Origin of the sequence: Pseudomonas sp. NKUCC02_KPG (assembly GCF_019345465.1) — a bacterium.
In the GTDB taxonomy this organism is placed as follows: Bacteria; Pseudomonadota; Gammaproteobacteria; order Pseudomonadales; family Pseudomonadaceae; genus Aquipseudomonas.
In genome coordinates this window covers 1-57,671 of sequence record NZ_JAHKRC010000017.1, presented here as the reverse complement: position 1 = coordinate 57,671, position 57,671 = coordinate 1, and the positions used below count along the sequence as shown (strand labels likewise).

At 60.9% G+C, this 57,671-nt stretch carries 53 protein-coding genes (1 of these 53 running past the window's edge); 42 read left to right on the top strand and 11 right to left on the bottom strand.

What is annotated here, in order from left to right:
• The 11 genes from aroQ to KO536_RS20515 form a co-directional block, all read left to right on the top strand.
• Positions 1–165: the final stretch of a type II 3-dehydroquinate dehydratase gene (gene aroQ / locus KO536_RS20565; RefSeq protein ID WP_048360251.1), read on the top strand. 291 nt of this gene lie to the left of the window's left edge; 165 of the gene's 456 nt are visible here — the last part of the coding sequence; its start codon lies beyond the left edge, outside the window; it ends in the stop codon at positions 163–165.
• A 25-nt stretch (positions 166–190) separates the two neighbouring features.
• Complete coding sequence (accB, locus tag KO536_RS20560) at positions 191–652, top strand: acetyl-CoA carboxylase biotin carboxyl carrier protein (protein ID WP_019826877.1); 462 nt, start codon at positions 191–193, stop codon at positions 650–652.
• Between the two features lie 17 nt (positions 653–669).
• The gene (accC, locus tag KO536_RS20555) at positions 670–2,028 is read left to right on the top strand and encodes an acetyl-CoA carboxylase biotin carboxylase subunit (RefSeq protein WP_133078772.1); all 1,359 of its coding nucleotides are present in this window, start codon (positions 670–672) and stop codon (positions 2,026–2,028) included.
• A 219-nt stretch (positions 2,029–2,247) separates the two neighbouring features.
• The gene (prmA, locus tag KO536_RS20550; protein ID WP_133078771.1) at positions 2,248–3,126 is read left to right on the top strand and encodes a 50S ribosomal protein L11 methyltransferase; all 879 of its coding nucleotides are present in this window, start codon (positions 2,248–2,250) and stop codon (positions 3,124–3,126) included.
• Between the two features lie 30 nt (positions 3,127–3,156).
• Positions 3,157–4,410: a DUF3426 domain-containing protein gene (locus KO536_RS20545; RefSeq protein WP_219262805.1), complete on the top strand. Its 1,254-nt coding sequence runs from the start codon at positions 3,157–3,159 to the stop codon at positions 4,408–4,410.
• Between the two features lie 197 nt (positions 4,411–4,607).
• The gene (gene dusB / locus KO536_RS20540) at positions 4,608–5,621 is read left to right on the top strand and encodes a tRNA dihydrouridine synthase DusB (protein ID WP_133078769.1); all 1,014 of its coding nucleotides are present in this window, start codon (positions 4,608–4,610) and stop codon (positions 5,619–5,621) included.
• Positions 5,618–5,938: a DNA-binding transcriptional regulator Fis gene (fis, locus tag KO536_RS20535; RefSeq protein WP_003439210.1), complete on the top strand. Its 321-nt coding sequence runs from the start codon at positions 5,618–5,620 to the stop codon at positions 5,936–5,938. The genes dusB and fis overlap by 4 nt, the downstream gene beginning before the upstream one ends.
• A gap of 81 nt (positions 5,939–6,019) precedes the next feature.
• Positions 6,020–7,627 (top strand): bifunctional phosphoribosylaminoimidazolecarboxamide formyltransferase/IMP cyclohydrolase, encoded by a 1,608-nt coding sequence (gene purH / locus KO536_RS20530; protein WP_219262804.1) that lies wholly within the window; start codon positions 6,020–6,022, stop codon positions 7,625–7,627.
• 168 nt (positions 7,628–7,795) lie between these two features.
• The gene (gene purD, locus KO536_RS20525; protein WP_133078767.1) at positions 7,796–9,094 is read left to right on the top strand and encodes a phosphoribosylamine--glycine ligase; all 1,299 of its coding nucleotides are present in this window, start codon (positions 7,796–7,798) and stop codon (positions 9,092–9,094) included.
• Positions 9,095–9,193: 99 nt separating this feature from the next.
• Positions 9,194–11,974: a hybrid sensor histidine kinase/response regulator gene (locus tag KO536_RS20520; RefSeq protein WP_133078766.1), complete on the top strand. Its 2,781-nt coding sequence runs from the start codon at positions 9,194–9,196 to the stop codon at positions 11,972–11,974.
• Between the two features lie 59 nt (positions 11,975–12,033).
• On the top strand, positions 12,034–12,630 hold the full coding sequence (locus KO536_RS20515; RefSeq protein WP_133078765.1) for a MarC family protein: 597 nt from the start codon (positions 12,034–12,036) through the stop codon (positions 12,628–12,630).
• Positions 12,631–12,667: 37 nt separating this feature from the next.
• Here the strand turns inward: KO536_RS20515 and KO536_RS20510 are convergent, their stop codons facing one another.
• The 5 genes from KO536_RS20510 to cobG all read right to left on the bottom strand — a co-directional run bounded on the left by KO536_RS20510 (position 12,668) and on the right by cobG (position 17,817).
• Complete coding sequence (locus KO536_RS20510; protein ID WP_219262803.1) at positions 12,668–13,015, bottom strand: DUF6124 family protein; 348 nt, start codon at positions 13,013–13,015, stop codon at positions 12,668–12,670.
• Between the two features lie 456 nt (positions 13,016–13,471).
• Positions 13,472–15,139 (bottom strand): precorrin-3B C(17)-methyltransferase, encoded by a 1,668-nt coding sequence (cobJ, locus tag KO536_RS20505; RefSeq protein ID WP_219262802.1) that lies wholly within the window; start codon positions 15,137–15,139, stop codon positions 13,472–13,474.
• Positions 15,136–15,867: a precorrin-2 C(20)-methyltransferase gene (locus tag KO536_RS20500; RefSeq protein ID WP_219262801.1), complete on the bottom strand. Its 732-nt coding sequence runs from the start codon at positions 15,865–15,867 to the stop codon at positions 15,136–15,138. Before KO536_RS20500 ends, cobJ begins: the two co-directional genes overlap by 4 nt.
• Positions 15,867–16,493 carry a precorrin-8X methylmutase gene (locus tag KO536_RS20495; RefSeq protein ID WP_219262800.1) on the bottom strand — a complete coding sequence of 209 codons (627 nt, stop codon included), beginning with the start codon at positions 16,491–16,493 and terminating at the stop codon, positions 15,867–15,869. Before KO536_RS20495 ends, KO536_RS20500 begins: the two co-directional genes overlap by 1 nt.
• Positions 16,486–17,817, bottom strand: coding sequence for a precorrin-3B synthase (gene cobG / locus KO536_RS20490; RefSeq protein WP_374105719.1), 1,332 nt, complete (start codon positions 17,815–17,817; stop codon positions 16,486–16,488). The genes KO536_RS20495 and cobG overlap by 8 nt, the downstream gene beginning before the upstream one ends.
• A 199-nt stretch (positions 17,818–18,016) precedes the next feature.
• On the opposite strand from cobG, the gene cbiE reads away from it, so the two are divergent.
• The 12 genes from cbiE to KO536_RS20430 all read left to right on the top strand — a co-directional run bounded on the left by cbiE (position 18,017) and on the right by KO536_RS20430 (position 31,525).
• A complete protein-coding gene (gene cbiE / locus KO536_RS20485; protein WP_133078760.1) occupies positions 18,017–19,228 on the top strand; it encodes a precorrin-6y C5,15-methyltransferase (decarboxylating) subunit CbiE in 1,212 nt (403 codons plus the stop codon).
• Positions 19,221–20,318: a cobalt-precorrin-5B (C(1))-methyltransferase gene (locus KO536_RS20480; RefSeq protein ID WP_219262798.1), complete on the top strand. Its 1,098-nt coding sequence runs from the start codon at positions 19,221–19,223 to the stop codon at positions 20,316–20,318. Before cbiE ends, KO536_RS20480 begins: the two co-directional genes overlap by 8 nt.
• A complete protein-coding gene (locus KO536_RS20475; protein ID WP_219262797.1) occupies positions 20,315–21,046 on the top strand; it encodes a cobalt-precorrin-6A reductase in 732 nt (243 codons plus the stop codon). Before KO536_RS20480 ends, KO536_RS20475 begins: the two co-directional genes overlap by 4 nt.
• A 232-nt stretch (positions 21,047–21,278) precedes the next feature.
• Positions 21,279–21,677, top strand: coding sequence for a DUF2946 domain-containing protein (locus KO536_RS20470; RefSeq protein WP_219262796.1), 399 nt, complete (start codon positions 21,279–21,281; stop codon positions 21,675–21,677).
• A gap of 50 nt (positions 21,678–21,727) precedes the next feature.
• Positions 21,728–22,222, top strand: coding sequence for a copper chaperone PCu(A)C (locus KO536_RS20465; RefSeq protein WP_219262795.1), 495 nt, complete (start codon positions 21,728–21,730; stop codon positions 22,220–22,222).
• 48 nt (positions 22,223–22,270) lie between these two features.
• Positions 22,271–22,642 carry a DUF2946 domain-containing protein gene (locus tag KO536_RS20460; RefSeq protein WP_133078799.1) on the top strand — a complete coding sequence of 124 codons (372 nt, stop codon included), beginning with the start codon at positions 22,271–22,273 and terminating at the stop codon, positions 22,640–22,642.
• Between the two features lie 97 nt (positions 22,643–22,739).
• Positions 22,740–24,797, top strand: coding sequence for a TonB-dependent copper receptor (locus KO536_RS20455; protein WP_219262794.1), 2,058 nt, complete (start codon positions 22,740–22,742; stop codon positions 24,795–24,797).
• Positions 24,798–24,939: 142 nt separating this feature from the next.
• Positions 24,940–26,316: a PepSY domain-containing protein gene (locus KO536_RS20450; protein ID WP_219262793.1), complete on the top strand. Its 1,377-nt coding sequence runs from the start codon at positions 24,940–24,942 to the stop codon at positions 26,314–26,316.
• A 165-nt stretch (positions 26,317–26,481) separates the two neighbouring features.
• A complete protein-coding gene (locus KO536_RS20445) occupies positions 26,482–28,596 on the top strand; it encodes a TonB-dependent siderophore receptor (protein WP_219262792.1) in 2,115 nt (704 codons plus the stop codon).
• A gap of 186 nt (positions 28,597–28,782) precedes the next feature.
• The gene (locus tag KO536_RS20440; RefSeq protein ID WP_133078751.1) at positions 28,783–29,571 is read left to right on the top strand and encodes an ABC transporter ATP-binding protein; all 789 of its coding nucleotides are present in this window, start codon (positions 28,783–28,785) and stop codon (positions 29,569–29,571) included.
• On the top strand, positions 29,568–30,518 hold the full coding sequence (locus KO536_RS20435) for an ABC transporter substrate-binding protein (protein WP_219262791.1): 951 nt from the start codon (positions 29,568–29,570) through the stop codon (positions 30,516–30,518). Before KO536_RS20440 ends, KO536_RS20435 begins: the two co-directional genes overlap by 4 nt.
• Entirely contained in the window at positions 30,515–31,525 is a 1,011-nt protein-coding gene (locus KO536_RS20430) for an iron ABC transporter permease (protein WP_219262790.1), read from the top strand. Before KO536_RS20435 ends, KO536_RS20430 begins: the two co-directional genes overlap by 4 nt.
• Here the strand turns inward: KO536_RS20430 and KO536_RS20425 are convergent.
• A complete protein-coding gene (locus KO536_RS20425) occupies positions 31,522–34,998 on the bottom strand; it encodes a DUF4329 domain-containing protein (protein WP_219262789.1) in 3,477 nt (1,158 codons plus the stop codon). The two genes, KO536_RS20430 and KO536_RS20425, sit on opposite strands and share 4 nt — an antisense overlap.
• Before the next feature lie 286 nt (positions 34,999–35,284).
• On the opposite strand from KO536_RS20425, the gene urtA reads away from it, so the two are divergent.
• From urtA to KO536_RS20365, 12 genes are all read left to right on the top strand, one after another.
• Positions 35,285–36,550, top strand: a complete 1,266-nt coding sequence (urtA, locus tag KO536_RS20420) for an urea ABC transporter substrate-binding protein (protein ID WP_219262788.1) — start codon at positions 35,285–35,287, stop codon at positions 36,548–36,550.
• Between the two features lie 149 nt (positions 36,551–36,699).
• Entirely contained in the window at positions 36,700–38,202 is a 1,503-nt protein-coding gene (urtB, locus tag KO536_RS20415; protein WP_133078747.1) for an urea ABC transporter permease subunit UrtB, read from the top strand.
• Entirely contained in the window at positions 38,202–39,281 is a 1,080-nt protein-coding gene (urtC, locus tag KO536_RS20410) for an urea ABC transporter permease subunit UrtC (RefSeq protein WP_219262787.1), read from the top strand. Before urtB ends, urtC begins: the two co-directional genes overlap by 1 nt.
• Positions 39,278–40,123, top strand: a complete 846-nt coding sequence (gene urtD, locus KO536_RS20405) for an urea ABC transporter ATP-binding protein UrtD (RefSeq protein WP_219262786.1) — start codon at positions 39,278–39,280, stop codon at positions 40,121–40,123. The genes urtC and urtD overlap by 4 nt, the downstream gene beginning before the upstream one ends.
• A 140-nt stretch (positions 40,124–40,263) precedes the next feature.
• Complete coding sequence (gene urtE, locus KO536_RS20400) at positions 40,264–40,962, top strand: urea ABC transporter ATP-binding subunit UrtE (protein WP_133078744.1); 699 nt, start codon at positions 40,264–40,266, stop codon at positions 40,960–40,962.
• A 32-nt stretch (positions 40,963–40,994) separates the two neighbouring features.
• The gene (locus tag KO536_RS20395; RefSeq protein ID WP_133078743.1) at positions 40,995–41,834 is read left to right on the top strand and encodes an urease accessory protein UreD; all 840 of its coding nucleotides are present in this window, start codon (positions 40,995–40,997) and stop codon (positions 41,832–41,834) included.
• 52 nt (positions 41,835–41,886) lie between these two features.
• Positions 41,887–42,189, top strand: coding sequence for an urease subunit gamma (gene ureA, locus KO536_RS20390; RefSeq protein WP_133078742.1), 303 nt, complete (start codon positions 41,887–41,889; stop codon positions 42,187–42,189).
• A gap of 9 nt (positions 42,190–42,198) precedes the next feature.
• Positions 42,199–42,732 (top strand): GNAT family N-acetyltransferase, encoded by a 534-nt coding sequence (locus KO536_RS20385; protein WP_219262785.1) that lies wholly within the window; start codon positions 42,199–42,201, stop codon positions 42,730–42,732.
• Positions 42,729–43,262, top strand: coding sequence for a GNAT family N-acetyltransferase (locus KO536_RS20380; RefSeq protein WP_133078740.1), 534 nt, complete (start codon positions 42,729–42,731; stop codon positions 43,260–43,262). Before KO536_RS20385 ends, KO536_RS20380 begins: the two co-directional genes overlap by 4 nt.
• Complete coding sequence (locus KO536_RS20375) at positions 43,259–43,579, top strand: urease subunit beta (protein ID WP_133078739.1); 321 nt, start codon at positions 43,259–43,261, stop codon at positions 43,577–43,579. The genes KO536_RS20380 and KO536_RS20375 overlap by 4 nt, the downstream gene beginning before the upstream one ends.
• Before the next feature lie 113 nt (positions 43,580–43,692).
• On the top strand, positions 43,693–45,393 hold the full coding sequence (gene ureC / locus KO536_RS20370) for an urease subunit alpha (protein WP_133078738.1): 1,701 nt from the start codon (positions 43,693–43,695) through the stop codon (positions 45,391–45,393).
• A 104-nt stretch (positions 45,394–45,497) separates the two neighbouring features.
• Entirely contained in the window at positions 45,498–46,631 is a 1,134-nt protein-coding gene (locus KO536_RS20365) for a sensor histidine kinase KdpD (RefSeq protein ID WP_219262784.1), read from the top strand.
• A gap of 110 nt (positions 46,632–46,741) precedes the next feature.
• Here the strand turns inward: KO536_RS20365 and KO536_RS20360 are convergent, their stop codons facing one another.
• On the bottom strand, positions 46,742–47,047 hold the full coding sequence (locus KO536_RS20360) for a chaperone modulator CbpM (RefSeq protein WP_133078736.1): 306 nt from the start codon (positions 47,045–47,047) through the stop codon (positions 46,742–46,744).
• A gap of 2 nt (positions 47,048–47,049) precedes the next feature.
• Positions 47,050–47,961, bottom strand: a complete 912-nt coding sequence (cbpA, locus tag KO536_RS20355; RefSeq protein ID WP_133078735.1) for a curved DNA-binding protein — start codon at positions 47,959–47,961, stop codon at positions 47,050–47,052.
• Between the two features lie 302 nt (positions 47,962–48,263).
• Here cbpA and KO536_RS20350 point away from each other — a divergent pair, with 302 nt between their 5' ends.
• The gene (locus tag KO536_RS20350; protein WP_133078734.1) at positions 48,264–49,529 is read left to right on the top strand and encodes an Hsp70 family protein; all 1,266 of its coding nucleotides are present in this window, start codon (positions 48,264–48,266) and stop codon (positions 49,527–49,529) included.
• A gap of 48 nt (positions 49,530–49,577) precedes the next feature.
• Here KO536_RS20350 and KO536_RS20345 read toward each other — a convergent pair whose 3' ends face one another.
• Both KO536_RS20345 and KO536_RS20340 read right to left on the bottom strand, forming a co-directional pair.
• Positions 49,578–50,588 carry an AI-2E family transporter gene (locus KO536_RS20345; protein WP_133078733.1) on the bottom strand — a complete coding sequence of 337 codons (1,011 nt, stop codon included), beginning with the start codon at positions 50,586–50,588 and terminating at the stop codon, positions 49,578–49,580.
• Positions 50,589–50,825: 237 nt separating this feature from the next.
• Positions 50,826–51,107, bottom strand: a complete 282-nt coding sequence (locus KO536_RS20340) for a PsiF family protein (protein WP_133078732.1) — start codon at positions 51,105–51,107, stop codon at positions 50,826–50,828.
• A 160-nt stretch (positions 51,108–51,267) separates the two neighbouring features.
• Between KO536_RS20340 and KO536_RS20335 the strand changes: the two genes are divergently transcribed.
• Positions 51,268–52,143 carry a DMT family transporter gene (locus KO536_RS20335; RefSeq protein ID WP_219262783.1) on the top strand — a complete coding sequence of 292 codons (876 nt, stop codon included), beginning with the start codon at positions 51,268–51,270 and terminating at the stop codon, positions 52,141–52,143.
• 117 nt (positions 52,144–52,260) lie between these two features.
• Here KO536_RS20335 and KO536_RS20330 read toward each other — a convergent pair whose 3' ends face one another.
• On the bottom strand, positions 52,261–54,327 hold the full coding sequence (locus KO536_RS20330; protein ID WP_219262782.1) for an AsmA family protein: 2,067 nt from the start codon (positions 54,325–54,327) through the stop codon (positions 52,261–52,263).
• 254 nt (positions 54,328–54,581) lie between these two features.
• On the opposite strand from KO536_RS20330, the gene KO536_RS20325 reads away from it, so the two are divergent.
• The 5 genes from KO536_RS20325 to ureG all read left to right on the top strand — a co-directional run bounded on the left by KO536_RS20325 (position 54,582) and on the right by ureG (position 57,618).
• Positions 54,582–54,854, top strand: a complete 273-nt coding sequence (locus KO536_RS20325; RefSeq protein WP_133078729.1) for a hypothetical protein — start codon at positions 54,582–54,584, stop codon at positions 54,852–54,854.
• Positions 54,855–55,034: 180 nt separating this feature from the next.
• Complete coding sequence (locus KO536_RS20320) at positions 55,035–55,667, top strand: TetR family transcriptional regulator (RefSeq protein WP_046809184.1); 633 nt, start codon at positions 55,035–55,037, stop codon at positions 55,665–55,667.
• Between the two features lie 161 nt (positions 55,668–55,828).
• On the top strand, positions 55,829–56,329 hold the full coding sequence (ureE, locus tag KO536_RS20315) for an urease accessory protein UreE (RefSeq protein ID WP_133078728.1): 501 nt from the start codon (positions 55,829–55,831) through the stop codon (positions 56,327–56,329).
• A complete protein-coding gene (locus KO536_RS20310) occupies positions 56,326–57,000 on the top strand; it encodes an urease accessory protein UreF (RefSeq protein ID WP_219262781.1) in 675 nt (224 codons plus the stop codon). Before ureE ends, KO536_RS20310 begins: the two co-directional genes overlap by 4 nt.
• Positions 57,001–57,009: 9 nt before the next feature.
• On the top strand, positions 57,010–57,618 hold the full coding sequence (ureG, locus tag KO536_RS20305; protein WP_133078726.1) for an urease accessory protein UreG: 609 nt from the start codon (positions 57,010–57,012) through the stop codon (positions 57,616–57,618).
• The last annotated feature ends 53 nt before the right edge of the window (positions 57,619–57,671 follow it).

The window sequence follows — 57,671 nt, the reverse complement described above, 5'->3', positions numbered from 1 at the left end:
ATCGAAGTGCATTTGTCTAACGTGCACAAACGCGAACCTTTCCGCCATCACTCCTACTTCTCCGACGTTGCGGTAGGTGTGATCTGCGGCCTTGGCGCCAGCGGTTATCGACTGGCCTTGGAGGCCGCCCTGGAACAGCTTGAACTACAAGCTAAACGCCCCTGACAGACCCATTGGGAGTTGACGATTCATGGATATCCGTAAAGTTAAGAAGCTGATCGAACTGCTGGAAGAGTCCGGCATCGACGAGCTGGAAATTAAAGAAGGCGAAGAGTCCGTACGCATCAGCCGTCACAGCAAGACTCCAGCTCAGCAGTTCTACGCACCGGCACCAATGCAACAAGCTCCAGCCGCGGCTCCCGTTGCTGTTGCTCCGGTTGCCACCGTGACCGAAGCGCCTGCTGCACCAAAACTGAACGGTTTTGTGGTCAAGTCGCCAATGGTCGGTACGTTCTACCGCACCCCGGCTCCAACCTCGCCTGCCTTCGTTGAAGTTGGCCAGACCGTCAAGGTTGGCGACACCATTTGCATCGTTGAAGCGATGAAAATGATGAACCACATCACGGCTGAAAAAGCCGGCGTTATCGAATCCATCCTGGTCGAAAACGGTCAGCCGGTTGAGTTCGACCAACCGCTGTTCACCATCGTTTGAACCGCGGGGAGCCAACGATGCTGAAGCCTCAGAAGCTGGAAAAAGTCCTGATCGCCAACCGTGGCGAGATTGCTTTGCGCATCCTGCGGGCGTGCAAGGAAATGGGGATCAAGACCGTCGCGGTGTACTCCACTGCCGACAAAGAGCTGATGCACCTGGGTCTGGCAGACGAAACCGTCTGCATCGGCCCGGCACCGGCCAACCTGTCTTACCTGCACATTCCGGCCATCATCGCGGCCGCTGAAGTGACCGGCGCCACGGCGATTCACCCGGGCTACGGCTTTTTGGCTGAAAACGCCGATTTCGCCGAGCAAGTCGAGAAATCCGGCTTTGCCTTCATCGGCCCGAAAGCCGACACCATTCGCCTGATGGGCGACAAGGTTTCGGCCAAGCACGCCATGATCGCTGCAGGCGTACCTACGGTTCCAGGTTCTGACGGCCCGCTGCCTGAAGACGAAGAAACCGCACTGCGCATCGGCCGTGAAGTCGGCTACCCGGTGATCATCAAGGCAGCAGGCGGCGGCGGTGGCCGTGGCATGCGCGTTGTACACCGTGAAGAAGACCTGATCGAAGCTGCCAAGCAGACCCGCGAAGAAGCCGGCGCCTGGTTCAGCAACCCGATGGTCTACCTCGAAAAATACCTGACCAACCCACGTCACGTGGAAGTTCAGGTCATTTCCGATGGCCAGGGTAACGCGATCCACCTGGGCGACCGCGATTGCTCGCTGCAACGTCGTCACCAGAAAGTGCTGGAAGAAGCACCGGCACCGGGCATCGACGAAACCGCACGCGCTGAAGTTCTGGCTCGCTGCGTAAAAGCCTGTGTCGACATCAACTACCGTGGCGCGGGTACTTTCGAGTTCCTGTACGAAAACGGTCGCTTCTACTTCATCGAGATGAACACTCGTGTGCAAGTAGAGCACCCGGTGTCTGAAATGGTTACTGGCATCGACATCCTGAAAGAGATGTTGAGCATCGCAGCCGGTAACAAGCTGTCCTTCACCCAGGCTGACGTGAACATTCACGGTCACTCGCTGGAGTGCCGGATCAACGCTGAAGACCCTGCGACGTTCATGCCGAGCCCTGGCATGGTCAAGCACTTCCACGCTCCGGGCGGCAACGGCGTTCGCGTCGATTCGCACCTGTACAGCGGCTACAAGGTTCCGTCCAACTACGACTCCCTGATCGGCAAGCTGATCACCTGGGGGTCGACCCGTGACGAAGCCATGGCGCGCATGCGCAATGCCCTGGACGAAATCGTGGTCGACGGTATCAAGACCAACATCCCGCTGCACCGCGACCTGGTGAATGACGAAGGCTTCTGCAAAGGCGGCGTCAACATTCACTACCTGGAACACAAACTGGCTAACCAGTAAGTTTGTCATCCGATCAACAAAGCCGCTTTCGAGCGGCTTTGTTGTTTCTGAGTTTGCAATACCTGTAGTCGCTGACGAGGTACGAGGCTGCGATGGGGTGCGCAGCCGTGATCGCTTTTCATCGTTTTTGATTACCCCCCTGCCTGCCCGCTCGCGTAAACTTGCGCGCTTCTCGCAGCCCGACCGGCTGCACACTCCTATTTTTCAAAGGTGCCCGCCATGCCTTGGCTGCAAGTACGCCTCGCCATCAGCCCGGAACAAGCCGAAACCTACGAAGACGCGTTCCTCGAAGTCGGTGCCGTTTCTGTGACGTTCATGGACGCCGAAGATCAACCGATTTTCGAACCTGAACTCAACACTACCCCCCTGTGGTCGCACACCCATTTGCTGGCATTGTTCGAAGGCGGCACCGAAGCCGACCTCGTGCTGTCCCATCTGGAACTGCTCACCGGCTCGCCACTGCCTGAACACCACGCCGAAGTCATCGAAGACCAGGACTGGGAGCGCAGCTGGATGGACAACTTCCATCCGATGCGCTTCGGCCAGCGCCTGTGGATCGTGCCAAGCTGGCACGCAGCCCCGGAACCTGATGCGGTCAACCTGCTGCTCGATCCGGGCCTGGCGTTCGGCACCGGCACCCACCCGACCACCGCACTGTGCCTGGAATGGCTCGACGGCCAGGATTTGAAAGACTGCAACGTGCTGGACTTCGGCTGCGGCTCGGGGATTCTGGCCATTGCCGCCCTGCTGCTGGGCGCCAGGGAAGCCATCGGCACCGATATCGACGTGCAGGCGCTGGAAGCCTCCCGCGATAACGCCGGGCGCAACAATGTCGCCGAAGCACTGTTCCCGTTGTACCTGCCTGAAGACCTGCCACAGGTTCAGGCCGACGTGGTGGTTGCCAACATCCTGGCAGGCCCGCTGGTATCCCTCGCACCGCAATTGTCGAGCCTGGTCAAGCCGGGTGGCCGCCTGGCACTGTCGGGCATCCTCGCCGAACAGGGCGAAGAAGTGGCTGCGGCGTACGCCAAGGACTTCGATCTGGATCCGATTGCCAATCGCGATGGCTGGGTGCGCATCAGTGGCCGTCGGCGCTAGAATGCACGCCTGCTCAATCCGGATGGCCGCATGAACGATAGCTTCGTTACCCAGTGCCCACATTGCCAAACCAGCTTTCGCGTGCGCCACGCCCAATTGGGCATGGCTCGCGGAGTGGTGCGCTGCGGCGCCTGCCTGCAAGTGTTCAATGCCGCACAGCAACTGCTGAACCAGAGCACTGAAACAGAGCAGCCGCCCGCCGTGGTGACTCCTGCCGTTGCCGCGCCCGAAGTAATCGAGCCGACACCCGTCCAGGCCCCTGCCACACCTGTGCCGGCCAGCCCGGCACCGTGGCAGGCCAACGCGATGGACCTCGACCATCTGGATCTGGACGAAGAGCTGGCCAAGCTCGAAGAGCGTGAAATACAGCCCAGCAAAAGCTTCGGCCAGCCCCACACGCCCAAAAGCAGCTCACTGAGTGCTCGTCGCGAAAGCAATGACGCTGAAGAAAACGAATGGTCTGACAGCCTGTTCAGTGAATCTGCAGCCGACCGCGCCGAGACGGCCAAGGATGCCGAAAAAGCCGTAGAGCTCTCCAAGACAGGGCGTACCGAACCGTCAGTGTCATTGGACCTCGACGAACCGGACGACACACCGCCGCTCCAGCTTTCGCTGGACGACGACCTTGAGCCGCCGCTGCCGGGCGAGCGCCTGTCGGCGACCGATGACGATGACGACGAGCTCCCTGAACCTGCGCCGGTCAGCAAAGACAAGCGCAAGCGCAGCGAGCCAGCCATGCGCGAAGATCCGTTGATGGATCTGGTCGACGATCCGCTGCACCTGGACTGGCAGAAGCGCCGTACCCCCTGGGGCAAGCGCCTGCTCTGGACCTTGCTGGTATTGCTGGCCGCGGCGGCATTGGCCGGGCAGTACATTGCCAACCACTTCGACGAGCTGGCACGCCAGGATCAATACCGTCCGATCTTCCAGCAACTGTGTCCGCAGATCGGCTGCACGGTGCCGTCCAAAGTCGATATCGACCGCATCAAAAGCAGCAATCTGGTGGTGCGCAGCCATCCCGAGTTCACCGGAGCGCTGGTGGTGGATGCCATCCTCTACAACCGCGCACCGTTCTCCCAGCCCTTCCCGTTACTGGAACTGCGTTTTGCCGACCTCAACGGCAAAATGATTGCCAGTCGTCGGTTTAAACCCGGCGAATACCTGACCGGGGATTTGTCAAAAGCCGAAATGCCCCCGCAAACCCCCATCCATATTGCGCTGGACATCCTCGACCCGGGTCCCAAGGCCGTGAACTACAGCCTGAGTTTTCACTCGCCCGAATAACCGCGCTACGCTTTGAGTGACAAACCGCAAGCGGCAAGTGCCGGGCTCTTAGCCCCCCACTTGCCGCTTGCGGTTTGTGTCTTGCGGCTAATTGTTCAAAATTCATCCAATTGCGTCTTTAACCAGTCATCGAGAGCGGGTATCATGCCAACCCTTTTTCGAACTCCCAAGATCCGGCCCCACAACAGGGAAGTCCTATGTCGGCGGTACGCATCGGCCCATATACATTGCACAACGGTTTGATTCTCGCCCCTATGGCGGGTGTCACCGACCAGCCCTTTCGTCAGCTTTGTCGACGGATGGGTGCAGGCCTGGTTGTTTCGGAAATGGTCACCAGTGACATGAGTCTCTGGAACAGCCGCAAATCGCGCCTGCGCATGATTCACGACGGTGATCCCGAGCCACGCTCGGTACAGATCGCCGGCGGTGACGCGCAAATGCTGGCAGACGCCGCCAGGGCCAATGTGGAACTGGGCGCACAGATAATTGACATCAACATGGGTTGCCCGGCAAAAAAGGTCTGCAACAAGGCCGCCGGCTCCGCGTTGCTAAAAGATGAAGCACTGGTAAACGAGATCCTGCAGGCCGTCGTGGCTGCGGTTGATGTGCCGGTTACCCTGAAGATCCGTACCGGCTGGGACCGGGACAACAAGAACGGCATTACGGTGGCAAAGATCGCCGAACAGGCCGGCATTACCGCTCTGGCGGTGCACGGCAGAACCCGTGCCGACCTGTACACCGGCGAAGCCGAGTACGACACCATTGCCGCGATCAAGCAGGCGGTGTCGATACCGGTCTTTGCCAACGGCGACATTGATTCACCCCACAAGGCCCTGCACGTGTTGAACGCGACCGGGGCTGACGGACTATTGATAGGCAGGGCGGCTCAAGGGCGGCCCTGGATTTTCCGCGAAATTGATCACTTTCTGCGCACCGGGCAACTGATGCCGGCACCGCAGTTGAGTGAAGTGGAACGTATTCTGCTGGAGCACCTGACTGCATTGCATACCTTCTATGGGGAGGTGCTGGGCGTACGCATTGCCCGCAAGCATGTCGGCTGGTATCTGGCAACCTTGCCGGGCGCCAAGGAGTTTCGCGCCCACTTCAATCGTTTAGAAGATACGGAAGCACAATGCGCCAACGTTCAGGCGTTTTTCGCCGAACGACACAAGAGCCTGGTAACAGGGGACGAAGGATGGGTGGCCGCATGACGATGATGACCGAGACATTAGTGAGTGGAACAACGCCCGTGAGCGACAACGTCAACTTGAAACAGCACCTCAATACACCGAGCGAAGAAGGCCAGACCCTTCGCGGGAGTGTCGAAAAGGCGCTGCACAATTATTTCGCCCACCTGGAGGGCGCTGAAGTCACGGACGTCTACAACCTGGTACTTTCCGAAGTCGAGGCTCCCCTTCTCGAGTGCGTCATGAACTACGTCAAGGGCAACCAGACCAAGGCCTCCGAGCTGCTGGGCCTCAATCGCGGCACCTTGCGCAAAAAGCTCAAACAGTACGATCTGCTGTAAGCATTCAATCAAACCTGAAAGGCGTCCTGATAAAACAGGCCGCCTTTTTTGCTGACTCCTTTGCTTTTGATGGAAATCGAGATGACCGATCAGACTACCCGCCTGCCGATCCGCCGCGCTCTAATCAGCGTTTCCGACAAAACCGGAATCCTTGATTTCGCCCGTGAACTGGAAGCCCTCGGCGTCGAGATCCTGTCCACTGGCGGTACGTTCAAGCTGCTGCAAGACAACGGCGTAGCCGCCGTTGAAGTGGCGGACTACACCGGCTTTGCAGAAATGATGGACGGTCGGGTGAAAACCCTGCACCCGAAAATCCACGGTGGCATTCTGGGCCGTCGCGGCATCGATGACGACATCATGAGCGAGCACGGCATCAAGCCGATCGACCTGGTAGCCGTTAACCTCTACCCGTTCGAAGCCACCATCTCCAAGCCAGGCTGCGACCTGCCGACCGCCATCGAGAACATCGACATCGGCGGCCCGACCATGGTCCGTTCGGCTGCAAAAAACCACAAAGACGTGGCCATCGTGGTGAATGCCAGCGATTACGCCAACGTTCTGGAAAACCTCAAGGCCGGTGGCCTGACCTACGCACAGCGTTTCGACCTGATGCTCAAGGCGTTTGAACACACCGCGGCCTACGACGGCATGATCGCCAACTACCTGGGCACCGTGAACCAGGCCGCTGAAGTACTGAGCACCGAAGACCGCGGCCTGTTCCCGCGCACCTTCAACAGCCAGTTCATCAAGGCCCAGGAAATGCGCTACGGCGAGAACCCGCACCAGAAAGCGGCGTTCTACGTTGAAGCCAAGCCGACCGAAGTCAGCATCGCGACGGCAACCCAGCTGCAAGGCAAGGAACTGTCGTTCAACAACGTGGCCGACACCGACGCCGCGCTGGAATGCGTAAAAAGCTTCGTCAAACCGGCTTGCGTGATCGTCAAGCACGCCAACCCGTGCGGCGTAGCCGTGAGCCCGGACGCTGAAGGCGGCATCCGCCAGGCGTACGAACTGGCTTACGCCACGGATACCGAATCGGCGTTCGGCGGCATCATCGCCTTCAACCGTGAACTGGACGCCGAAACGGCCAAGGCCATTGTTGAGCGTCAGTTCGTTGAAGTGATCATCGCCCCGTCCGTGAGCGAGGAAGCCCGCGCCATCGTCGCGGCCAAAGCCAACGTGCGCCTGCTGGCCTGCGGTCAGTGGAGCGAAGATCGCGCCCCGGCCTGGGACTTCAAGCGCGTCAACGGCGGCCTGCTGGTTCAAAGCCGTGACATCGAGATGATCGGCAGCGAAGACCTGAAAGTCGTGACCAAGCGCGCACCGACCGAGCAAGAGATCAACGACCTGATCTTCGCCTGGAAAGTAGCCAAGTACGTGAAGTCCAACGCCATCGTCTACGCCAAGGGCCGTCAGACCATCGGTGTCGGCGCGGGCCAGATGAGCCGCGTAAACTCGGCCCGTATTGCCGCGATCAAGGCCGAGCACGCCGGTCTGCAAGTACAGGGTGCCGTCATGGCATCGGACGCCTTCTTCCCGTTCCGTGACGGCATCGACAACGCGGCCAAGGCCGGTATCACTGCGGTGATCCAGCCGGGCGGCTCGATGCGTGACAGCGAAGTGATTGCAGCTGCAGACGAAGCCGGTATTGCCATGGTGTTCACCGGCATGCGCCACTTCCGTCACTAATCACTTTTGAGCGCACCGCAACCCTGTAGTCGCTGCCGAAGGCTGCGATGGGATTTGCAGGGAGCCTGAGATAACGGGTTGCTTCGCAACCCTTCGCAGCCTTCGGCAGCGACTACAGGCTCAGGTTGCGGTGCTCACCAGAATTCAGCGTCATCCGAGGTTTTTGAAATGAATGTTTTGATCATTGGCAGCGGTGGCCGCGAACACGCACTGGCCTGGAAAGTAGCTCAGGACCCACGTGTCGCTAAAGTATTCGTTGCCCCGGGCAACGCCGGCACCGCCATTGAAGCCAAATGCGAGAACGTCGCCATCGACGTGCTGGCCCTTGAGCAGCTGGCAGATTTCGCCGAGAAGAATGTCTCCCTGACCATCGTGGGTCCGGAAGTACCTCTGGTAGCCGGTGTGGTAGATCTGTTCCGCGCCCGTGGCCTGGACTGCTTCGGCCCTACCGCCGGCGCTGCTCAGCTGGAAGGCTCCAAGGCGTTCACCAAGGACTTCCTGGCACGCCACAAGATCCCGACCGCCGACTACCAGAATTTCACTGAAATCGAACCGGCTCTGGCTTATCTGCAGAAAGTCGGCGCGCCGATCGTGATCAAGGCCGACGGCCTGGCCGCAGGTAAAGGCGTAATCGTCGCCATGACCCTGACCGAAGCCGAAGACGCCGTACGCGACATGCTCGCAGGCAACGCCTTTGGCGAAGCCGGTTCACGGGTCGTGATCGAAGAGTTCCTCGACGGCGAAGAAGCCAGCTTCATCGTGATGGTCGACGGCAAGAACGTTCTGCCAATGGCCACCAGCCAGGACCACAAACGTGTTGGCGATGGCGACACCGGCCCGAACACCGGCGGCATGGGCGCTTACTCCCCTGCCCCGGTCGTGACCGCCGACGTTCACCAGCGCGTGATGGATCTGGTGATCTGGCCTACCGTGCGCGGCATGGCTGACGAAGGTAACGTCTACACCGGTTTCCTGTACGCAGGCCTGATGATCGACAAAGCCGGCAACCCGAAAGTCATCGAGTTCAACTGCCGCTTCGGCGACCCTGAAACCCAACCGGTGATGCTGCGTCTGCAATCGAGCCTGGTGCTGCTGGTTGAGGCCGCACTGGCCCAGGCGCTGGACAAGGTTGAAGCGCAATGGGATCCGCGCCCAAGCCTGGGCATCGTCCTGGCTGCCGGTGGCTACCCTGGCGATTACGCCAAGGGCACGGTCATCCACGGTCTGGATGCCGCAGCAAAGCTGGAAGGCAAGGTTTTCCATGCAGGTACGGCACTTAATCAAGCCGGTGAAGTCGTAACCTCGGGTGGCCGAGTACTGTGCGCAACCGCAATGGGTGACACCGTTGAAGCGGCACAACACAAGGCCTACGAACTGGCCAAGGCCATCGAGTGGGAAGGTTGCTTCTACCGTAACGATATTGGCTACCGAGCTATTGCACGCGAACGCGGTGACGACCAGGAATAAGCAATCCACATAGATAGGCGGGGGCTGCCTGCCCTTGCCTAACTATTCCAGGCCCGCGCATAGTTATCATCTGGCTTCACTTTACGAAGGGATTTCGCCGTGCGCTGGCTCAGGATCGCCATAGCTTTTACCATCACGTTGCTGGGCTCTGTGCTCGGCATGATGCCTGTGCAGGCTGCATCAGGTACCAGTTGGTCTGTATTGCCAGACCCTCAGGCTACCCTGCAACTGAGTGATGTGCGCTCACCCCGGCTATCCAGCCAGTTCAGCCCTGTCGAACTCGACCGAATAGCCGCTGCAGAACCCGGCGAAGCCCTGTGGCTGCGGGTACACCTGCAACCCGACAAGCATGAACAGATCCTGCGGATATTCGCCCCCGATCTGGCAAACCTCGACATGTATGTCTTCGATGATCAAAAACTGATCAGCCAGACCAACACCGGCACGGCATTGCCCATCAACAGCAAGCCCGTGCCCAGCAGCGACTACCTGCTGCCCCTGCCCCAAAGCTCACAACCTCTGGATGTCTACCTGCGCATGGTCTCGGACCATCAGTTGCGCCCCCACATTACCCTCGACACTGCCGTCATGCTGGCTGCCAACCAGACCAAGCCCTTGCTCTATGGCTTGCTGCTGGGCTGCATGTCGATGCTGTTGCTGCACAACCTTATTCGCTTCGCCTTCAGCCGTTCGCCCAGCAGCCTGTGGCTGGCCATCTGTGAAATCCTGCTGATGGCCAGTTCGGCGCTGTTCCTGAACCTGCTGGACCCCTGGCTCCCTGACTGGCACGCCATCCAGACCCCCGGCGCGTACCTGACGCTGCTGCTGACAGCCCCTTGCGGGCTGATGTTTACCTACAGCTTTTTCTCGACCCGTGGTGCGCACCGGCTGCACAAGCTGCTGCTGCTGGATATCCTGATCATCGGCCTCGGCGGCCTGTTGCTCCTGTTTATCGATAATCTGCCGCTGAACGTGATGACCTACGCCCTGGTCGGACTGGCAAGCGTCAGCATCCTGGCCGTCTCGGTCTACCACTGGCAAAAGGGCTATCGGCCCGCGCGCATGTTTGTCATGGCGATGGTGATTTTCAACATCGGCACCCTGGTGATTCTCCCCGCGTTGCTGGGCTTGACCCTTATCGCGCCGCAGGAGCTGGTCCTGGCCCTGATGGTGATCATCTGCATCAGCGGGTTGCTGATGAGCATCGCCCTGAGCGAGCGCAACCGCAGCATTACCCAGGCCCAATTCAGTATTAGCCGCGAGCTGGCCGCCAGTAATGCCGAAGTGAATGCCAAGGCCGAGTTTCTGGCCAAGATCAGCCATGAAATCCGCACCCCCATGAACGGGGTGCTGGGCATGACCGAGCTACTGTTGGGCACGCCGCTGTCGGTCAAGCAACGGGACTACGTCCAGACCATCCACAGTGCGGGTAACGAACTGCTGACACTGATTAACGAAATTCTCGATATTTCCAAGCTCGAATCGGGGCAAATCGAGCTTGATGACGTGCAATTCGATCTCAATGCCCTGATCGAAGACTGCCTGAGTATTTTTCGCACCAAGGCCGAACAGCAGAACGTCGAACTCATCAGTTTTATCCAGCCACAAGTGCCACGGGTCATCAGCGGTGACCCTACGCGTTTGCGCCAAACACTGCTGAGCCTGCTCGAAAGTTCCCTGAAAAAGACTGACGAGGGCGAGATCCTCATCGTTGTCGCACTGGAGGAACGCAGTGGCCCGCCGCGACTGCGCATTGCCATTCAGGACTCTGGCCAACCGATGGATGAACAGGAGCGTGATGCCCTGTTGCACGCCGAATTGCACAGCAAGAACTTCCTCGCCGCGACCCGCCTGGGAGGCCATCTGGGCCTGGTGATCGCTCGCCAGCTGATCATGTTGATGGGCGGTGAATTCGGCATAAAGCCCGGACAAACCACCGGCAGCAACCTGTGGCTGACACTGCCCCTGGACCCGCAACACCTTGAGCACCCGACTTCCGACCTGGACAGCCCGCTCAAGGGCGCACGGGTGCTGGTGGTGGACGACAATGACACCTGCCGCAAAGTGCTGGTACAGCAATGTTGCGCCTGGGGTTTGAATGTCAGTGCTGCGGCATCGGGCAAGGAAGCCCTGGCCTTGCTGCGCACCAAGGCCCACTTGCGTGATTACTTCGACATCGTGCTGCTGGACCAGAACATGCCCGGCATGACCGGCATGCAACTGGCCGCCAAAATCAAGGAAGACCCGAGCCTGAACCACGACATCCTGCTGGTCATGCTCACGGGGATCAGCAACGCACCGAGCAAGATCATTGCACGCAACTGCGGGATCAAACGCATCCTCGCCAAACCGGTGGCCGGCTACACCCTCAAAACCACCCTGGCCGATGAGCTGACCCAACGCAACAAGGGCCATGCCACCGCGCACACCACCGCCAACGGCCCCGCCGCCGTGCCTGTTTCAGTGCCCAATGACTTTCGCATCCTGGTGGCCGAAGACAACAACATCTCCACCAAGGTCATTCGCGGCATGCTGGGCAAGCTCAACCTGAACCCGGACACCGCCTGCAACGGTGAAGAAGCACTCAAAGCCATGAAAGCCCGGCAATACGATCTGGTGCTGATGGACTGTGAAATGCCCGTGCTGGACGGTTTCTCAGCCACGGAGCAATTGCGCGCCTGGGAAGTCAGCCATCAGCGCATACGCACCCCGGTGGTCGCATTGACCGCGCACATCCTCACCGAACACAAGGAGCGCGCCCGTCAGGCCGGCATGGACGGCCACATGTCCAAACCCGTAGAACTGTCGCAACTGCGAGAACTGGTGGAGTTTTGGGTTGAACAACGTGAGTTGCGTCAATCCACGGCACAACTGTCCTAACAGACAGCCGATCCCCTGATAGACTTTCGGGCGCCCCCCCTTCGATATGAGCCAAGACCATGCTTCATATGCTGTTCAGTGTGTATTTGAAGATGCTGGTGCTCTACAGCCCGTTTTTCGTGCTGTCGTGCTTTATCAGCCTGACCCGGGGTTACTCGAACAAGGAACGCCGTCGCCTGGCCTGGAAGGTGGCGCTGGCAACGCTGATCTCCAGCGTACTGCTGTACCTGTTTGGGCGCGCGATCTTCAATGTGTTTGGCATTACCGTCGACGCCTTCCGCATCGGTGCCGGCAGCGTGCTGTTTATTTCGGCACTGGGCATGGCCCAGGGTAAATCGGCCGTCCAGACCGACAACGTGCAGCAAGACGTGACCATAGTTCCGCTGACCATTCCGCTGACCGTCGGCCCCGGCACCATTGGTGCGTTGCTGGTCATGGGGGTCAGTCAGCCCCATTGGGACGACAAGCTGATGGCGATCACCAGTATTGCGCTGGCGAGCCTGACGGTTGGCGTGGTGCTTTACCTCTCCAACCGAATCGAACGGATACTGGGCGAACAGGGGCTGCAGATCGTCAGTCGCCTGATGGGCCTGTTTGTCTGCGCCCTGGCGGCCCAGATCATCTTCACCGGGATCCGGGGCTACATGGTTCCCTGACAATGACGCGCCTGTCGCCAATCAGGCGCGTGCTGCCTTAGTGCGTTGCCAGCGTGTCCAGCGACTTGTCGACATACCCCTTGGCCAGCTCCACCAGGTGCATGACCGACAACACCAAATCGCGCGCAGGCCCGCTCAAGCCATTCCCCACCTCATTCGCGCAGGCACCCGCACAGCGCAACAAGTCTGACGCCTGGGCCAAAGCCGCTTCTGAATTGACACTGTTCGGGATGGCCAGCATGGCCGTGCCTATAGGGCGATAAGGCTTATGGTTTTGCAGGTAGTAATTGAGCGCACGTTCGACGGCGGCACGATCCAGCAACGGGTCGTGACTGTCAGCAGCATCGAGGGGTAAAGCAGGGGGATCGGGGGTGATTTTTTTCATGGCTTAACTCCAAACACGTTAAGGGAGCTGCCACTTTTCGCTACTAAACAAATGGGTGGCAGCCGTGCACAGGTTAGTAGACCGGCGTGTTTGGGAACCGGCGTGCCCGAGGGCACCCTGCGCACGGCCACCATAAAACGCAGGCCGTAAAAAAGCGCCTCGAAAAGGTGGCGCCTTGCGCCAAACACTAAAGCCGGGCTACTAAACCCGATCGCTGATTTTGCAGCGATTGGCCGAGACTATTCCCCGAAATGGACAGGCGCAAGCGAGCGGAATCTTCTCGGATGTTTCACGAGAATGAAAGCGAAACGTCGTACGAAATGACTGATTTCCAAGGCCTGAACACCACGTGTAGTCGCTGCCGCAGGCTGCGATAAGGGCCGAAGGACCTTCAAGCAGGGTCGCTGCGCAACCCCTCGCAGCCTCGCTCCGCTCCTCAGCGACTACAGGCTTTTGTCAGGGTTTCTCGCCATACCAGCGCGGCGTGTACACCCACTGCGTGCCATCGACCCGCGGGAATGTGCAGGTGGTCGACGACCCCACCAGCACCATCGTGCGCATATCCACCTGATCCGGCGTCAACTCACCCAGCGTAGTCACCCGCAGGGTCTGCCCCGGACGACCGATATCGCGCCCCAGTACCACCGGTGTTTGCGCCGTGCGATGGCGCCTGACGATATCCAGCGCCACGCCCAGCTGCCACGGGCGCGAACGGGAAATCGGGTTGTAGAACGCCAGCGCCAGATCCGCCTCAGCGGCCAGGTCCAGTCGCTTTTCAATGATGCTCCACGGCTTGAGGTTGTCCGACAGCGACATCACGCAGAAGTCATGCCCCAACGGCGCTCCCGCCTGCGCCGCCGTGGCCAGCGAGGCCGACACCCCCGGCAACATCTCCAGGTCAACGCTGTGCCACTGCGGGTCCGTGGACTCGTGCAAGGCCTCAAGCACGGCCGCCGCCATGGCAAACACCCCCGGATCCCCCGAAGACACCACCACCACCGAACGACCCTGGGCCGCCAGCTCAAACGCATGGCGGGCGCGCTGCATCTCTTCGCGGTTATCGGTGCAATGCATCACCTGATCGTCGCGAAACGGGCCGGCCATGCGCACATACGTCTCATAGCCCAACACATCATTGGCCCGCGCCAGCTCGGCCTTGACCGCAGGCACCATCAACTCGGCGGCGCCAGGGCCCAGGCCGATCACGGCCAGACGGCCACGGGCCCGACCCAGCTGCAACGGGTCCAATGGCGCGGGGGCAACGCCCAGGGACATGTCATTGCCCACCTCGCGCCAGACAGCAGGCACTACCGGCTCACCCGCGCTGACAAAGCGCAGGGGCACCGCCAGTTCAAGGGCTGTTTCACGCAATTGCGCGCTGGCCATCAAGGTATCGTCGGCGACGATGCACGCCAGTGATTGCCACGCCAGCTTCGCGTTATGCAAGGCCTGGCGAATGGCCTGTGGCAACACTTCAGCAGCCACTTTCACCAGCACATTACGGGGATAGATCAGCAGTTCGTCGGCGGCCGGTTCACGTTCGGCACTGCCAATATGAATGGCCAGCCGTGCCTGCTGACTTTCAGGCAGTTGAGCGCTGGCCAGCCATGGCGCATCCCCTTCGATCCGCACCGACTCGCCCGCCAGCAGGTCCGAGACAAAGCGCTTGCCCAGCTCAAGATCACCCAGCGCATAACCCGCTGGCGGATTGAGCAGGCAGGTGCCAAAACGCAGCTCACCACTGGTGGTAATTGCCGGGGCAATACCCAGGCCTGCAGCGATATTGCGGGCCATATCATTCACGCCACCCAGCCCGCCCAGCAGCGGCACCACCGCGCTGGCGTCTTCGGCCACGGCCAGTACCGGCGGCTCGGCGCCCTTCTCCAGCAACAACGGTGCCAGCGTGCGGATCACAATCCCCGCCGCGCACAGCGCAATAATCGGTGTGCCCTGTTGATACAGCTCACGCAGGGTGGCGCCAAAATCGCTGTAACCGCGATCAACGTCCTCAACCCGCCCTGCAAGACCGTAAATCAGCGCCTCGGGATAGCACTGTTGAATACGCTGCGCGGTATTCAGGCTGCCATTGCCCAGAATGACAATGGCTGGCGCTGGACGACTCATCCCTGCCACCGTTCGCCGGGCACGATGATCAGCGAGAAGTACGGCGAAGACATCGGTTCCACTTCGTTGAGTGGGACGATTTTCTGATTGCTCATGGTGGCGCGCTCGACATACAGCGCACGCTCGGCCAGCCCCAGTTCACCCAGCACTTCACGCACCTTATGAAAGTTGCGGCCCAGTTTCATGATCACCGCCGCATCGGCAACCGCCAGGCGCGACTTGAGTTCGTCATGGGGCAGCACGCCCGAGAGCACCGACAGGCTCTGATTGCGATACACCAGCGGCACGCCCAGCACCGAGGCGCCACCCAGCATCGAGCACACGCCCGGCACTACCTGCGCTTCAAAACGCTGGGCCAGACGGTCGTGCAGGTACATGTAGGAACCATAGAAGAACGGGTCGCCTTCGCAGATCACCGCCACATCGCGACCGGCGTCCAGATGCACGGCCACTTCGACGGCAGCCTGATCGTAAAAATCGCTGATCACCTGCTCGTACGACAATGGCTCGGGCAACGCTTCAGTGGTCACCGGATACACCAGCGGCATCTGGGTTTGCGCGTCTTGCAGATGAGCTTCGATGATGCCGAAGGCATTGCCCTTTTTGCCCTTGGCGACGAAGTACGCCACCACCGGCGACTCACGCAGCAGGCGCAAGGCTTTAACGGTAATCAGCTCCGGGTCCCCGGGGCCAACGCCCAGACCGATCAAACGTCCTGGCTGCGTCATTATTCGATCTCCGTTGCCAGTGCATTGACCGCGGCGGCGGCCATCGCGCTGCCGCCACGGCGGCCCTGCATGATCACAAACGGCACGCCGCGACTGTCTGCCGCCAGCATGGCCTTGGACTCAGCCGCGCCAACAAACCCCACCGGGAAGCCCAGGATCAGCGCTGGTTTGGGCGCGCCTGCGTCGATCATTTCCAGCAGGTAAAACAGCGCGGTGGGCGCGTTGCCGATCACCACCACACTGCCTTCCAGATACGGGCGCCACAGCTCAAGGGCCACGGCCGAGCGGGTGTTGCCCTTTTCCAGCGCCAGTTCGGGCACGCCTTCTTCACGCAGGGTACAAATCACCGGGTTGTTGGCCGGCAAGCGGGTACGGGTGACGCCTTCGGAGACCATGCGCGCATCGCACAAAATTGCAGCGCCAGCGGCCAGGGCATCGCGCCCGGCCTTGCCTGCACCCGGAGAAAAGCGCAGGTCTTCAATGGCGTCGACCATGCCGCAGGCATGAATCACCCGCACCGCGAGTTTTTCCAGATCCACCGGGATGCTGTCCAGGTTGGCCTCGGCACGAATAATGGCGAACGAGTTGCGATAGATCTCTTGACCATCGCGGATGTAATCAATCATCGGTGTTGCTCCGTTGGCGGGCCTCAAGCCAGGCGCCTGCCGCTTCAATAGTAAGGTTGCGCTCACGCAGAACACCGAATCCCGGCTGCTCTGGGGCACGTAAATAAAGGTCGTAATGACCGGGCGCCACGGCCAGCAATGTGACCGGCGCGACATGGGCTGCCGCGCAAGAACGCAGGCAGCCGGTCAAATGGATCGTCTTGGGCGCAGTCAACAACGCGGCCAACTGGCGAGCATCCTGCTTGGTGTCGGCCAGGCCTTTGGCACAGGCGCTGGAGCCGGTGCAGGCGATCAGGTGCGCCAGCGGCAGGGCCGCATCACAGCTCAACCCCAGCCCGTGTAACTGGCGCGTGACGGTTGGCGCATCTGCAGCCCGCAGGTTGGGCAGCAGCACACTTTGCCACGGGGTAAACCGCAGCGTGCCATCACCATACTCCCGGGCCAGATGCGCCAACCCCTCAAGCATGGTCGCACTCAGCCGACCCAGCGGCGGAGCGGCGCCGATATAGACCCGGTCCGTGTCGCGTTGTGGGTACGTCCCGATGTGCAAGGACGCCGCGCCGGGCTCCCGTCGCCAGCTCGAAAGCGCGATGAGCGGTACCGGCAGGCGCTGTGCCAACTGCGCCATAAACGTCTCGACCGGCAGCTCTTTGAGCAGGTGGCGCATGCGCATGTGCTCGGGGCGGGCCAGGTCGAGGAACAGCGTAAGTACCGCCAGCACCACTGCATGCCCGTGCTCGACGGGCACGCCAGCCAGGGCAGGATCGTGTGCCGGGCAGCCTGCCAGACCAAAGGCCAGTAGCGTCTGGCCATTTAGGTCAACGGCAGACAACCAAAGGTCGTGATGATGTTCAAGCATCGCCAGCGCTTCACCGCCGTCCAGTTGCACGGCGAACTTGGCGGACAACTCGGCAAAATGCGCCGTGTTTTGCAGGCTGTCGAGGACTTGATGGGCCAGAGGCCAGGTATCGATCAACAGATCCCGGTCAATACCTGCCGTGGGGCTGAGCATCAGGTTGCGCACATCATCACTGGCAGCCGTGGCGGGCCCCAGCCCTGCGTCCAGCAAGGGACCGATCAACGCGGCATGCTGCGGACCAACCCCTCGAATTTGCAGGTTGCCCCGGTTAGTCGCCTCGATCACACCACTGGCATAGCGCTGGCTAACATCGGCCACCGCGAGCGCCTGTGCGGCCGTTATAGAGCCGCCGTCCAGCTTGACCCGACAGATACCGCCATCCATCGCCTGGACAATGCGCAGTAACCCCGGGCACGCCGAAGGGCGCACAGGCGTCGTGACAGAAGGTTCAGGTGGCAAAATCAAAGGGTTATCCAGAGCAGGCAATTCGCTATTGCAGGTGGCGCATTATGCCTGCTTTGGACAGCCTCATGAAAAGCCTGCCGGACGGAATGAATGCACAAGGCATCTGCAGCCCAAGGCTGCGCTATCATGCGGCCTGATTCCACGGGCCATGCAGACCCGCTGGCGGATGGAACATTTGGCGTTGAACAAGAGGATTGGCATGTCGCCCTGGCTAACAATTGTGGGAATCGGTGAAGACGGCTTTAGCGGGCTGGGCAAAAATGCGCGTCGCACCTTGCTCGGCGCAGCCACGGTGTTCGGCGCCCAGCGTCAGCTCAACCTGCTGCCCGCCTGTATTCGCGCCGAACGCCAAGCGTGGCCAAGTCCCTTTTCCCTGGCGCCAGTGCTGGCATTGCGCGGCCAGCCGGTCTGCGTTCTGGCCAGCGGCGACCCGATGCTGTTTGGGGTCGGCGCCAGCCTGGCGCGAGTGATTGCCAGCGATGAGATGCAAGTGCTGTCGTCACCGTCATCCTTCTCGCTGGCGGCCGCTCGCCTGGGTTGGCCACTGCAGGACGTGGTCACGCTGTCTGTGGTGGCCCGCCCGGTGGCGGCCCTTAACGCGCACCTGCACAGCGGCGTACGCCTGCTGGTCTTGAGCAATGACGGTAAAAGCCCGGCCGCCATCGCCGCCCTGCTGCGCGAACGCGGCTTTGGCCCCAGCCGCCTGCATGTGCTGGAACACGTGGGCGGCCCGGCGGAACGACGGGTAGAAGCCAGTGCCAATGACTGGAGCGACCCGCCCATCGCCGCCCTTAACTTGATTGCCATCGACTGCCTGGCCGACGACAGCGCCCAGCCGCTGTCACGCACCGGCGGGCTCCCCGACAGCGCCTTTGCCCATGACGGCCAGCTGACCAAGCGCGATGTGCGCGCCATCACCCTTGCCCGCCTTGCCCCCTTGCCCGGCCAATTGCTCTGGGACGTGGGCGCGGGCAGCGGCTCGATTGGCATCGAGTGGATGCGCACCTGGCCCAGCTGCCGCACCCTGGCGATTGAAGCGGATACCGGGCGCCAGCAATTGATTGAACACAACCGCGATGCCCTGGGCGTACCCGGCTTGCAACTGATTCGTGGCAAGGCCCCGCAAGCCCTTGAAGGACTGGAGCGCCCGGACGCGATCTTTATTGGCGGCGGCGTGACCCGCGAAGGTGTGCTCGACACGTGCTGGCAGCAGCTCAAGCCCGGCGGGCGACTGGTGGCCAATGCCGTCACCCTGCAAAGTGAAATGCTCTTGATGAGCTGGCGTGAGCGCCATGGCGGTGAGCTGACACGGGTCCACATCGCCCAGGCACAACCCTTGGGCGAGTTCGACACCTGGCGCCAGGCGTTGCCCATTACTCTTCTAGACGTGACCAAACCCCTCGATGCGTGACGAAACCGGCGAACAACCCGCTCCGCTGCGCAGTGGCCTGACCACCGGCAGCTGCGCCACCGCCACCAGCCTGGCCGCTGCCCGCTTGCTGCTGGGCGGCGCCAGCCACGACGCGGTGGAAATCACCTTGCCCAAGGGTAAAAAAGTGCAGATGCGCCTGGAGTTCTGCCGCCTGAGCGAAGACGGTGCCGAAGCGGGCACCATCAAGGATGCGGGCGACGACCCGGACGTCACCCACGGCGCACTGCTGTACTCGCGGGTGCGCCTGCGCCCGGAACCGGGTATCGGTTTTGTCGCCGGACGCGGCGTCGGCACCGTGACCCGTCCGGGGCTGGTGCTGAACGTGGGCGAGCCGGCGATCAATCCGGTGCCGCGCAAGATGATCACCGACCATTTGCAGCAACTGGCCAGCGAGCTGAATTACAACGGCGGCTTTGAAGTGACCGTCAACGTGCAGGACGGCGAAGCCCTGGCCCTGAAAACCATGAATCCGCGCCTGGGCATTCTCGGCGGGCTGTCGATCCTGGGCACCAGCGGCATTGTCCGCCCGTTTTCCTGCGCAGCCTATATCGCCTCGATCCATCAAGGCATCGACGTGGCCAAAACCAATGGCTACCTGCATATCGCCGCCTGCACCGGCAATGCCAGCGAAGACACCATGCGCCGGGTGTACAACCTGCCTGAAATCGCCCTGATCGAAATGGGTGACTTCGTCGGCGCGGTACTCAAGCACCTGCGCAAAGTCCCTGTGGATAAGTTGAGCATTTGCGGCGGCTTCGGAAAAATCAGCAAGCTGGCTGCCGGGCATATGGACCTGCACAGCCGTCACTCCAGCATCGACCTGCCACAACTGGCCCGGTGGGCCGCCGACATGGGTGCAGACCAGGCGCTGCAAGAGGCGATTCGTCAGGCCAACACCAGCCAGCAAGCCTTGGCGATGGCCAGCGCGGCAGGTATCGCGCTGGGCGATGCGGTGTGCCAGCACGCACTGGATTTTGCCCGCAGCGTGGTGCCTGCCCAGGTGCAGGTTGAAGTATTTGCCATCGACCGTCAGGGCGGGATCGTTGGCCACGCAGGAGCCTTTGCATGAAACGGATACTGTTGCTCGGTGGCGTCACCGAAGCGCTGGCCATCGCCCGCACCCTGGGCCCGCAGCATGTCTACAGCCTGGCCGGTGTAGGCCGGGTGCCGACCGACCTGACCTGCGAGGTACGGGTGGGCGGTTATGGCGGCGCTGAAGGTCTGGCCCGATACATTCGCGACGAGGGTATCGATTTGCTGCTGGACGCCACTCACCCCTACGCCGCGCAAATCAGCCAGAACGCGGCCCTCGCCGCGGCCGCCAGCACTATCCCGTGCTGGGCCCTGCGCCGCCCCGCGTGGGTTGCGCAACCGGATGATGACTGGCGCGAAGTGGCGCACTGGAGCGAACTGGTCCAAGCCCTCAAGCCTTTCAAGCGCCCGCTGTTCACCTTGGGCCGCGAGCCGCTGGAGCATGTGCATGAGATCCCCGAACAGCAGTTCTGGACCTTGCGCGCCCTCGACGTCTATCCGAGCAATGAGCGTTGCGAAGTGATCGGCGCACGGGGCCCGTTCCTGATCGACGAAGAGCGCGCCTTGTTCGAGCAGCGCCGGATCGATGTGTTGATCAGCAAGAACAGCGGCAGCAGCGCCACCGAGCCCAAGCTGGAAGTGGCCCGTGAACGCGGGGTGCCCGTGTTGATCCTCAAGCGGCCGGTGTTGGCACAGGTGGATCGGGAGTTTTTGACGACCAAGGACGTGCTGGAGGCGTTGGCGCAGGAACGTTGTTTGTTGTGAACAGCCCCCAACCTGTGGGAGCTGGCTTGCCTGCGATGCAAACGACGCGGTCTGCTTGGTAAAACCAGCAGATGCCATCGCGAGCAAGCCCGCTCCCACAGATTGGCCCGATGAGGAGTACAAAACCCGCATCCGCTATACTTGCGCGACACTTCGCCACACCTGCTCTTTTTACTTACGCCGATCATTCAGGCTAAATAGCCGACTGATCGCTTCACTCATGGAATTGCTCATGTCCCGACAACGGTTTGCATTTGCCTGGATCGCCTGCTTTGCAGTGCTGTTCAACATGCTCGCCATGTCGACGGCCGGCGCGATGGGTGACGCCAAAAACGCTGCAACCGAGCAATTCATGTGGAGCAGCTTTTGCTCCTCCACCGGCACCAAGATGGTCGCCGTTTCCCTGGGCAAGCTTGACGCCGGCGACAGCCAGAAAGACGAACACTCCACCATGCAGCATTGCTGGTGCTGTTCAGGCGCAGCCCCGCTGGTGGCGTTGCCCGCGCATGTTCCCTCGCTGTATTTTGCAGCCATCGAGCACGGCCACAGCCTGGTCCCCGATCACCTCAAACGCCCCACCCCGCGCCAGCAATGGCCGAGCCTCAACCCCCGCGCCTCACCCCTGGTCTGATCTTCATCCTCGCAACCCCTTTGCGTTTTGAATCGTTCCGGAGAATTGCCATGTTGAACCTTTCCCTGTTCAAGCACGTCGTGATCGCGGCGGCTGTGTTGCTGCCTGCCTGTTTTGCCAACGCCCATGAATACAAAAGCGGCGACCTTGAAATCGCCCACCCCTGGTCGCAAGAACTGCCGCCCAACGCCCCGACCGTGGCTGCCTATTTCGTCATTCACAACACCGGCAGCAGCGCCGACCGCCTGGTCAGCGTCGACACGCCCATTGCCGATAAAGCCGAACTGCATCAGCACGTGATGGAGGGCGACTTGATGAAAATGCTGCCCGTGGCCAGCGTCGACGTGCCGCCCGGTGGCACCGTCACGTTTGCGCCCATGGCGTACCACGTGATGATGTTCGGCCTCAAGGACCGCAGCCTGCTGCAGGACGGCAAGCACTTCCCGCTGACCCTGCATTTTGAAAAGGCAGGCGCCGTACCGGTTGAGGTCAATGTGCAGAAACAGGCCCCGGCCGACAGCATGGAACACATGCACGCCCACTAACGGCCAAGGTTTCTGACCCCCGTGCGCGAACCTCGCGCCAGGCACACCATGTCGCCCATTCGCGGCAGCTGGCTGAGCCTGTTTGCCATGTTGATGATCTTTATCGGCCCGCTGATTTCCCAGTCGATGCCGATGGATCATCACGACTCCATGCCAATGCCCATGTCGATGGATATGGGCATGGACATGTCTGCGCACGCCGAACATAAACAACCCTCCACCGACCACCATGCCATCTGGGCAAAGTGCGGCTACTGCACGTTGCTGTTCAGTTGCCCGGCACTGCCCGGCACGCCCGACCTGGCCCTTCACAGCGCGCCAACACTCAACAGCTATCTGGCTGCCAACCCCCGCCTGGGCCATGCCCGGCAACCGGTCTTCCCCGGCGCCCGCTCCCGCGCACCGCCTGTATTCCTTTAAGCACCGACACAACTCTTCATCCGGCCAACCTGCAGGCGCTGCTTAGACAGCCGCAGGTGCGTGGCCGTGTTGTATTCGCTTGAATATTGGAATGCTTATGTCCCGTTTTACTGCTGCCTCCCGTTTACCTTTTGCCCTTGGCACCCTGAGCTGCGCAATTCTGGCGTCCACCGCCGTGGCCGACGAACAGGCCGGGCACACCCATGAATTGAGCCCGCTGGTGATCACCGCCGTCGCGCCCAGTTCGCCCCTGACCGTCGTCACCAACCCCAAAGATCCGCGCCAGCCGGTGCCCGCCAGTGATGGCGGTGATTACCTGAAAACCATCCCCGGCTTCGCCCTGATCCGCAACGGCGGTACCAATGGCGACCCGGTGTTGCGCGGCATGTTCGGTTCGCGCCTGAACATCCTCACCAACGGCGGCATGATGCTCGGTGCCTGCCCCGGCCGCATGGACGCGCCAACGTCCTATATCTCCCCCGAAACCTACGACAAGCTCACCGTGATCAAAGGCCCGCAAACAGTGCTTTGGGGGCCTGGCGCATCCGCGGGCACCATCCTGTTCGAACGTGAGCCCGAGCACTTCGGCGAACTCGGCACACGGGTCAACGCCAGCCTGCTGGCCGGCTCCAACGGCCGCTTCGACAAAACCATCGATGCCGCCGCCGGTGGTCCGCTGGGTTATGTACGGGTGATCGGCAACACCGCTCATGCCGACGACTACAAAGACGGCAATGGCGACACCGTGCCCTCGCGCTACGACAAGTGGAACGGCGATATCGCCCTCGGCTGGACCCCGGACGCCGACACCCTGCTGGAACTGACCGCTGGCAAGGGCGATGGCGAAGCCCGCTCTGCAGGCCGCGGCATGGATGGCAGCCAGTACAAGCGAGAAAGCCTGGGGCTGCGCTTTGAGAAGTCCAATATCGGCGACGTTCTCGACAAGATCGAAGCTCAGGTCTACTACAACTACGCTGACCATGTGATGGACAACTACACCCTGCGCACCCCGTCGGGCACCGGCATGATGGCGGGGCCGATGGCGTCCAACGTCGACCGCCGAACCCTTGGCGCACGGGTCAAGGCCACCTGGCGCTGGGCTGACTACCAGTTGATCAGCGGCATCGATGCGCAAACCAACGAACACCGCAAACGTTCTGGCATGGGCATCGACACCTACAAGGATAAGAACTGGAGCAAAGACGCCGACTTCCACAACTATGGTGCATTTGGCGAACTGACCTGGTACGCCGCCGAGCGTGACCGGGTAATCGGCGGCGCCCGCCTGGATCGAGCTTCTGCCAAGGATTACCGCGCGCGCCTGGGCTCGGGAATGATGAGCAAACCCAACCCGACCCTGGACAAAACCCGAGCCGACACCCTGCCCAGCGGCTTTGTACGCTATGAGCACGACCTGGCCGATAGCCCGACCACGCTGTACGCAGGTCTGGGCCACACCCAACGCTTCCCGGATTACTGGGAACTGTTTTCCCCAAGCTCGGGCCCGGCCGGCTCGGTGAACGCGTTCGATGCCATCAAGCCCGAAAAAACCACCCAGCTGGACGTGGGCCTGCAATACAAAACCCAGAATCTGGAAGCTTGGGCATCGGCCTACGCGGGCATAGTCCAGGACTACATCTTGTTCGACTACGCCCAGGGCTACTCTCAGGCGCAGAACATCAACGCCCGGATCATGGGCGGTGAAGTGGGTGCGGCTTATCAGCTGACCTCCAACTGGAAAGCCGACGCCACCCTGGCCTACGCTTGGGGCAAGAACACCAGCGATGGCAAGGCATTGCCTCAAATGCCGCCGCTGGACACCCGTCTGGGCCTGACCTACAGCGAAGCTGACTGGAGTGCAGGCGCCTTGTGGCGGGTGGTCGCACCGCAGGGCCGTATCGACCGCAATGCGGGCAACGTAGTGGGCAAGGATTTCGACAAAAGTGCAGGTTTTGGCGTGTTCTCGCTCAATGGCGCCTACCGCATCAACAAAAACCTCAAGGTCAGCGCCGGCGTCGACAACCTGCTGGATAAAAACTACAGCGAGCACCTGAACATGGCGGGCAACGCCGGTTACGGCTACCCGGCCAATGACCCGAGGGCGATCAATGAACCGGGCCGCACCTTGTGGACCAAGGTGGATGTGAGTTTCTGACGCAAGTCGCCACCCTCTGTGGGAGCGGGCTTGCTCGCGATTGCATCATCGCGGTCAGCCAGACAGACCGCGCTGCCGGCATCGCGCGCAAGCCCGCTCCCACACTAAAAAATAAACAATGCAACCTTGCGGAGCCGCTCACATGAGCCAACCAACACCGTCTTTCTACAACCTGGCCTGGCGCTGGCATTTCTATGCCGGCCTGTTTGTCGCCCCCTTCATGATCCTGCTGGCGCTGACCGGGATTATCTACCTGTTCAAGCCCCAGCTTGACTCCCTGATGTACGACCATCTGCTCAACGTCACCCCGGCCCATCACAGCCTCAGCGCCGATGAACAGCTCAGCCGCGTGCAAGCCGCTTATCCACAAGGCCACATCAGCCAGTACCTGCCGCCGATCAATCCTGAACGCAGTGCTCAGTTCGTGCTCCACAACGACGGGCGTGAGCTCAACGTGTTCATCAACCCGTACAGCGGCGCCATACGGGGCGAGCAAGACGCCAAGCTCAACCTGCAAGCCGTGGCCCGGGCGCTGCATGGCGAGCTGATGATCGGCACCCTCGGCGACCGGCTGGTGGAGCTGGCTGCAGGCTGGGGCGTGGTGCTGGTGGTTTCCGGCCTGTACCTGTGGTGGCCAAGGGGGCAATCGGCCGCCGGGATACTGTGGCCACGCCTGAGCCGTCGCGGACGCGTGCTGTGGCGCGACTTTCACGCCGTGACCGGTTTCTGGGGCGCTGCCCTGCTGCTGTTCATGCTGATCAGCGGCATGACCTGGACCGGCTTCTGGGGCAAGCAATACGCCGACGTGTGGAACCAGTTCCCGGCAGCGATGTGGAACAACGTACCCACGTCGGATATTGAGGCCCGCAGCCTCAACACCGTCACTCGCCAAACCGTGCCCTGGGCGCTGGAAAATACGCCGATGCCGGTCTCCGGGGCCCATGCCGAACACATGGGCCACGGCGCCATGCCAAGCGGCCCGGCGGCACCGGGCATCACGTTGCAGGACGTGGTCGACACTGCCATCGAGCGCAAGGTCGAACCCGGCTACAGCATCACGCTGCCAACCACCGCCACCGGCGTCTTTACCGTGGCCGTCTTCGCCGACGACCCGCGCAACGATGCCACCCTGCATGTTGATCAATACACCGGCCAGGTGCTGGCGGATGTGCGCTGGCAGCACTACGGCCCTGTCGCCCGCGCCACTGAAATGGGGGTGATGCTGCACGAGGGCAAACTCTTCGGCTCGCTGAACCAGATCGCAATCCTGGTGGTGTGCCTGATGATCCTGCTCAGCTCGGTCAGCGGTCTGGTGATCTGGTGGAAGCGCAGGCCCCAAGGTCGCCTGGGCGTACCGCCGTTGCGTCATGATTTGCCGACCTGGAAAACCGGCGTGGTCATCATGCTCGCCCTGGCAATTGTGTTCCCGCTGGTAGCCGCTTCCCTGGTTGCGGTGTGGGTGCTTGATCGTTTGCTGCTGTTGATCCGCAATAAACGCCCACGTGAGCACCTCTCATAATGCGCATGAGGCATCCGAGAGGCGCATTCCAGAGCCATTGCTATAATGGAACGCCAGTATCACACCCGAAATAAGTGTTACTGTATAACAAAGTAATTTAAGCTCCATTACCCGCCGCCAGGAGGCAGCGGGGACACCTCTTGAAATAAGCGACTCACTGCCCCGATGAACACGTACCTTTTTTCCAGCCTCTGCCTGCTGGCGATGAACAGCGCCCAGGCCGATGACAGTGCCCCTTCCCTGATATTGCCAGCCGCGAGTATTACCGCCCCTGAAGTCGATCGTGAAAGCATCGACCTCAAGACCGCCACCAGCGCCGGTTCGCGCCTGAACCTCAACAGCCTCCAGACACCGGCCAGCGTCGAAAGCCTGACCGGTGCGCAAATCCGTGCCCGTGGTGACCGCAGTGTGCAGGACGCCGTGACCCGTACCACCGGCATCAGCAACACCGGCACACCGGGCAACGGCGGTTCGTCGTACTCGGCCCGGGGCTTTGTGGGCCAGGGTTCGGTGATGCAGTTGTATGACGGGATTCGCATGTACAGCGGCGCAGGCACCGTAACGTTCCCGGTGGACGACTGGTCGGTGGAACGCATCGACGTGCTCCGCGGCCCGGCCTCAGTGTTGTATGGCGAAGGTGCCACCGGCGCGGTGATCAACGTGATCCCGAAAAAACCCTTCAGCGGTGAAATCGAGAACCATGTCCGCCTGGGCTACGGCTCCTACGATGCCCGCCAACAGGCGCTGGACAGTGGAGGCTCGCTCACCGACACCCTGAGCTACCGGTTGAACATCAACCACACGCAGAGCAATGGCTGGATCGACCACGGCGACTCCGAAAACACCTTTATCAGTGCCGCCCTGCGCTGGCAGGCCAACGACGACCTGGCATTCACCCTGAGCCACGACTACGGCGACCAGGAGCCGCAGAACGACTTTGGTGTGCCGCTGATCAATGGCCGTTATCACAAGAGCCTGCGCGACAAGAACTACAACGTGCGCGATGCCAAGCTGCATTACAACGACCAGTGGACGCGCCTGAACACCGAATGGCAGATCAGCGACGACCTCAGCGCCAGCAACGAGCTTTATTACCTCAAGGCCCAGCGCCGCTGGCAGAACGCCGAGCGCCATGCCTGGAATGAAGACCGCCAGACCTTGCTGCGCAGCGGTTACTTCAGCATCAAACATGAGCAGGAACAGGTCGGCGACCGCCAGACCTTTACCCTCAACCACGACCTGTTCGGCCTCAAAAGCAGAACCCTGGTGGGGGCGGACTACAACCGTATCCACTTCAACCTGCACAGCAACTCGCCGTACACCGATGTGAACAACGGCCAGCCGATCGACCTGTACCACCCGGATCGTGGCCAGTTCGAAAGCCGCTCGCCGTACCTCGACCAGTTCAAGACCACCACGCAACAGGTCTCGCTGTTTGCCGAAAACCGCACCGAGCTGACGGATCAGTTGTCGTTGGTGACGGGAGTGAGGCGCGACATCGTGCACCTGGACAACAATGATCTGGTCAAAGACACACGCAGCGACCGCAGCCTGTCGGCCAACAGCTGGAAAGTCGGACTGGTGTATGAGTTGACGCCGGACATGTCGATCTATGCACAGCAGGCCACCAGCGTTGATGGGGTGGCCGGGCTGATCAGCCTGTACCCGGACGAGCAGGTCTTCGACCTGGCCCGCGCCCGCCAGACCGAAATCGGCTTCAAGCAGATGTTCTGGGACCAGCGTGGCGAATGGACAGTGGCAGCGTATCACATCGTCAAGAAAGACCTGATCACGTCCGACCCGAACAATCCGGGCAAATCACAGCAAGTCGGCGAGCAGTCCTCCAGCGGCCTGGAAGCCAACCTTGATCTGCAACTGCCCCACCGCTGGCAGTTGCAGGCCAATGCCTCGGTGGTGCGCGCGCAGTACGACACATTCGATGACGAAGGGGTATCGCGCAAGGGCAATCGCCCCACCGACGTACCCCGTCGCACTGCCAACCTGTGGTTGAGCAAGGCCTTTACCGATGACGTGAACGCAGGGGCTGGCGTGCGTTATGTCGACTCGCGTTATGCCGACATGGCCAATACCGTCGAGCTGCCGAGCTACACCGTGGTAGACGCCACCGTCAGCTGGAAAGCGTTGCCTGGAACCACCCTGGGGCTGCGCCTGAACAATTTGTTCAACCGCCAGTACGCCGTAACCCAATACAATAACGGCCAGCAATGGATCATGGGCGAGCCGCGCTCGCTCTTCGTGACCGCAGACTACGCCTTCTGACCGAATCTGTAGTCGCTGACGAGGTACGAGGCTGCGATCGAGTGCGAAGCAGTCGCAAACCAGGCGCCTCGGGGTATCAGTTGCATTGAGACCTCAGGTTTTACGAGCGCTTCGCACTCGATCGCAGCCTCGTACCTCGTCAGCGACTACAGGGATCTTTCTCAATATTGGCCAACCCGGATTTTTATGACCCGCCTCACCCTCACCCAACTCGCCTGGACCCCTTTGGGCCACGGCCATTGTCATCACCAGTTCAAGCTGCGTGATGCCAACCTGCACGTCGCGGCAGGTGAGTTCGTGGGGTTGATCGGCCCGAACGGCAGCGGCAAGACCAGCCTGTTGCGCTGCGCTTATCGCTTCAGCAAACCCGAGTCAGGCGAGGTCCATCTGGGCCCGCACAACCTCTGGCAGCAATCGCCCCGCTGGTGCGCCCGGCGCATTGCGGTGGTATTGCAGGAATTTCCCGATGCCTTTGGCCTGACCGTCGATGAAGTCGTCGCCATGGGCCGTACCCCGCACAAGGGCCTGTTCGACGGCGACACCGAAGCCGACCGTGAACTGGCCAAAAACGCTCTCCAGTCAGTCGGCCTCAACGGCTTTGAAGACCACGCCTTCGCCACCCTCTCGGGGGGTGAAAAACAGCGTGTGATCCTCGCCCGGGCCCTGACCCAGCAACCCGAACTGTTGATCCTCGACGAGCCGACCAATCACCTCGACCCGCGCTATCAGCTGGAGCTGCTGCAACTGGTCAAGCGCCTGAAGATCGGCACCCTGGCCAGCATTCATGACCTCAACCTGGCCGCCGCGTTTTGCGACCGGCTGTACGTGATCAACCACGGCAAGATCATCGCCAGCGGCACCCCGCGCGAAGTGCTGACCGTCGAACTGTTGCGCGATGTCTTTGGCGTAGCGGCATTGATCGACGACCACCCGCTGTCCGGCTACCCGCGCATTACCTGGATAACCCAACCATGAAGCTGATCCGCCTCGCACTCGGCCTTTGCGCCGTATTGGGTGCCCAACTGGCCCAGGCCCAGACCACGCAGTACCCGCTGACGATCAAGAGCTGCAACCGCGACGTGACCTTTACCCAGGCCCCGAAGCACGCGGTCAGCCACGACATCAACATGACCCGGATGATGCTCGCCCTGGGCCTCAAGCCGCATATGGCCGGCTACAGCGGCATCAGTGGCTGGAAGGCGGTGACGCCCGAGATGAACGTGATCCTCGACGGCCTGCCGGAACTGGCCAGCAAATACCCGTCGGTGGAAACCCTGCTCAATGCCAACGTCGACTTCTTCTTCGCCGGCTGGGATTACGGCATGCGCGTAGGCGGCGACCTGACCCCGCAAACCCTGACTCCGCTGGGCATCAATGTGTATGAGCTGACCGAGTCCTGCGCTTTCGTGATGAAGCGCCCGCCTGCCAGCCTGCAAGACACCTACGACGACTTGCTCAACCTGGGCAGGATCTTCAACGTGCAAGACCGCGCCCATGAGGTGGTCGTGCACATGCAGCAAAAAATCGCCGAGGTACAAGCCTCCTTGCCCGCCACAAAACCCCGGGTGTTTCTGTATGACAGCGGCGAAGACCGTGCCATGACCTCGGGCAAGCTGGGCATCCCCCACGCCCTGATCGAAGCGGCAGGCGGCAATGACATCCTCAGCGACATCGACGCCAGCTGGACCCGCATCAACTGGGAAACCGTGGTCGAGCGCAACCCCGAGGTGATCGTGATTGTCGACTACAGCGAAGTCACGGCCGAGCAGAAACAACGTTTCCTGGAAACCAACCCGGCCCTGCAATCGGTGGACGCCATCCGTAACAAGCGCTTTATCGTCATCCCTTATGTGCAAGCCACGCCGGGTATCGACAACGTGTTCGCCATCGAAACTCTGGCCAAAGGCTTTCACCCACAATGATGGCTCGTCGCTACGCCCTGTTGCTGATCGGCCTCGGCGCACTGCTGCTGGTGTCGTGCGTGGTGTCGCTGGGTTTTGGCCCGGCGCGGGTGCCGGTGGACGTGGTGTGGCACATTTTGCTGAACAAGCTGTTCGGCCTTGGCGACGTGAGCTGGAGCCCGGGGCAGGAGCACATCGTGTGGCTGATCCGCGTGCCGCGCATGCTGCTGGGAGCGCTGGTGGGTGCCGGGCTGGCATTGATCGGCGCCGTGCTGCAAGCGGTCACCCGCAACCCGCTGGCTGACCCGCACCTGCTCGGCGTGACCAGTGGCGCCACCCTGGGTGCTGTGATTGTTGTGCTGCATGTGGGCGAAATCGTCGGCCTGCTGACCCTGCCCATCGCCGCGTTTATCGGGGCCTTGTTGAGCATGCTGCTGGTACTGGCGATCGCCAGCCGTCATGGCCGCCTGGACAGTGACCGCCTGCTGTTATGCGGGGTCGCGGTGTCATTTGTGATGATGGCTGTGGCCAACACGCTGCTGTTTTTGGGCGACCATCGCGCCAGCTCCGCCGTGCTGTTCTGGATGCTCGGCGGGCTGGGCCTGGCGCGCTGGGAACTGCTGGCCACCCCCAGCGCCAGCGTGCTGCTGGGGCTGGTGTTGCTGCTGGGCATGGCCCGCCCGTTGAACGCCCTGATGGCTGGCGAGCAGACCGCCGTGACCCTGGGCCTGAATGCGCGCAACGTACGCTTGCGGGTGTTTTTGATCGCCTCGCTGATGACCGGCGTACTGGTGGCTATCAGCGGTTCGATCGGCTTTGTCGGCCTGATGATCCCGCACATTGCGCGGCGTTTGGTGGGCGCCGAACACCGGCGTTTATTGCCGGTGTCGGCGCTGCTGGGCAGCGTGTTTCTGGTGTGGGTCGATGTGGCGGCCCGCACCCTGATCGCTCCCGAGGACCTGCCCATCGGCGTGGCCACGGCAGCGATAGGCGGGCTGTTCTTTATTGGCTTGATGCGTAAACGCTAAAGCTCATCGCGCACCGGCCCCACTTTCAACTGCACCACCGGCATACCGGGGGTCGTGCCTTCATAGTCAAACGCCACAGGTTGCGTCGACACGGTAAGGCGGGTGTTGACCGCCCCGGCTCGCGGCCAGGTGCTGCTCGGTTCCAATACCCGCAGACCGCCTGAGTTGAGCACACGGGTCAGGGTATCGCTGGGCAGGGCCGGGGTTCGGGTCGGGCTGCTGTTTTCAATGAAGTAGCGCTCGTAGGTGACACTGGCGCCGCTCACATATTCACACAGCCGGTCATTGGCCTCTTTGTCACCGCGCCAGTACCTCAACAGCCCACCGTCATCGGTCGAGAGGTACAGAAAATCAACACTGACGTCGCTCAACTCCCGGTGAAGTGTTCGGGTGGCGTAGCAAATGTCGACCGGCCAAAACATGTTTTTCAGCAGATTGGTTTCAATCGCAGTGCCCGCCACCTGCCCGCTGACTTCACGGGCGAAATGCAGGGATTTGATGGCATAGCCACCGGGCAACACCGTTCTGGCAGCCGGCACGTTCGGCAGCGACAAGTGCGTACCCAGAATCATCTGTGCCACATTCACCGGCTCATCGTTTTCCATCAATTGCAGGGCCACGTAAGTGTCGTAATCGGGGTGACGCAACACGCCCCCCATCATATTGGCCACGCACGGATGCTTGAGGTGTTGATGCTCATACCGCGCCGCATCGTCGGGGTGACTGAACACGGGGCCCAAGGCAAAGAACCGGATGTTGCTGGCCGTCGCAGCGGGCACTTCCAGACCATAAGGTTGCCAGCCCGCGCTGACACGCCCCGCACGGGTCCAGACCGGGTTGGTTTTGATCACCTGTAAATCACCCGCCATCGCCACCTTGCGCACATAGTCCAGCGGCGTGAGCCGCAGGGCTGTCAGTTGATCAAGCGTGGCCTGACCGCCCTCCCTGAATACGCCGCTGGCCAACTGCACCTGCGATGACCTGTCGATATAGCGCAACAGCGCACCGTCGCTGCTGGACAGGTAAAGCACCGCAGCCGCAGGCACCAAACCAATTTGCGCCTTGATACTGTCACTGAGCGCCAGTGCCCGGGCGAAATCCACCGGCGACACAAATGCCTCGTAAATGCGCCTGGTGTCCAACCCTTCCACGCCTGCCGCCACCCTGGGGGCTGCCACATAGACGGCCTGGAGCTTGAAACCCGGCGGCAGTCGGTGCTGGTCGGTCACTGCATCCCGGGCAAACAATCGGTCCAGGGTAAATTCCCCGCCTTCCAGTGGCAGGGTCGCTACGTATTCGTCCCCGTGAAGACTGGCGAGTATCACCCCGTATTGAGACGTTTGCGCAAACGTCAGACCGTTGTGCACATAGCGCACGGCATCTTCCAATTGAGTAAATACCGGGCTGCAAGCCAGAGGCCGTAGCGCCTCTGTCGCAGCTGGCACGGCACCCGGCTTGAAGTCCGCCGCTACCTTGCCGGGCTGCCCCCACAACGCACTGCCCACCACAACCTGCAAATCCCCCGCCTGAGCGACCTGACGAACGTAGTCCACGGGTTTGATCGAGTTGGCCCGCAGGGTCATGTGCATCGCGTTGCGCCGAACATTTTCGGGATGCTCCACAGGCGGCGCGATCTGCGTGCGCAGCGCCCGTTCAAGGGGAGAGTCGCTGGGGGTGTATTTGAGCAAGGTGCCGTTGCGCGCCGAAAAATAGCGGATGCTGGCCCACTCACGATCCCGGATGGCCGCATTGAGCTCGTGGGGTTCAAGCATGTTGCGCCACACCTGTTCCTGCGAGGCTGAACGCCACAGCCACAACGGATGCACACGGTGGGTGTGATAAACCGCCACCACGGCACACCCGTGGGGGGTGAGGGCGATGAGTTCTGGTGGCAGCACGCAGGCGGGATCGAAGCTCTCGTTATGGCAGGCCAGGGGCTCAGTGGCGACAAAACGATTGTCCAGCCGCTGATAGATCAGGCCGCCGTAGACCTTGTCATCTCGCCCGGCAATCTGTTCGTGGGCGTAACGCGCGGCATCATCAGCCGAGATGAAAGACGGGCTCATGGCCCGCCGGTAAAAGCCATCATAGGGTTGCCAGACGGGTGTCACCCGCCCCTCCCTGCTCCACAAGTCACTGGTGTGCAGCACGCTTAACTCGCCCACGCGGGAAAGCTCGCGAATAAACGCGCTGGTGAGCGTCACGCCGCTGAGCAGCTCCCGCGTAATCGCCAACCCCTCACCCTGGGTGAGCGGCGCCAGCAAGGTTTGCTCGGCCGGGGTCAACGTCGAGACGTATTTCAGGACAGCGCCATCGGTGGTGCAGATAAACAGCGGCACTGCGCGCGCGGCCGATGGCCCGGCCAATGCCTGGGCAGCCTTGACCCCATTGGCCAGGGCCTGGGGAAACAGGAAATTCTTGAATACCGAAGGCTCTTGCACAGGCACCAGGCTCGGATCGCGGTAAAAACCGTCGCGGCAATACAAGCCTGCCACCTCGTAATAAGGGGGTATGAGACCCGGAGTGGAGGCCGTCGAGGGGAAAATCTTCGACAGCGAGAAATCCAGCTCCCCCGAAACCGGTTCCGAAGCGACAAACACGGGCTGGCCTTTGTGTTCGAGGATGATCCCGTACACGCTGTCACTGGTTTGATTGACCCGCGCCCGCATCTCTTTGACGGCCTGCTCGATGCTCTCACTGATAGGCCCAAACGCGGGCTGCTGCACGATCACCGGGGCAATATCCAGAGACTCTGACGGTGTGAACACCTTGAAGTCCCCCCGCAACAGCCCCGGCTTTGCGCCCCATATTTCAGTGGACTGAATCACCCGTAACGTCCCGACCCTGGCTGCCGCCTGGATGTATTGGGCGATGGTGGGAAATGTCAGTTTCCCCTCGCTGGTATCGAGGGCAATTCGTTCTGTGAGCGCTTCTTCCAGAGGCGATCCGCTGGCGATGTATTTGAGCAGCGAGCCATTGACCCCCGACAAATAATGGGCGACAGCAAAATAGGCATTGAGCCGATTGAGCACCATGTCCGCAGTAGAAAAGCTGTTGATGGCGGTTTGAATGTCCTGGGGTGGCCATGATTTTAAAACACCTTGCAGCTTGTCGTAGTTCGCCGGGTGCGAATGGTACAAGGCCACGCAGGTATAACCGGGGGGGGTGATGAACATACCTGTGGCATCGGTTGAAATGACCAATGTCGGATCAAACGAGCTTTGTCTTCCTCTTACCGGGCGTGTTGCGAAATAGCGTCCCTGGGTGTCTTGGAGGATAGCGCCACCGTACTCGACGGTGCGGTAGTCCGCGATCAGTTGGTGGGCAAAGCGGGCGGCATCATCGGCATTGATAAAGGCCGGGCTTAGCGTCGGCAATACGGTTCGCACATTGGGATGTGCGTTGCGCTTTTCACGGTTCTCGGTGTAGTCCATAGCAATGGCATCCTTGATCAAAGAAGGGAGATCGGCCAAGGCCAGATCTCCTTTCATCATCAAGAGCCGTGGGCTGAGCGGGCGGTAAATAGTTAAGTTGCCCTGCGAAACCGCCCCCTCCTGGGGCGAACGGCCCCAGGCAGGCGATTTATGCCTGCCTGGCACCAAGGCAGCGCACTCAAGCCCCCAACTGGTGCGCCATGACGCCCGATTTTCGCGCAAAGCCCCGTTGCAGAGCCTTATTTCAACTCCGGCACAGCCCTTGCTAAGACCTTCTCAGTGTTCAGATCAATCCTCTAAAAATCAGATACCTGGAGATCGCACCATGAAGCGTCGCAGCTTGATCAAGGCTTTCACCCTGACCGCCTCCATCGCGGCATTGGGCCTGACCTGGACGGTGCAAGCCGCCGAGACCATCAAGGTGGGGATTTTGCATTCCCTGTCCGGAACCATGGCGATCTCCGAAACCTCGCTCAAAGACATGGCGCTGATGACCATTGACGAGATCAATGCCAAGGGCGGCGTCAACGGCAAGATGCTCGAAGCGGTGGTGGTGGACCCGGCCTCCAACTGGCCTCTGTTTGCCGAAAAGGGCCGCCAGTTGCTGACCCAGGACAAAGTGGCCGTGGTATTCGGTTGCTGGACGTCGGTGTCGCGCAAATCGGTATTGCCGGTGTTTGAAGAACTCAACGGCCTGCTGTTTTACCCGGTGCAATACGAAGGCGAAGAGATGTCGCCCAACGTGTTCTACACCGGTGCAGCCCCTAACCAGCAGGCCATTCCGGCCGTTGAATACCTGATGAGCGAAGACGGCGGCAGTGCCAAGCGCTTTGTGTTGCTGGGCACCGACTACGTGTACCCGCGCACCACCAACAAGATCCTGCGCGCGTTCCTGCACTCCAAAGGCGTGGCCGACAAGGACATCGAAGAGGTCTACACCCCGTTTGGCCACAGCGATTACCAGACCATCGTGTCCAACATCAAAAAGTTCTCGGCAGGCGGCAAAACGGCGGTGATCTCCACGGTCAACGGCGACTCCAACGTGCCGTTCTATAAAGAGCTGGCCAACCAGGGCCTGAAAGCCACCGACGTTCCGGTGATCGCGTTCTCGGTGGGTGAAGAGGAACTGCGCGGCATCGACACCAAACCGCTGGTGGGCAACCTGGCCGCCTGGAACTACTTCCAGTCGGTAGAGAACCCGGCCAACGATAAGTTCGTCGCCGACTGGAAAGCCTACGCCAAGAAACACAACCTGCCGGGCGCCGACAAAGCCGTGACCAACGACCCGATGGAAGCCACCTACGTGGGCATTCACATGTGGGCCCAGGCCGCCGAAAAAGCCAAGTCCACCGACGTGGATAAAGTGCGCGAAGCCCTTGCCGGCCAGACGTTTGCCGCGCCGTCGGGCTACACCCTGACGATGGACAAGACCAACCACCACCTGCACAAGCCGGTGATGATCGGCGAGATCCAGCCTGACGGTCAGTTCAGCGTGGTGTGGCAGACCGAAGGCCCGATCCGCGCCCAGCCGTGGAGCCCTTACATCTCGGGCAACGACAAAAAGCCGGATTACGCGGTGAAGGGTAACTGAGGCCAGCCTCATCGTTGTGCTTTTGTGGGAGCGGGCTTGCTCGCGATGCAATCAACACGGTTTCACTGAAAGACCGCGTTGCCTGAATCGCGAGCAAGCCCGCTCCCACAGGTGTGTTGAATTGCTTCTATCTGTGCAAGGCCATAACTATGCCCACTGCCCTTTACCGCGTTATCGTCGCGCTACTGCTGTTGCTGCCCCTGGCCGCACAGGCCGATGACGCCAGCGACTTCGCCGCTGCCAACAATTCACAGCAGGCCCAACTGCTCGAACGCTGGGCCGCGCACCCCGTCCCTGCCCGCGTCGAACTGATCAACAGCCTGCAACAAGGTCAGCTCACGGTAGACGGCCAGTCCAAAACCCTGCGCCTGAACAACCGTCTGCGCGGGCTGATCGACACGGCATTGGCCAGCCATCAGTTGCTTGCCAGCGATCCCAAGCTGCGCCTGAGTGCGGCGCAACACCTGCAAAAATCCGCAAGCCCTGCACAACTCTCATTCCTCGACCGGCAACTGGCTGGCGAAACCGACAGCGATGTACACACCGCCCTGAGCCTGGCGCTGGCCAATCTGCAACTGGTCGACCCCGACCCTGCCGTGCGTCTGGCCGCCGTGCGCCTGCTCGGAGAAACCGGCGAACCGCTGGCCCGCACCCGTCTTGAAACCCTGCTGCAACCCGGCGTCGAAACCGATGCCACGGTACACACCGCCGCCGAAACCAGCCTGTCCCAGGTCAAGCGCAAACTGCTGATCGGCGACCTGCTGGGGCAGGCGTTCAGTGGTTTGTCCCTGGGGTCGATTCTGCTGCTGGCGGCACTCGGGCTGGCCATTACCTTCGGCCTGCTGGGGGTGATCAATATGGCCCACGGCGAGATGCTGATGCTCGGTGCCTATTCCACGTACTGCGTGCAGTTGCTGTTCCAGCGCTTTGCTCCTGGCGCCATCGAGTTCTACCCCTTGCTGGCATTGCCGGTCGCGTTCTTTGTCACCGCTGCCGTGGGCATGGTGCTGGAGCGCACGATCATTCGTCACCTCTACGGCCGTCCACTGGAAACCCTGCTCGCCACCTGGGGCATCAGCCTGATCCTGATCCAGCTGGTACGCGTCCTGTTCGGTGCACAAAACGTTGAAGTGGCCAACCCGGCATGGCTGTCGGGCGGGCTGCAAGTGCTGCCCAACCTTGTACTGCCGTACAACCGCCTGGTGATCATCGTCTTCGCATTGGCCGTGGTGGTACTGACCTGGCTGCTGCTGAACAAGACTCGCCTGGGCCTCAATGTTCGCGCCGTCACCCAGAACCGCAACATGGCCGCCTGCTGCGGCGTACCCACCGGGCGTGTGGACATGCTCGCCTTCGGCCTCGGCTCGGGGATTGCCGGGCTCGGCGGCGTGGCCTTGAGCCAGGTCGGCAATGTCGGCCCGGACCTGGGCCAGGGCTACATCATCGACTCGTTCCTGGTGGTGGTGCTGGGCGGTGTCGGGCAACTGGCAGGCACTGTTTACGCGGCCTTTGGCCTGGGCATCGCCAACAAGATTCTTGAACCGCAGATCGGCGCCGTGCTGGGCAAAATCCTGATCCTGGGGCTGATCATTCTGTTTATCCAGAAGCGTCCGCAAGGGCTCTTCGCGCTTAAAGGACGGGTGATCGACTGATGAATCAGCCTCTGATGGTCACTGCGGCACAAAAAGCCGGGCCCACCGTTACAACCCTGGTGGGTGGCCTGGTCCTGCTGGTGTTGCTGGCCTTGCCGCTGCTCTCCCTGTTGCCTGCCGACAGCCCGTTTCAGGTCTCGGCCTACACCCTCACGCTGGTGGGCAAGATCCTCTGCTACGCCATTGTCGCGCTGGCGCTGGATCTGGTCTGGGGCTACGCCGGGCTGCTGTCCCTGGGTCACGGTTTGTTCTTCGCCCTGGGTGGCTACGCGATGGGCATGTACCTGATGCGCCAGGCCTCGGGCGATGAATTGCCCGCCTTCATGACCTTTTTGTCGTGGACTGAACTGCCCTGGTACTGGGTCGGCACCGAACACTTCTGGTGGGCCATGTGCCTGGTGGTACTGGCTCCCGGCTTGCTGGCACTGGTGTTCGGCTTTTTCGCCTTCCGCTCGCGAATCAAGGGCGTGTATTTCTCGATCATGACCCAGGCCCTGACCTTCGCCGGGATGCTGCTGTTTTTCCGCAACGAAACCGGGTTTGGCGGCAACAACGGCTTCACCAACTTTCGCAGCATCCTGGGCTTTGGCATCACCGAACCCGGCACCCGTGCCGCGCTGTTCTTCGCCACGGTGCTGTTGCTGGTGGTCAGTCTGTTTCTCGGCTGGCGGCTGGCGCGCAGCAAGTTTGGCCGCGTACTGACCGCGCTGCGCGATGCGGAAAACCGCCTGATGTTCTGCGGCTACGACCCCCGTGGCTTCAAGCTGTTTGTGTGGGTGTTGAGCGCTGTGCTGTGCGGTCTGGCCGGTGCCTTGTATGTGCCGCAAGTCGGCATCATCAACCCCGGCGAAATGTCGCCGACCAACTCCATCGAAGCCGCCGTGTGGGTAGCCCTGGGTGGACGCGGCACCCTGATCGGCCCGCTGCTGGGTGCAGGCGTGGTCAACGGCATGAAAAGCTGGTTCACCGTGGCCTTCCCCGAATACTGGCTGTTCTTCCTGGGGGCGCTGTTCATCATCGTGACCCTGTACCTGCCCAAAGGCGTGATCGGCCTGATGAAGAAAAAGGCCGACCAATGAGGAATGTCATGCTCGAACCCATCCTCGACCCCAACAAAGACGCGGGCAGCAGCCGTGACGCCATCAGCTTTGGCCAGCGCGTTGAACCGGGCCTGAACACCCGCCACGGCACCATCCTGACCCTGGAAGACATCAGCGTCAGCTTCGATGGCTTCAAAGCGCTGAACAACCTCAACCTGTACATCGGCGTTGGCGAATTGCGCTGCATCATCGGCCCCAATGGCGCGGGCAAGACCACCATGATGGACGTGATCACCGGCAAGACCCGGCCCAGCGAAGGGCAGGCCTGGTTCGGCGAAACCCTGGACCTGCGCCAGATGAGTGAAGTGCAGATTGCCCAGGCCGGGATCGGGCGCAAGTTCCAGAAGCCCACGGTGTTCGAAGCCTTGAGCGTGTTTGAAAACCTGGAGCTGGCGCAAAAGACCGACAAGTCGGTGTGGGCCAGCCTGCGGGCAACGCTGAGCGGCGAGCAGAAGGACCGCATCGGCGAAGTGCTGCACACCATCCGCCTGAGCGGCTCGGCCCATCGACCTGCCGGGTTGTTGTCCCACGGCCAGAAGCAGTTTCTGGAAATCGGCATGCTGTTGATGCAAGACCCGCAACTGTTGCTGCTCGACGAACCGGTGGCGGGCATGACCGACGCCGAAACCGAGTTCACCGCCGAACTGTTCAAGAGCCTGGCGGGCAAGCATTCGCTGATGGTGGTGGAACACGACATGGGGTTTGTCGGCTCGATTGCCGACCATGTGACCGTGCTGCACCAAGGCAGCGTGTTGGCCGAGGGCTCGCTGGAACAGGTTCAGGCGAATGAGCGGGTCATCGAGGTGTATCTGGGCCGCTGAATGATTACCTGTAGTCGCTGCCGAAGGCTGCGATAAGGCCCGAAGGGGCTTCAACCATTTCAAGAGCGCGACCGCTACGCGCTCGATCGCAGCCTCCGGCAGCGGCTACAGAAGCGGCGCAGTTCAAAAAGGAAATCAACATGCTAAACGTCCAGAAACTGCATCAGTACTACGGCGGCAGCCACATCCTGCGTGGTCTGTCGTTTGAAGTGAAAGTCGGCGAGGTCACTTGCCTGCTGGGCCGCAATGGCGTGGGCAAAACCACATTGCTCAAATGCCTGATGGGCTTGCTGCCGGTCAAGGAAGGCGATGTGCAGTGGGAAGGTAAAACCATCACCACGCTCAAACCCCACCAGCGGGTCCACTCCGGTATCGCTTACGTGCCCCAGGGCCGGGAGATTTTCGGGCGCCTGACGGTGGAGGAAAACCTGCTCATGGGCCTCTCGCGGTTCCCCGGTTCCGAGGCCAGGGAGGTTCCGGCGTTTATCTACGAGCTGTTCCCGGTATTGCTGCAAATGAAGCATCGACGCGGCGGCGATTTGTCCGGTGGCCAGCAGCAACAATTGGCCATTGGCCGCGCGCTGGCCAGCCGTCCGCGCTTGCTGATCCTCGATGAGCCGACTGAAGGCATCCAGCCTTCGGTGATCAAGGAGATCGGGGCCGTGATCAAAATGCTCGCCGCACGGGGGGATATGGCGATTTTGCTGGTGGAGCAGTTTTATGATTTTGCCGAGGAACTGGCTGACCAGTATCTGGTGATGTCACGGGGCGAAATCGTGCAGCAAGGCCGTGGCGAAAATATGCAAACAGAAGGTGTACGCGGGCTGGTAACGATTTAATCTGCGTCTCTATTTAGTGAAAAGTCCTACATATGAACCTGCCTGCCAACGCTCCATTGTTCACCCCCAGCTGGCACGCCGAGCTGGAGCTGGGCTATGGCCGTTTTGGCGACAGCACGCGCCCTACCCTGCGTCGTCATGTCGGCCCGTTGCGGGTGCAAAAGCACCTGTACGCCGAAGGGCCGCAGGTTTGCCAGCACATCATCGTCCATCCACCGGGCGGGATTGCCGGTGGCGATCAACTCAACATCAGTGCCAGCGTCGGCCCGGATGCCTGGGCACAACTGACCAGCCCCGGTGCGGCCAAATGGTATCGCGCTGCCGGGCCAGCCTGTCAGAACCTGACATTGAAGGTCGCACCCGGCGCGACTCTGGAATGGCTGCCACAAGAAACCATCGTCTTCAGCGCGGCCCAGGCCGAACTCTCGACCCGTATCGAACTTGAGGGCGATGCCCGGTTGTTTTACTGGGACATGGTGGCGCTGGGTCGACTGGCCAGTGGCGAGCGTTTCGAGCACGGGCACTTCCAGTCGCGGCTGGATCTGCGCCGCGACGGCCAACTGCTCTGGCATGAGCGCCAGCGCATTGTGGGCGGCGACGGGCTGCTGGATTCGCCCATTGGCCTGGACGGCAACCCGGTGTTTGCCACGTTGCTGGTGACGGGCGAGATCAGCGCCCAATTACTGGAAACCTGTCGCTCGCTGCCCAATCCGGTGCGCGGCGACTTGACCCAGTTACCGGGTTTGCTGGTAGCCCGCTGCCTGGCGGGTGAAGCCTTGCAGGCACGGGCCTGGCTGATTGATTTATGGCGTCTGTTGCGTCCGGCGCTGCTGGGGCGAGAAGCGCTGGCCCCCAGGATCTGGAGTACTTGAGCCGCCCGCTCCCACACTCAACATTTTTAAACTGCCGAACACGGACCCGATCATGGACCTGACCCCTCGCGAAAAAGACAAGATGCTGATCTTCACCGCCGGCCTGCTGGCGGAACGTCGACTGGCCCGCGGTGTGATGCTCAATTACCCGGAAACCATCGCCTATATCTCGGCCGCCCTGCTCGAAGGCGCCCGCGATGGCCGCACCGTGGCCGAACTGATGCACTACGGCACCACCCTGCTGACCCGCGATCAGGTGATGGAAGGCATCCCGGAAATGATCCCCGACATCCAGGTCGAGGCCACCTTCCCGGACGGCACAAAACTGGTCACTGTCCATCAACCCATCGCCTGAGGCCGCGCCATGTCTTACGTCATTCGTGATGCTGTCGCGGCGGACCTGCCGGCGATTCGCGAGATCTACAACGATGCGGTGCTCAACACGCTCGCCATCTGGAATGAGCAGACGGTCGATCTGGACAACCGCCAGCAATGGTTCAACGCCCGCCAGGCCCAGGGCTATCCGGTTCTGGTGATTGTCGACGACGCCAACATCGCCCTGGGCTATGCCTCGTTTGGCGACTGGCGTCCGTTTGAAGGGTTCCGCCACACGGTGGAGCATTCGGTGTATGTCCATCCCGAGCAACGGGGCAAACGCCTGGGCCCGCAATTGCTGGCCGAATTGATCAAACGTGCCCGGGCCTGCGACAAGCACGTCATGGTGGCGGCCATCGAAAGCGCCAATGCGGCTTCGATCCACGTGCACAAACAACTGGGTTTTGTCACCAGCGGGCGCATGCCGCAGGTGGGGATAAAGTTCGGCCGCTGGCTCGACCTGACGTTTATGCAACTGATGCTCAACCCCGGCGCACTGCCCCCCAAGGAACCCGCACAATGAAGACCGAACAACTGGTGCGCGTCACGGCGCAGAATTTTGCCCACTACCGCGAAGACTTGATTGTGCTGCTGCTCGACGCCGTCAAACACGGCGCATCGGTGGGGTTCATGAACGACCTCGACCTGCCCCAGGCCAGCCGCTACTTCAATGAAGTTCACGCCCAACTGGAGCAAGGCAATCTGCTGTTGTGGGTACTGGTTGAAGACCAGCGCGTGCTGGCCAGCGTGCAACTGATCCTGTGCCAAAAGGCCAACGGCCTGAACCGCGCCGAAGTCCAAAAGTTGCTGGTGCTCAACGAAGTGCGGCGCCGCGGGCTGGGCCAGGTGCTGATCCACGCGCTGGAACAAGGTGCACGGGAACTCAAGCGTGGCTTGCTGCACCTGGACACCGAAGCGGGCTCACCGGCCGAAAACTTCTACAGTGCCCTGGGTTACACCCGCGTCGGCGAACTGCCCAACTACTGCCAAAGCCCCAGCGGCCATTACAGCCCGACGGCCATCTACTTCAAAACCTTGAGTGAGCCGCAATGATTCCGGGCCAATACCACATCGAGGCGGGCGAGATCGAACTGAACGTGGGCCGGCGCACCCTGAGCCTGAGCGTGTCAAACCGTGGAGACCGGCCGATCCAGGTGGGCTCGCACTATCACTTTTTCGAAACCAACGACGCCCTGATCTTTGACCGGGGTGACAGCCGCGGCATGCGCCTGAACATCCCGGCGGGCACGGCGGTGCGATTCGAGCCGGGGCAAACCCGTGAAGTGGAACTGGTGGAACTGGCCGGGTTGCGCCGGGTGTTCGGCTTTGCCGGGCGGGTGATGGGCAATCTGGACAACGCCACGCTGTAGTCGCTGCCGCAGGCTGCGAAGGGTTGCACCGCAACCCGTTTCCCGACTTCCTTACAAATCTGCTCGCAGCCTTCGGCAGCGACTACAAAGTGAATCACACACAGGAACCGACCATGAAAATATCCCGTCAGGCCTACGCCGACATGTTCGGCCCCACCGTAGGTGACAAGGTTCGTTTGGCCGATACCGAGCTGTGGGTCGAGGTCGAGCAGGACTTCACCACCTACGGAGAAGAAGTGAAGTTTGGCGGCGGCAAAGTGATTCGCGACGGTATGGGCCAAAGTCAGCTGCTCGCCAGCGAGGTGGTCGACACCCTGATCACCAACGCACTGATCATCGATCACTGGGGCATCGTCAAGGCCGATGTGGGCCTCAAGAACGGTCGCATCCACGCCATCGGCAAAGCCGGCAACCCGGATATCCAGCCCAATGTGACCATTGCCATCGGCGCCAGCACCGAAGTGATCGCGGGCGAAGGCATGATCCTCACCGCAGGCGGTATCGACACCCATATCCACTTCATCTGCCCGCAGCAGATCGAAGAAGCGCTCAACAGCGGCGTCACCACCATGATCGGCGGCGGCACCGGCCCGGCCACCGGCACCAATGCCACCACCTGCACCCCAGGCCCCTGGCATATGGCGCGCATGCTCCAGGCCGCCGATTCGTTCCCGATGAACATGGGCTTTACCGGCAAGGGCAACGCCAGCCTGCCGCAACCGCTGATCGAACAGGTCGAGGCCGGGGCCATCGGCCTCAAGCTGCACGAAGACTGGGGCACCACCCCCGCGTCCATCGACAACTGCCTGAATGTCGCCGACCTGTATGACGTGCAAGTGGCGATTCACAGCGACACCCTGAACGAGTCGGGCTTTGTCGAAACCACCCTCGCCGCCTTCAAGGGCCGCACCATCCACACCTATCACACCGAAGGGGCCGGTGGCGGCCATGCGCCGGACATCATCAAGGCCTGCGGCCTGGTCAATGTGCTGCCCAGCTCCACCAACCCGACCCGGCCCTTTACCCGCAACACCATCGACGAACACCTCGACATGTTGATGGTGTGCCATCACCTCGACCCGAGCATCGCCGAGGACGTGGCTTTCGCCGAAAGCCGTATTCGCCGCGAAACCATTGCCGCCGAGGACATCCTCCATGACTTGGGCGCGTTCTCGATGATCAGCTCCGACAGCCAGGCGATGGGCCGGGTGGGCGAAGTGATCACCCGCACCTGGCAGACCGCCGACAAAATGAAGAAGCAGCGCGGCCCATTGCCCGAAGATGCCGTGGGCAACGATAACTTCCGCGCCAAACGCTACATCGCCAAGTACACCATCAACCCGGCCATCACCCACGGCGTGAGCCATGAAGTGGGGTCGATCGAGGTGGGCAAGTGGGCCGATCTGGTGCTGTGGCGCCCGGCGTTTTTTGGGGTCAAGCCCACGCTGATCCTCAAGGGTGGCGCCATTGCCGCAAGCCTGATGGGTGATCCCAACGCCTCCATCCCCACCCCGCAACCCGTGCATTACCGCCCGATGTTCGCCAGCTACGGTGGCTCGCGCCATGCCACCTGCCTGACCTTTATCAGCCAGGCCGCTTTCGACGCAGGCGTACCCGCAGCGCTGGGTTTGCAAAAGCAAATCGCGGTGGTCAAGGGCTGCCGTGATGTGCAAAAAACCGACCTGATTCACAACGGTTATTTGCCCAGGATCGAAGTCGACCCCCAGACCTATCAGGTCAAGGCCGACGGTGTGTTGCTGTGGTGTGAACCGGCTGATGTGTTGCCGATGGCACAGCGCTACTTTCTGTTCTGATGCCCTGCGTTTGCAGGGGATTGGCGGTTGTATTGAAAAGCTGCTTTTGGCGTTAAGATGCGTCACCTTTCAATACAGCCGCTCTTGCAGCAAGGTTTGTGGCCATGCGCCTATCTGAATTCATCGTTCACAATGTTGATCGTATCGTCGATGAATGGGAGCAATTTGCCGAAACCATCACACCGGCTGCCGACTCCATGACCAGCCTGGCGTTGCGCGACCATGCCAAGGAGATCCTGCTGGCCGCATCCCGGGACATGAACACTGCGCAAACGGCCAGCGAGCAGCAGGCCAAGGCCGAGGGCGAAGGCCCCGAGACCAGTCCCGCCCTGGATGAAGCCGCCGCCAGCCACGGCGAACTGCGCCATACCGTGGGGTTTGATCTGGTACAGATGACCTCGGAGTTCCGCCATTTGCGCGCCTGCGTGATCCGCCTGTGGGTCGCCAGCATCGACGCCCCGGCCCTCTCGCACATGCAGGACATGATCCGTTTCAACGAGGCCATCGATCAGGCCCTGGCCGAGTCAACGGCGGCCTACGCCGAACAGGTAAACCGCTCGCGGGATATCTTCCTCGCCATCCTCGGCCATGACCTGCGCGCACCGCTGCAGGCGGTGAGCATGTCCACTGAAATGCTGGAACGCAAAGCCCGGCTCGACGCCGATGCGTTGAATTATGTGCTGGCCATCAAGAATGGTGCCCGCCATATGGGGACGATGGTCAATGACCTGCTGGAGTTTGTGCGCAGCCGCCTGGGCAGCAACCTGCCGATTGAACCCAAGGCCATGGATTTGGCCGTCGCCTGCCAGGCAGCGCTGGACGAAGCCTGTGCCGGGCAACCCGACCGCGCCCCGAGGCTGCAGGTTGAAGGCGATGTGCAAGGCCATTGGGATCCGCGCAGGCTGGGGCAGCTGCTTCAGAACCTGATCGGCAATGCGCTGCAGCACGGTGCCCGCAAAGGCCAGGTGACGTTGAGCCTGAGCGGGGACGCGAGCGACGTGACCTTGCGCGTCCACAACCTTGGCCTGCCCATTGCCCAGGACGCCATTGCCACCCTGTTCGACCCGCTGGTACGCAGCCCGAGCGAAGACATCACCCAGCCGGGCACGTCGACCAGCCTGGGGCTTGGCCTGTTTATCATCAAGGAAGTGGTGGACGCCCATAAGGGCAGCATCGACGTGACCTCGACCGAAGCCGAGGGCACGACGTTTACCGTGGTGTTGCCTAGAAACACCTGAGCCATCTGTGGGAGCGGGCTTGCTCGCGATGGCATCACCGCGATGTGCCGTCAGACCGCGTCGTCTGCATCGCAGGTAAGCCAGCGCCCACAAAGCCTGTGGGCATGCTTCTATTGCGTCACAAAGCGCCCCAACTGCTGCTTGAGCCGCTGGTTTTCGGCCCGCAACTGCTGCACTTCTTCGAGCAGGTCCAGCGCCAGGGCGACGCCTTCCCACTCTATGTGCAGATCATCACGCAGCTTGGCCGCACGCCTGGCGATGACCAATTCGTAGTCTTCAAAACGCCACACGTCAGGCGTGCGGCCCTGAGGTTCGATAATTCCGTGTTCGACAATCTCTATCACGTAAGTGGCCGGGATATTGGCCTCTTCGCAGAACCTTTCCATGTCCAGCTGAACGATCAGGGTGCTGCTCATGATCAGTTACTCCATTGTTCTCTCGGGTCAAATGCAGCTTTGTCGGCGAGTTCTTGCCACAGTGCTTTGGTGGCCTCGTCGGTCTGTTTGGGCATGACCACTTTCAATTGGGCATACAAATCACCGCGCTGGCCTTTCTTGTCCGCCAGGCCGTGGCCCTTGATGCGCAAGCGCTGACCGCTCTGGCTGTCAGGGCGAATGGTCATCATCACCTTGCTGGTCAGGGTCGGTATCGCCACCTTGGTGCCCAGCGCAGCTTCCCACGGGGCCAATGGCACCGTGATGACCAGGTCGTGGCCTTCGACATCGAATTTAGGGTGCGGCGCAAAACGGATGATCAGGTACAGATCACCGTTTGCTCCGCCGCCCATGCCCGGCGCGCCCTGCCCTTTAAGGCGGATGCGTTCGCCGTCGGTCACACCGGCAGGAATTTTCACGCTCAGGGTCTTGCTGGTATCGCCGATCTGGAAGCTGATCTGCTTCGACTCACCAGACAGGGTTTCTTCAAGAAAAATCGGCAATTCCATTTCTACATCCTGCCCGCGACGGCCCGCACTGCGGCCCGATTGCCCACCAAATCCATTGCCGCGCGAACCGAAGATCGAGCTGAAAAAGTCTGAAAAATCGCCGTTATTCTCGAAACCACCACTGGAATGACCCTGCCAGCCCGGCGGCCCCTGGAAGGGCTGGCCATGCTGGCCGTACTGACGAATCTCATCGTATTCCGCGCGTTTTTCGGCACTTTTCAGTGCTTCATACGCTTCGTTGACGTCCTTGAACTTGCTCTCGGCGTCCTTTTCCTTGCTGACATCCGGGTGATATTTGCGCGCCAGCTTGCGATAGGCGGTCTTGATCGCCTTGTCGTCAGCCGTGGGCTCGACACCCAGGATCTTGTAATAGTCTTTGAAGTCCATGTAAGGATCACCATCCGTTATCAATATCGCGCCGTTCCAGGTCACCCAAAATGCTCTGGCTGACCGGCCTGTCGATTGACCGGTCTCAATCATGTGACGGAACGCCGCTGCAAAAGTTTATCGGCAGCCTACGGGCTTCACTCAATCGCCTGACAACTACCAAGCCAATGTCTGGAAGTTTGGGGGTGAAGGATAGTCTTTCAAGTGGATTAAAACCTACGAATTAGCGAATCGTCGCCCTTCGATTCTTCAGCGGTCTGACATACACTGCGCGGCCGTTTTTTAACCGGAACATGAAAGACATGAAAAGCGCCTCTCCAGCACGTGCCTGCGGTATCGACTTCGGCACGTCCAACTCCACCGTCGGCTGGCTTCGCCCAGGCGTGGAAACCCTCATCGCGCTGGAGGACGACAAGATCACCCTGCCCTCAGTGGTGTTCTTCAATATTGAAGAACGCCGCCCGGTGTATGGCCGTCTGGCGCTGCATGAGTACCTGGAAGGCTACGAAGGCCGCCTGATGCGCTCGCTCAAGAGCCTGCTGGGCTCCAAGCTGATCAAGCACGACACCAGCGTTCTGGGCACGGCGATGCCGTTCAAGGACTTGCTGGGGCTGTTTATCGCTCAGCTTAAAAAACGCGCCGAAGCGACCGCCGGTCGAGAATTTGAAGAAGTGGTGCTGGGACGCCCGGTTTTTTTCGTCGATGACGATCCCCTGGCCGACCAGGAAGCCGAAAACACCCTGACCGACGTGGCCCGTGCCATCGGGTTCAAAGAAGTGTCCTTCCAGTACGAACCGATCGCGGCGGCATTCGACTATGAGTCCACTATCGAACGCGAAGAGCTGGTACTGATCGTCGACATCGGTGGCGGTACCTCCGACTTCTCGCTGGTGCGTCTGTCGCCCGAGCGTCGTGGCATGGACAACCGCCAGGACGATATCCTCGCCACCGGCGGTGTGCACGTGGGCGGGACCGACTTCGACAAACAACTGAGCCTGCAAGGCGTGATGCCGCTGTTCGGCTACGGCAGCCGCATGAAAAGCGGGGCCTACATGCCCACCAGCCACCACATGAACCTGGCGACCTGGCACACCATCAACTCGGTGTACTCGCAAAAATCCCAGTTGGCCCTGGGCAGCATGCGCTACGACATTGAAGACACCGGTGGCATCGACCGTCTGTTCAAGCTGATCGAGCAGCGTGCCGGTCACTGGCTGGCGATGGAAATCGAAGAAACCAAGATCCAGTTGACCCACAACGACAGCCGTCACTTGCCGCTGGATCGGGTTGAAGCGGGGCTGAGCGTGGACTTGAGCCGCGGGATGTTCGAAGCCGCCATCGACAATCAGCTGGAGCGCATCCGCAACAGCGTGACCAACCTGCTCACCAGTGCAGGCGTGGGTGTCGAGCAGGTGGATACAGTGTTCTTCACCGGGGGTTCGAGCGGCATTCCGGCATTGCGCCAGAGCGTAGCGGCCATGCTGCCCAATGCCCGACACGTTGAAGGCAACATCTTCGGCAGCATCGGCAGCGGTTTGGCGATTGAAGCTAAAAAGCGTTACGGCTAATACCCTCACCCCAACCCTCTCCCACCGGGAGAGGGTCAGGGTGAGCTGTTAAACCAGCCCCACCTGCTTCAACTCACTCTTCAGGTACGCATAGTAAATCGGCCCGGCTACCACACCGGGCAGGCCGAAGGCGGCCTCGAATACCAGCATCGCCAGCAGCAATTCCCACGATTTGGCGCTGATCTGCCCGCCCACAATTCTGGCGTTGAGAAAGTACTCCAGCTTGTGGATAACGATCAGGTAGCCCAACGCACCCACCGCCACCCAGATCGACAGCGACAAGCCGACTATGGTGATCAGCGTGTTGGAGATCAGGTTGCCTATCACCGGCAGCAAGCCCAGCAGGAAGGTCAGCACGATCAGGGTTTTGGTCAGCGGCAAGTGAACGCCAAGCAGCGGCAGGATCACAGCCAGAAAGACTCCGGTAAACGCGGTGTTGAGCAGCGCAATCTTGATCTGCGCGAACACGATATTGCGAAACGCCTGTACCAGCAGGTGCAGACGCTCGAACAGCGCGGCAGACAGCGGCTTGCGACGGCTGATATCGGGAATGGTCTGCAAGGCCATGATGGCCCCCAGCACCATGCCGATCAGCAGGGTCACGAACATGTGTGCCGCGTCTTTGCCCACCAGTTGCAGATCGCTGAGGTGCTTGTTCATCCACTGCCCGATGGCAATCCGAAACTCGGCAGCGCTGGCAGGCAGGTAACTGTCCAGAAACGGCGGCAATTGACCCCGAGCCCGGTCAACCACGGCCATGAATTTGTTGAGTGAGGCCCCAGGGTTTTCGGCTTCATGCAGCAAAAAGCTGATGGCTCCGGCAAAAATCAGCGCCAGCACACTGACAATCAGCGTGCCCAGCAACGCCACTGCCAGCCACCGCGCACGACGCCCGGCAATCAGGCGCTGCAGTTGGGGGGTGAGCATGTTGACCAGTTCGAACACCAACAACCCTGCCAGCAGGCTGGGCAACAAACGCAACGGAAAGACCAGTAGCAAGCCGCCAGCAATGATGATGTAGCTGGCCAACACGATGTGACGCTGAGAAAACGATGGCATACAGCCTCAAAACTGACAGCGTGAAAGGAAAGGCAGTCTGCCAGCCTTCGGCGGGGAGCACTAGAATTTACACACCCCTTGTAGCCGCTGAGGAGCGGAGCGAGGCTGCGATCGGCGACGTAGTCGTCGTAAATGCAGCCACTCTGCTTTTCAGACTTGCCGAGTTTTACGGGTTTACGAGGACTACGTCCTCGATCGCAGCCTCGCTCCGCTCCTCAGCGGCTACACAGGCAGGCTTTATTTTTTCTTCAGGCAATCACTCATGAAGGCTTTGCGCGCATCGCCCTTGAGGTCCTGGGTACCGGCGGTGGCGTTGCAGGTTTTCATTTTGTCTTGCTGCGTGGCCGGTTTGGCTTTGAGGCAGGTGCTCATAAAGGCTTTGCGCTCATCACCCTTGAGGGCTTTGGCACTGGCGTCAGCGTTACAGGTGGTCATTTTGTTCTGCTGGGCAGTGGCCGCAAAACCCTGGGAGCACAGCAGCAGACCGATCAGCAGCAGAGGAACACGCAACATCTTCATGGAGTTTTCTCCTTGTTGACGCGCCAAGTGGCAGCGCAATTCACTGAAGTGTAGACAAACTCTGTTACATCGTTATCCGTTGCACCCTCTGGCGCTCAAACATCGCGACTTGCTGGCTGACAGTGGATAATCGCCGCTTATTAATCGTGTGGTTGTCCTGATGCAATACGCTTACCCGCTACTGGCCATTTTTATCTGGGCCGGCAATACCGTGATTAACAAGTTGGCAGTGGGCGCAATCTTCCCCTCCGAAATCGGCTTTTACCGCTGGCTGCTGGCCGGCCTTCTGTTCACGCCCTTTATGCTCAAACCGGTCATGGCCAACTGGCCTGTCATCCGTGCGAACCTGGGCAAGATCTTCGTCCTCGGCGTGCTTGGCATGGCGATTTACCAAAGCCTGGCCTACTACGCGGCAGCCCGGACCTCAGCCACCAATATGGGCATTATCCTGTCGCTGATGCCATTGATGGTGCTTGCGATGTCGATCATCAGCCTGGGCCAGCGCCTGACGGCCGGAGCATTGGTGGGCGCCATTGTGTCGTTTGTCGGGGTACTGGTGGTGGTGTCGAGCGGCAGTCTTGCGGCCTTGCTCGATCATGGCCTGAACCTGGGCGACGCGATGATGCTGGTCGCCACCCTGGCCTACGCGATTTACAGCACGCTGCTGAAAAAATGGCAGCTGCGCCTGCCGCCACTGCAGATGCTGTACATGCAGGTGCTCGTGGCGATTGTGGTGCTGTTCCCGCTGTACCTGGCCTCCACCAAGGTCGGCCCGACCGTTCACAACATGGGACTGGTGCTCTACGCCTGTGTGCTGGCGTCGATGATCGCGCCCTTGGCCTGGATGAAAGCCGTCGCCACCCTGGGCCCGAGTCGCACCACGCTGTTTTTCAATCTGTTGCCGTTGATTACGGCACTGATTGCTGCCGTGGTGTTGAAAGAGCAATTGCATGCCTACCACCTGATTGGCGGCGCACTGACCCTGGGCGGTGTGATTCTGTCGGAACGGTGGACTACGCCACTTCGCAAAGCCTGATCGCTCTGTCTCAACCTGTCGCCGCTGCCGCAGGCTGCTATGGGCAGCGCAGCGGCCCTCTTTGGCATTCAAGGCAAAGGCCTTGCGGTGGCAGCGGCCACATCCGTTCTGCAGGGCTTATTTCACCGTTTTCGGCACTTTGCCCTGCTGCATTTGCTGCAGCAGTGGCGCGCACTGGTTGGGCTCGCCGCCACTTGGCGCAACCAATGCCAGCAACCCTGCCGCCGGGCCTGCAATCACGCCCAGCGCCACCATGCCGGCACCGCGCAACAGCAACGGTACGGCTTGCACACCCGCCGAAGGGTTGGCGAAGGTGCCGCGCACATACAGCGGTGAACGCAGCGAAAACAAGCGCAGGCCCTTGGACTCAGGGGTGATTTTCAAGTCGAGCTGCTCGGTGGCGAAGTTGACCGTACCGTCGATGTAGATAATCGCGTTCTCGGTATCGAACACAAACAGCCGGGAGCTGGCCAGACCGCTCTTGATCCCGAAGTCCGCTGCCGCGCAGTTGATTTTGACGTCTTCGTCGCCAAAAATCTTGCCCACCACGTAGTTGCCCACGTTCAAGCCAGCTATCTCCATCAGGCTGCGACTGATGGCGCCATCATTGATGATCATTTTCAAATCACCATTGGCAGTACCCAACAACTTGGCCACCGAGTTGCCGGTCCCGGCAATCGTGGCATCGCCATTGAGTTCACCGAAGCTGGTCTTCATCGGTTCAAACGTGGGAAACAGCTGCTTGAGCTTGAAGTTGCGCGCCGTCAATTTGGCGCTGCCTTTCAACGGCGTCGCACGACCATTGAGGCGGATCTGCGCATCCAGCTTGCCGCCCGCCACGCCAAAGCGCAGCGGCTCAAGGCTCAGCTCGCCGTCATTGAGTACCAGATGGGTGAACAGGTCGGTAAACGGCAACTCGGCGCTCTGCACGATGCGCTTGCCGGTGAGTTCAACGTCGGCGTCCATGTCGCGCCAGCGCTCGGTGCGAAATTCTTCGACCGGCAGCACTTTACCCGCTGGCTGCTTGCTTTCACCGCCCCGGGCCTTTTGCTGGGTGTTGGAGTCGGCGCCGATCAAAGGAGCCAGGTCAGCCATCAGCAGTTGGTTGGACACCAGCTTGCCAGACAGCTTCGGCCGCGGCTGGCTGGCCACGTATTTCAGGTCGCCGTGAATATCACTGCTACCGATTTTGCCGTTGAAGTTTTCATAGCTGAAGGTGGCTCCACCGGGGTCACGCAATTGGGCGATCAAATGCCCGTCGGTCGAGTACGGCGGTGAATCCGGCAAGGTCACGCCGGTCAACGGATAGAGGTTGCTCAGGCTGGTACCGGCCAGCTTCAGGCGCAGGTTCAGCGCTCCCAGATTCAGCGGATCGGTCAAGGTCCCGGCCAGCGCTACCTGTGTATCGGCAATGCTGACCTGGGCTTGCAGCGGGAAAGGCCTGGTCGCGTCCTGCAAGGCCAGCAGGCCGCCAATCTTGCCCGTACCGTTGAGTTTCTGGTCGTGGTACTGGCCTTTGACCTTGAGGGCGAAGGCATAGTCTTGCGCCTGGCCACCTTTCTCCAGGGCCTTTTTCGCGTCCGCTTCGCCGACGATTTCCCTGAAGGGGACAGGTTTGCCCAGTGGATCGATCAGCACATCCAGTCGGGCTTTGAGGGTTTGGTCATTTAACGTCACGTGGCCCTTGTCGAAGCCGATGGCGCCTATATCAACGGTCCACGCTGACGGCTCGGCGTTCGGGTCCTTGGGGTCGAACGTGAAGTTCCAGTTCGCCCGGCCATCGGCCAGACGCTCAAGGTTGGCGCTGGGCTCGGTCAGGTTGATGCGCGGGATATCCACCGTTTGGGTCAGCAGTGCCAGCGGCGACAGGCGCAGCTCGACTTTCTTGAGGCTGGCCATTTGCGCCGTTTTCGACCATTCAGGATTGCCAAGGGTCAGGTCTTGGGCAATCACATGGGGCCAGGGCACCCAGGCGCGCCACCCGCCCTCGTCCTCTTCACGCTGCCAGCGCACGGCCAGATCACCGTTGATGGCAAACGGGCGATGAAGGATTTCGGACACTTTGGTGTTGAGGGTCGGCTTGATGCGGTTCCAGTCGAAGGTAGCGAGAATCACCACCAGCACGGCCACCAACAGCACGAGAATACCGCCTGTCCAGGCAAGGGTTTTACGGGTGCGCGTCATGTCGCGGCTCCTTGAATTCGACTCAACGTCCCAGTTACGACGCCTCTAAATGTACGACTGGCAAAGACGTCTGAAGGTTTAACCCCGGTACGACTTTCGTGTAAAAAACCTCGGAAGCCTCAGGCTAGAGCCCCCGAATCTGAACAATCAATTCTGTCGATTATCACCATTGCCCGTATGAACTTTGATATCCGGTAGCCAAGCGTAGCATTGCCACAACACCTACTTAGTTGCACTGCTACGGAGCACACACCATGAAACGCCCATTACTGCTTGGCCTTACCCTTTCACTTTTCGCCGTCAACGCTTTTGCCCTGCCAGCCGACGACGAGCCAACCCCAATGGTACAACCTGCATCGAGCACGTTGAGCCAACCCCTCAACCCGGTGGCTGAAGATGGCGCGCAACGTACCCTGGATCAGCAAAATCGCGTCGCTGAAGATGGCTACGATCGCACCCCAAGCAATCAGTTTGTCGCCGAAGGTGGCGCTGATCGTCTGGCCGAGCGCAATCAACGTGCAAGCTGAGTCATCTGTTTGTGTGGGAGCGGGCCTGCTCGCAACAGCATCCCCGTCGATAGCCCGATAGAACACGCCGCCTGCATCGAGAGCGAGCCCGCCCCCACACTTTGTGCAGCACACCGTTCGACGCCATCAAAGCCGATTTGCTAGAGTGCGCCGCTGTACTTGTCTGGAATACCAGCCCCGATGCTGCCCCGCGCCGAACAGAAGCAACAAACCCGCCTTGCGCTGATGGATGCTGCCCGCCACTTGATGGAATCGGGCCGCGGCTTTGGCAGCCTGAGCCTGCGCGAAGTCGCAAAAACGGCGGGCATCGTGCCTACCGGTTTTTATCGTCACTTCAGCGACATGGACCAGTTGGGCCTGGCACTGGTCAGTGAAGTCGGCCAGACCTTTCGCGAAACTATTCGCCTGGTGCGCCACAACGAACTGTTCATGGGCGGCGTGATCAACGCGTCGGTGCGCATCTTTCTCGACGTGGTAGAGGCCAATCGCTCGCAGTTTCTGTTTTTGGCCCGCGAGCAGTACGGCGGTTCCCAACCGGTTCGCCAGGCCATTGGCGCACTGCGTGAAGACATCACGTCGGACCTGGCAGCAGATCTTGGCTCCAAGCCCAAGTTGCAGCACCTGGACCATGCCGGCCTGACCGTGATCGCCGATCTGGTGGTCAAAAGCGTGTTTGCCGCCCTGCCCGACGTGATCGATCCGCCTGCTGACACCCTGCCCGATCACCTGCAACCCCAGGCCAAAATCAGCCAGCAGCTGCGATTTATCTTTATCGGGCTCAAGCACTGGAAAGGTTTGGGCAGCACGGAGTAATCGTTGGCGCACTGTGTTGGTGCGCCTTCGCACCCCCTGCGCACCCGTTTGGAACACCCTCATCGTCCTGCACCCTTTTTGGGCCTGTATTTGCACCCGTCACCCGGGTTGGCAAGCCCCTTGCTCTGGCTTGGGTAATGTCAATTGCAGGATGCCTTCCGATGTTGGTGATTCATCGCAGAATCCAGCCCCACCCCGTGTGGAGCGCCGAGCTACACCTCAACTTCGAAGCCCGGAGCAAAAGCCGCCTGCGCTGTTTCAGCAGCAGTGGCGAAGACGTGGGACTGTTCCTTGACCGCGGCCAGGCGCCCTTGAATGACGGCGAATTTCTCCAGGCCCAGGACGGACGAATCGTACGCGTGTGCGCCAGCCCGGAAAAACTGCTGCATGTCACCTGCCGCGATGCCTTTGAACTGACCCGTGCGGCTTATCACCTGGGCAACCGCCATGTTGCCCTGCAAGTGGGTGATGGCTGGTTGCGCCTGCTCGATGACTATGTGCTCAAGGCCATGCTGGAGCAATTGGGTGCACACACCGAGGCCATTGAAGCGCCATTTCAACCGGAACACGGCGCCTATGGCGGCGGCCATCATCACTCCCGTGCGGGTGAAGAGGACTTCAACTACGCGCCGCGCCTGCATCAATTTGGCGTTCGCCTGTGAATCCGGCCTGGGCGCTGTTGCGCTTGGCCAGCCCGCAACTGCCCATCGGTGGCTACAGCTATTCCCAAGGGCTGGAAATGGCCGTCGAGAATGGCCGTGTCACTGATCCTGTGACGGCCGCGCGCTGGATCAGCGATCAATTGCTGCTCAATCTGGCCCGCTTCGAAGCGCCGTTGCTGCTCGCCCATTGCCAGGCGGCGGCCGACCAGGACTGGAACACCTTGCAGCGGCTGTGCGATGAACAGCGCGCCAGCCGTGAAACCCGCGAACTGCATCAGGAAAGCCGGCAAATGGGCTATTCCTTGCAACAGTTGCTCACCGGTTTGCCGGAACTGGACGAGCCCGCACGGTTGTTTCTCGCACAACAGCGTGAGCCACATCTGGCGCTTGGCTGGGCATTGGCTGCACGCGCCTGGGGCATCAGTCCTGCAGACGCGCTGGCCGCCTGGCTCTGGAGCTGGCTGGAAAACCAACTGGCGGTACTGATGAAAACCCTGCCACTGGGCCAGCAAGCGGCCCAACGCATGACCAGTGAGTTGTCGCCCGCCCTGCAACAGGCACAGCAACACGCCAGCACCCTCGACTCATCCCACTTGGGCAGCGCCGCTTTCGGCCTGTCGTTGGCGAGCATGGCCCACGAGCGCCAGTACAGCCGCCTGTTTCGTTCCTAGGAGAATGTAATGAACACACAGCCTTTGCGTGTTGGCATCGGTGGCCCGGTGGGCTCCGGCAAAACCGCACTCACCCTGGCCCTGTGCCTGGCGTTGCGCGATAAGTACAACCTGGCCGTCGTCACCAACGATATCTATACCCGTGAAGATGCCGACTTTCTGGTGCGCAATGAGGCGCTGGCCCCGGAGCGCATTATCGGGGTTGAAACCGGTGGTTGCCCGCACACGGCGATTCGTGAAGATGCGTCGATCAACCTGGAAGCCGTGGATCAGTTGAACCGCCGTTTTCCGGGGCTGGACCTGATTCTGGTGGAATCGGGTGGGGATAACTTGTCGGCCACCTTCAGCCCGGAACTGTCCGACCTGACGATCTACGTGATCGACGTGTCCGCCGGGGACAAATTGCCACGCAAGGGGGGACCGGGGATCTGTAAATCCGACTTACTGGTGATCAACAAGATCGACCTGGCGCCACTGGTGGGCGCCTCGCTGGAACTGATGGACAGCGACACGCGGCGCATGCGCGGCGAAAAGCCGTTTGTGTTCAGCAACCAAAAGACCGGGCTTGGCCTGGATGCCATCGTGGCGTTTATCGAGCGTCAGGGTTTATTGGTTTGACCCGTGGGAGCGGGGGGGGGGGGGCGGGGCCGGCGCCCCCCCCCCCCCCCCCC

Coding starts and splice junctions, on each gene's coding strand:
- KO536_RS20365 (WP_219262784.1), top strand. CDS start 45,498: ATGCGCCTATCTGAATTCATCGTTCACAATGTTGATCGTATCGTCGAT.
- cbpA (WP_133078735.1), bottom strand. CDS start 47,961: ATGGACTTCAAAGACTATTACAAGATCCTGGGTGTCGAGCCCACGGCT.
- dusB (WP_133078769.1), top strand. CDS start 4,608: ATGTCGGCGGTACGCATCGGCCCATATACATTGCACAACGGTTTGATT.
- KO536_RS20330 (WP_219262782.1), bottom strand. CDS start 54,327: ATGACGCGCACCCGTAAAACCCTTGCCTGGACAGGCGGTATTCTCGTG.
- KO536_RS20340 (WP_133078732.1), bottom strand. CDS start 51,107: ATGAAGATGTTGCGTGTTCCTCTGCTGCTGATCGGTCTGCTGCTGTGC.
- fis (WP_003439210.1), top strand. CDS start 5,618: ATGACGATGATGACCGAGACATTAGTGAGTGGAACAACGCCCGTGAGC.
- KO536_RS20325 (WP_133078729.1), top strand. CDS start 54,582: ATGAAACGCCCATTACTGCTTGGCCTTACCCTTTCACTTTTCGCCGTC.
- KO536_RS20515 (WP_133078765.1), top strand. CDS start 12,034: ATGCTTCATATGCTGTTCAGTGTGTATTTGAAGATGCTGGTGCTCTAC.
- cbiE (WP_133078760.1), top strand. CDS start 18,017: ATGTCGCCCTGGCTAACAATTGTGGGAATCGGTGAAGACGGCTTTAGC.
- ureE (WP_133078728.1), top strand. CDS start 55,829: ATGTTGGTGATTCATCGCAGAATCCAGCCCCACCCCGTGTGGAGCGCC.
- KO536_RS20375 (WP_133078739.1), top strand. CDS start 43,259: ATGATTCCGGGCCAATACCACATCGAGGCGGGCGAGATCGAACTGAAC.
- purD (WP_133078767.1), top strand. CDS start 7,796: ATGAATGTTTTGATCATTGGCAGCGGTGGCCGCGAACACGCACTGGCC.
- KO536_RS20430 (WP_219262790.1), top strand. CDS start 30,515: ATGATGGCTCGTCGCTACGCCCTGTTGCTGATCGGCCTCGGCGCACTG.
- KO536_RS20475 (WP_219262797.1), top strand. CDS start 20,315: ATGAAACGGATACTGTTGCTCGGTGGCGTCACCGAAGCGCTGGCCATC.
- prmA (WP_133078771.1), top strand. CDS start 2,248: ATGCCTTGGCTGCAAGTACGCCTCGCCATCAGCCCGGAACAAGCCGAA.
- KO536_RS20360 (WP_133078736.1), bottom strand. CDS start 47,047: ATGAGCAGCACCCTGATCGTTCAGCTGGACATGGAAAGGTTCTGCGAA.
- KO536_RS20500 (WP_219262801.1), bottom strand. CDS start 15,867: ATGACGCAGCCAGGACGTTTGATCGGTCTGGGCGTTGGCCCCGGGGAC.
- purH (WP_219262804.1), top strand. CDS start 6,020: ATGACCGATCAGACTACCCGCCTGCCGATCCGCCGCGCTCTAATCAGC.
- urtD (WP_219262786.1), top strand. CDS start 39,278: ATGAGGAATGTCATGCTCGAACCCATCCTCGACCCCAACAAAGACGCG.
- KO536_RS20445 (WP_219262792.1), top strand. CDS start 26,482: ATGAACACGTACCTTTTTTCCAGCCTCTGCCTGCTGGCGATGAACAGC.
- urtC (WP_219262787.1), top strand. CDS start 38,202: ATGAATCAGCCTCTGATGGTCACTGCGGCACAAAAAGCCGGGCCCACC.
- accB (WP_019826877.1), top strand. CDS start 191: ATGGATATCCGTAAAGTTAAGAAGCTGATCGAACTGCTGGAAGAGTCC.
- KO536_RS20440 (WP_133078751.1), top strand. CDS start 28,783: ATGACCCGCCTCACCCTCACCCAACTCGCCTGGACCCCTTTGGGCCAC.
- ureC (WP_133078738.1), top strand. CDS start 43,693: ATGAAAATATCCCGTCAGGCCTACGCCGACATGTTCGGCCCCACCGTA.
- KO536_RS20545 (WP_219262805.1), top strand. CDS start 3,157: ATGAACGATAGCTTCGTTACCCAGTGCCCACATTGCCAAACCAGCTTT.
- KO536_RS20345 (WP_133078733.1), bottom strand. CDS start 50,588: ATGCCATCGTTTTCTCAGCGTCACATCGTGTTGGCCAGCTACATCATC.
- ureG (WP_133078726.1), top strand. CDS start 57,010: ATGAACACACAGCCTTTGCGTGTTGGCATCGGTGGCCCGGTGGGCTCC.
- ureA (WP_133078742.1), top strand. CDS start 41,887: ATGGACCTGACCCCTCGCGAAAAAGACAAGATGCTGATCTTCACCGCC.
- KO536_RS20385 (WP_219262785.1), top strand. CDS start 42,199: ATGTCTTACGTCATTCGTGATGCTGTCGCGGCGGACCTGCCGGCGATT.
- KO536_RS20465 (WP_219262795.1), top strand. CDS start 21,728: ATGTTGAACCTTTCCCTGTTCAAGCACGTCGTGATCGCGGCGGCTGTG.
- urtA (WP_219262788.1), top strand. CDS start 35,285: ATGAAGCGTCGCAGCTTGATCAAGGCTTTCACCCTGACCGCCTCCATC.
- accC (WP_133078772.1), top strand. CDS start 670: ATGCTGAAGCCTCAGAAGCTGGAAAAAGTCCTGATCGCCAACCGTGGC.
- KO536_RS20380 (WP_133078740.1), top strand. CDS start 42,729: ATGAAGACCGAACAACTGGTGCGCGTCACGGCGCAGAATTTTGCCCAC.
- KO536_RS20350 (WP_133078734.1), top strand. CDS start 48,264: ATGAAAAGCGCCTCTCCAGCACGTGCCTGCGGTATCGACTTCGGCACG.
- urtB (WP_133078747.1), top strand. CDS start 36,700: ATGCCCACTGCCCTTTACCGCGTTATCGTCGCGCTACTGCTGTTGCTG.
- KO536_RS20450 (WP_219262793.1), top strand. CDS start 24,940: ATGAGCCAACCAACACCGTCTTTCTACAACCTGGCCTGGCGCTGGCAT.
- KO536_RS20480 (WP_219262798.1), top strand. CDS start 19,221: ATGCGTGACGAAACCGGCGAACAACCCGCTCCGCTGCGCAGTGGCCTG.
- KO536_RS20395 (WP_133078743.1), top strand. CDS start 40,995: ATGAACCTGCCTGCCAACGCTCCATTGTTCACCCCCAGCTGGCACGCC.
- KO536_RS20435 (WP_219262791.1), top strand. CDS start 29,568: ATGAAGCTGATCCGCCTCGCACTCGGCCTTTGCGCCGTATTGGGTGCC.
- KO536_RS20455 (WP_219262794.1), top strand. CDS start 22,740: ATGTCCCGTTTTACTGCTGCCTCCCGTTTACCTTTTGCCCTTGGCACC.
- KO536_RS20320 (WP_046809184.1), top strand. CDS start 55,035: ATGCTGCCCCGCGCCGAACAGAAGCAACAAACCCGCCTTGCGCTGATG.
- KO536_RS20470 (WP_219262796.1), top strand. CDS start 21,279: ATGTCCCGACAACGGTTTGCATTTGCCTGGATCGCCTGCTTTGCAGTG.
- KO536_RS20510 (WP_219262803.1), bottom strand. CDS start 13,015: ATGAAAAAAATCACCCCCGATCCCCCTGCTTTACCCCTCGATGCTGCT.
- KO536_RS20335 (WP_219262783.1), top strand. CDS start 51,268: ATGCAATACGCTTACCCGCTACTGGCCATTTTTATCTGGGCCGGCAAT.
- urtE (WP_133078744.1), top strand. CDS start 40,264: ATGCTAAACGTCCAGAAACTGCATCAGTACTACGGCGGCAGCCACATC.
- KO536_RS20460 (WP_133078799.1), top strand. CDS start 22,271: ATGTCGCCCATTCGCGGCAGCTGGCTGAGCCTGTTTGCCATGTTGATG.
- cobJ (WP_219262802.1), bottom strand. CDS start 15,139: ATGAGTCGTCCAGCGCCAGCCATTGTCATTCTGGGCAATGGCAGCCTG.
- KO536_RS20495 (WP_219262800.1), bottom strand. CDS start 16,493: ATGATTGATTACATCCGCGATGGTCAAGAGATCTATCGCAACTCGTTC.